Here is a 55920-nt window from a genome sequence, read left to right as displayed (position 1 = left end):
GACCGGAACGGCAGGCATCGGCCCGCGACTACCCCAAGGCTAAGAACGCCATGTGACAGGCGCATATCAGATCGATCACTGATTTGTCACGATTCCATTCAAACAATCTATGGATGTCCGCCGCCAAACTCCGCGCCTTCCTCGCCGTTGCCCAGCACGGCAGCTTCAGCGCCGCCGCGCGCGCCGTGGGCCTGAGCCAGCCCACGCTGACCACCCAGGTCCAGGCGCTGGAGCGCCAGCACAAGGTGATGCTGTTCCACCGCCAGGGTCACCGCATCGAGCTCACCAGCGTCGGCGAGCGCCTGCTGCCCATCGCGCGCCAGATCGCGGCGCTCGAGCTCGATTCGTACAACCTGCTGCACGACAGCGGCGACCTGCAGTCGGGCGAGCTCAAGCTCGGCGCGGTCGGTCCCTTCCACGTGATCGAGATGGTCGACGCCTACCGCCGGCGCTATCCGCGGCTCGACGTCTCGATCCGCATGGGCAATTCGTCGTCGGTGTTCAAGGACCTCGAGGAATACGCGGTCGACATCGGCGTGCTCGCGCGCTTCCACGAGGCGCCGGGCTTCAGCGCGACGCCGTATGCGCGCCATGCGCTGATCCTGTTCGTGCACCGCGAGCATCCGTTCGCCAGGCGCGGCGAGATCCGGCTCGAGGAACTGCACGGCCAGCCCATGCTGCAGCGCGAGAGCGGCTCCAGCACGCGGCGCGCGCTCGACGAGGCCTTCGCGCGCGCGGGCGTTCGACCCAAGCTCGCGATGGAGATCGGCAGCCGCGAGGCGATCCGCGAAGCGGCCGCGCGCGGCATCGGCATCGGCGCGGTCTCCGAGGCCGAGTTCATTCCCGACGCGCGCCTGCGCACCGTGCGCATCGAGGGCGATCCCGCGGTGACGCAGACCTACCTCTACTGCCTGCAGGTGCGGCGCGACAGCCGCGTGCTCGCGTCCTTCTTCGACGTGGCGTTGAAGCTGCGCAAGGGGGAGTTCGAAGAGGCATCGTGAGCCGCGCTCGCACCGATCGATCTGACGAAAAAACCGACAGGACGAACGAAATACTCATGGGCTTTCGTCTCTGGCACGTCACCCCGCTCTTCTGTAATTCGGCCACTCCACCACCAGAGGCCGATAGACATGCCAGTCGAGCAACGCATACCCCACGCCCCCGCGGCCCGCGCCACGCCGGCGCGCCGCTTCCCTGAATCCACGCGCCGCCGCAGGGCCGCAGCGACGCGCGCCTTCGCGCTCGCTGCCACGCTCGTTGCCGCGCTCGCGGGCTGCGGCGGCGGCAGCGGGGGCGGCGCCTCGCTGCCCTTCCTGCCGCCCACGCAAGGCGGCGGCGACACGCCCGAGGGCCCCTCGACGCCGGCCGTGAGCCGCGCGCTGGTCATCGACCTCGATGGCGCCACCTACGGCGCGGTGCGCAGCGGCATCGCCGCCGGCACGCTGCCCAACCTCGCGCAGCTCGAGCCGCGGCTGGCCTACAGCGGCGGCATGGCCGGCACGCCGAGCCAGCAGCCCACGCTCGACACGCCCGGCTGGGCCACGCTGCTGACCGGCACCTGGGCCGCGCGCCACCAGGTGATGTCGGAAGCGCCGAAGCAGGCGATCCGCGGCGCCACCGTGTTCCAGCTGGCCAAGGCGAAGAACGGCACGAGCAACGGCGCCGCCGTGGCCTCGGCCGGGCTGGCCCAGTTGCTGGCCTCCGAGCACGACAGCGGCACGCTCGATGCGCTGGCCGACTGCTCGCAGGACGCGACCGCCACCGACTGCGTGACCACGCAGGCCACGCAATTCATCGGCGGCAACTACGCCACCGTGCTCGCGCAATACCGCGCGAGCAAGGACGCGGCGCTCGACTTCGGTCTCGCCTCTCCGCAGTACGCGGGCACGCTGGCCACGCTCGACAAGGCGGTCGGCACGCTGCTCGCGGCCACCGCGAAGCGCGCCAACGAACGCTGGCTGGTCGTGATCACCGGCAACCACGGCCTCAGCGCCAACAGCCAGGACGACGGCCTGCCGCTGGTGCCCGAATCGAGCACCTTCATCGGCCTGAACCAGCCCGCCAACATCGCAACGCAGGGCATCGGCGCGGCGCTGCCGCAGACGCTGGCCGAGCTCTACGGCTACGCCAGCATCGCCGACGTGGCGCCGACCGTGCTCGGCCACCTGAAGGCGCTGCCCGATGCGAAGGCGCACCCGATGGACGGCGGCCGGCTCACCGGCGCGCAGCCCGTGTCGCGGCTCACGGCTTCTGTGCTCGACAACAACTCCGCCACCGTGAGCGTGAAGCTCGACTGGGTGGCGCCTTCGACAGGCGCGATCACGGTGCTGCGCGACGGCCAGCCCATCGCGTCGAAGCTGCCGGCCGGCACCGCCACCTTCACCGACAGCCAGCTCGCGCAGGTGCTGACGGCCAAGGGCAGCTACCAGTTCGACTACACGGTGCAGGCCGGCGACGGCGACGACGCGGCCGCGCGGGCCGTGCTCTCGCCGCGCGTGTCGTACGTGCCGCCGGTGCCGCTGGCGCCGACGCTGAAGAACGGGCTGGTCTCCTACTACCCGTTCAGCGCCACGCTGCCGCCGGTCGATGCCATGGGCCACAGCACCATGGGCCCGGCCGCGAGCGACCTGCCCGCGGCCGCCGGCCTGGTCGTTCCGGGTCCGTTCCCGGGCACGCACGGCCTGCTGATCGACACCAACTACGTCACCACCGCCGGCATCGAGGGCTACCGGCTCACGCCGGCCGAAGGCTTCGACATCGCCAAGGGCACGGCACCGCAGTTCACCATCGGCCTGTGGTTCAAGACGCCCGCCTGCGTCTCGAAGAACAACGTGACCATCCTCTCCAACAAGAGCTATGTCAGCGGCGGCAACGCGGGCGTCGCGCTCGGCCTGTTCGCGAGTTCGGGCGACCAGTGCGGCGTGGCCTTCAACATCGGCTCGGGCGGCGGCGTGCGCGCGGACGGGCCGACCAGCCCCTACACGCAGATCGCCATCGACCGCTGGGTCTACATCGCCTTCTCGGTCGACGGCGTGGCCAAGACGATGAACATGACGGTGTTCGATCCCGTGACCAGCACCACCAACCGCGTGGCGGTGGGCAAGTCGACCGGCGCTGTCGATCTCTCGAAGCTCTCGCCGTACCCGCACTGGGGCATCGGCGACGACGGCACCGGCACCTTCCTGATGAACAAGTGCAATGGCTCCGTCACGCCGCCGTACGTCGCGGGCAAGTGCGCGACCGCGCCGACCTACCAGGAGCATTTCGGCGACCTCGCGATGTGGAACCGCGTGCTGACCGATGCGGAGCTGCAGTCGATCTTCCTGTCGAACAAGCCGCTGTCGACGCTGCCGGCCAACTGAGAGGAAACGAGATGACATCCACTCTCTTTCCCGGATGGCACGCCGCCGCGAAGGCGCTCGCCCTGGCCTGCGCCGCTGGCACGCTGCTCGCCGCCTGCGGCGGTGGCGGCGGGTCAGGCGCCCCGTTCGCCGCGCTGCCCGCGGCCAATGCGGGCGGCGATGGCGCCGCCGCGCCCCAGGTGCCGATCGTCTCGGCGCCCGGCAACGGCGCCGAGTCCGGCGCCGACGTCCCTGTCCGGAATTCCAGGCTCGACTGCGCGCCCTGAGCGCACGTCCGGCCACCACCTTCACCGCCGATCACCATGACCACCTTGAACCGCCGCGCCCTGCTGCGCGCCGCCGCGGCCAGCGCCGCCCTCGGGCCCTTCCCGCCCGCCATCCAGCGCGCGCTGGCCATCCCCGCCCACAACGCGACGGGCACGCTCAACGACGTCGAGCACGTCATCATCCTGATGCAGGAGAACCGTTCCTTCGACCACTACTTCGGCACCATGCCCGGCGTGCGCGGCTTCAGCGACCGCTTCACCATCCCGATGGCCTCGGGCCACCCGGTGTGGCTGCAGCAGGGCGCATCCGACACGGTGCAGCCCTTCTACCTCGACGCCACCAAGGGCAATGCGCTGCGCGTGGGCGGCGCGCACGACTGGGGCGACCAGCAGGCGGCCTGGGACGGCGGGCGCATGGCGGCCTGGCCCAAGGCCAAGAACACCAAGATCTCGATGGGCCACCTGCGCCAGTCCGACCTGCCGTTCCACTGGGCGCTGGCCAATGCCTTCACGGTCTGCGACGCATACCACACGTCGATCCACACCGGCACCTTCACCAACCGCATGTTCCTGTGGAGCGGCACCAACGGCGCCAACGTCGTCGGCCGCGCCTGCGTCACCAACGCCAACTGGGGCGGCCTCGGCCCCTCGGGCGACGGCCTGAACTGGACCACCTACCCCGAGCGCCTGCAGGCGGCCGGCGTCAACTGGAAGGTCTACACGCGCCCCGGCAACAACAGCAACAACAACCAGCTGGTCGCCTTCGCGTCCTACCGCGCGGTCGACGAGCAGCTGCGCGCGCAGGGTTCGCCCAACGCGGCCTACGGCCCGGCGATGGAGGCGCTGTCGCCGCTCTACAAGGGCTTCGGCAACACCATGCCCGACGGCGGCTTCCTGCAGGCCGTGGCCGACGACATCGCCGCGGGCACGCTGCCGCAGGTGAGCTGGATCGTCGCGCCCGGCGCCTACAGCGAGCATCCGAGCATGTCGGTGCCGCAGCAGGGCGCCTGGTACATCCAGACCTTGCTCGACATGCTGACGGCCAACCCGGAGGTCTGGAGCAAGACGGTGCTGATCATCAACTTCGACGAGAACGACTGCTTCTTCGACCACGTGCCGCCGCCGGCGCCGCCATGGCGCAACGCCGACGGCAGCCACGAAGGCAAGTCGACGGTGGACATCGCGAACGAGTACTACACGATGCCGGCGCCGGCCGGCGACTCGAGCCAGCGCACGCCCGACGGTCGCCCCTTCGGCGCCAGCTCGCGGCTGCCGATGCTCGTGATCTCGCCGTGGAGCGTGGGCGGCTGGGTCAACTCGCAGGCCTTCGACCACACCTCGACGCTGCGCTTCCTCGAACAGCGCTTCGGCGTGCGCGAGACCAACATCAGCCCGTGGCGGCGCGCGGTGTTCGGCGACCTCATGTCCTGCTTCGACTTCCGCAACCCCAACGGCGCCCGGCCCGCGCTGGTGCCCGCGCCCACGCGCGCGCAGGCCGATGCCACCTACTCGCAGCAGGTGGCGTCGCCGGGCGTGCCCGTGCCCGCCGCGGGCTCGGTGCCGCTACCCTCGCAGGCGCTGGCGCTGCGCCCCTCGCGCGCGCTGCCCTACCGCCTGCACACCAGCGCCAACGTCGACCTGGCGGGCCGCCGCGTGTGGCTCAGCTTCAGCAACACGGGCACGCAGGGCGCGGTGTTCCACGTCTACGACGAACTCAACCTCACGCGCTATCCGCGGCGCTACACCGTCGAGGCCGGCAAGATGATCTCCGACGCCTGGCAGGCCAGCACCGACGACGCGGGCCGCTACAGCCTCTGGGTGCTGGGGCCGAACGGCTATCACCGGCGCTTCAAGGGCCAGCTCGGCGCGCTGGCCGGCGCCGCCAACCCCGAGGTGCGCGTGTGTTACGACCCCGAGCGCAACGCGGTCCGCCTGACCATCATGAACATGGGCGAGGCCCCGGCCGCGGTGACGGTGCGCGCCAACGCCTACCGCGGCGACGGCCCGTGGACCTACACCGTGTCGCCGGGCATGCAGCTCGAGCCCTCGTGGAGCCTCGCCGACACCCACAGCTGGTACGACTTCACGCTGACCATGGGCGATGGCTTCGAGCGGCGCTTCGCTGGCCGGCTCGAGACCGGCCAGGACGGCACCAGCGATCCGGCGATGGGCGTCGCCGCCTCGTAGTGCAAGGTGCCGCCGCCCAGCGCGGCGGCACGCTTACACGAGGCCATCACGATCGGCCGGCATCATGGTGCGTTTCGCAACGACCCACCGATCCCGGAGACCCGCAGTGACGCTCAACCAGATCCGCGCCTTCGTCGCGGTCGCCCACGACGGCGGATTCACGGCCGCGGCACGCACGCTGGGCATGAGCCACAGCACGCTCAACTCGCAGATCCAGATGATGGAGCGCGAGTACGGCGCCGAGCTGTTCCACCGGCGCGGGCGCCGCGTCGAGCTGTCCGCGCTCGGCCTCGAGATGCTGCCGCTGGCGCGGCGCATGATCGCGCTCGAGGGCGACATGAGCTCGCTGCTCGACGACAGCGGCAAGCTGCGTCACGGCTCGCTGAAGGTCGGCGCGGTCGGCCCGTACCACGTCACCGAGATGATCGAGGCCTACCACGCGGTGCATCCGCGCATCAAGATCTCGGTCACGCTGGGCAACTCCGAGGTGGTGCTCGACGCGCTCGACCGCTACGTGAGCGACGTGGGCGTGGTGGCAAGCCGCTTTCCCGACGAGCGCTATCACATGCAGCTCTATGCGCGCTACCCGGTGATCGCCTTCGTTCATGTCGGCCATCCGTTCGCCAAGCGCGAGGCGATCGCGCTGCGCGAACTCTCGGGCCAGCCGCTGCTGATGCGCGAGCCGGGCTCGACCACGCGCAAGGCGCTCGAGGACGCGCTCGCCAAGCAGGGCATCGCGGTGCAGGTCGCGATGGAGATCGGCAGCCGCGAGGCGCTGCGCGAGGCCGTCGCGCGCGGGCTGGGCATCGGCACGGTCTCGGAATCCGAGTACGTGCCCGACCCGCGCCTTCGGCCGGTGCGCATCGAGGGCGACGTGGTCTCGACCCACATCCACGTGTGCTGCCTGCGCGAGCGGCGCGACAGCCGGCTCATCGCTTCCTTCTTCGAGGCCATCGCCGATCGCACGGCGCCCGCCGCGTGATCCGGCCTTATGCGAACGACGGCTAAGCATCCCTGAAAGCCTTCGTTGGCCCGCCACCGGCGGCCACCTTAGTCTGCGTCGATCCTCTTTCAGCAAGGACCCCGCAGATGAACGACCGACTCCAGCGCGTGCATGCCTCGCGCTCGGCCGCCGTGAAGGCTGGCCTCGACCATCCGGTGATCGACACCGACGTGCACGTCAACGACTTCGCGCCCGTGCTCGAGGACTACGTGGCGCAGTACGGCGGCAACAAGCTGGTCGATGCGCTGCGCAAGGCGCTCGGCGGGCGCTTCGTCACGCGCAACGGCGGCGGCAAGGACTGGTACCAGCAGTCGGCCGAGGAACGCCAGTTCCACCGCACGCTGCGCGCGCCCTGGTGGGCCCGCGTCACGCGCAACACCTACGACCTCGCGACCTACACCCTGCCCGCGCTGCTGCACGAGCGCCTGGGCGAGCAGGGCTCGGACTACTCGATCCTGTTCCCCAACGACGTGCTCTCGCCGGCCGCGGCCGGCAGCGAGTACCGCCAGCCGCTGCACCGCGCCATCAACCACTTCCACGCCGACCAGTACCGGCCCTACGCCGACCGCCTGACGCCGGTGGCGGGCATTCCGCTGCACTCGCCGCAGGAGGGCATCGAGGAGCTGGAGTTCGCGGTCAAGACGCTGGGCCTGAAGGTAATCAACATCGCGGGCGGCGTGCGCCGCCCGATCCGCGCCATCGCCGAGAAGTACCCGGCCGCCGAGCATCCCGAGATCGCCAAGCAGGTCGGCTACATCGACTTCTACGGCATCGACAGCGAGCACGACTACGACCCGTTCTGGGCCAAGGTGGTGGAGCTCGGCGTGCCGGTGACCACGCACTACGGCAGCCAGGGCTGGACCGGCCGGCAGTCGATCAGCAACTACATGAACAACCACATCGGCCACTTCGCCGATGGCTCGCAGGCCTTCGCCAAGGCGCTGTTCTTCGGCGGCGTGACGCGGCGCTTTCCGGGGCTGCGCGTGGGCCTGCTCGAGGGCGGCGCGGACTGGGGCTCGCACGTCTACACGCACCTGGTGGACCGCTGGGAGAAACGCAACCGGCATGCGGTGCGCAACTACGACCCGGCCGAGGCCGACATCGAGCTGCTGGCCTCGCTGTTCGAGCGCTACGGCAGCGACTTCGTCAAGGGCCGCACGCTCGACAAGGCCACGCTGCTGCGCGACAGCCTGGGCATCTCGGCGCTGCCGCACAGCCGCGAGCCGAACGAGAGCGAGATCGACGACTTCGCGCTCGCGGGCATCGAGAAGGTCGAGGACATCCGCGACCGCTGGGTCAACAACTTCTACTTCGGCTCGGAAGCCGACGACCGCACCGTGGCCGCGGCCTTCAACGACAAGGTGAACCCGCTGGGCGTGAAGATCAACGCGATCTGGTCGTCCGACGTGGGCCACTGGGACGTGCCCGAGTTCACCGAGCCGCTGGCCGAGACCTGGGACCTGGTGCAGCAGGGCGTGATCTCGGCGGCCGACTTCCGGGCCTTCGTGTTCGAGAACCCGCACCGCTTCTACACCGAGGCCAATCCGCGCTTCTTCGAAGGCACCGAGGTCGGCCGCAAGCTGGCCGCGAAGAAAGGCACGCCATGAAGCCCGTGCGGCATCTGCTGCGCTGGACCGCGCTGCTGGCCACCGCCCTCGCGGCCTCGGCGCAGGCCGCGCCCGACACCATCCGCATCGGCGTGGCCACGGCGGGCGGCGGCGATCCCGTCACCTGGGGCGGTTCGCCCGGCGGCGTGGCGCGCGCCAACAACTGGCTCGAGGAGGAGTTCAAGGCCTCGGGCATCAAGGTCGAGTGGCTGTTCTTCAAGGGCGCGGGCCCGGCCGTGAACGAGGCGCTGTCGAACAAGCAGATCGACTTCGCCTACCAGGGTGACCTGCCCTCGATCGTCGGGCGCTCGAACGGCCTCAAGACCAAGGTGCTGCTGGTCAGCGGCGCGCGCAACAACCTCTACCTGGTCACGCCGACGCCATCGAACATCCAGTCGATCAAGGACCTCAAGGGCCGCACGGTGTCGATCTTCCGCGGCACCAACGGCCACCTGGTCGCCATCAACGTGCTCGCGGCCGACGGGCTGGCCGAGCGCGACATCAAGGGCGTGAACCTCGACACCGGCAGCGCGCAGGCGGCGCTGGTCTCGAACGGCGTGGATGCGGCCTTCGGCGGCTACGAATGGTTCAAGGTGCGCGACCAGGGACTCGCGAAGGTGGTCTATTCCACCCAGGGCCGCGATCCGGCGCTCACGCGCCAGGCAGCGCTGCTGGTGCGCAGCGAGTTCGAGCAGGCCAACCCCGCCGAGGTGCAGCGCGTGGTCGACGTGTTCGTGCGCGCCGCGCACTGGTCGTCGGAAGAGAAGAACCGCGACGAGCTGTTCCGCATCTGGGCCCGCAGCGGCACGCCGGTCGCTTCCTGGACCGCCGAGTTCGACAAGCAGCCGCTGGCGCAGCGCAACTCGCCGCTGGCCGACGACTTCATCGTGGCGCGCTACAAGGCCGTGGTCGGCGACGCACTCAAGCTCAAGCTGATCCGCCGCGAGGTCACGGTCGACGACTGGTTCGACACGCGCTACCTCAAGGCCGCGCTCAAGAAGCAGGGTCTCGAGGGCTACTGGAGCGCTTCCGACGCGAAGGGTCAGCCGAAGGGCGGGCCCGCGGTCGCGTCGCGATGAGCGCCGAAGCCGAACTGTCGGCGGTCCTGCAGCGCGGCGAAGCGGCGCCGCTGCGCCTGTCGCTGCCGTGGCGCCGCCTCGGCGACGCCGCCCTGCCCTGGCTGCTGCCCGCCGCACTGCTCGCGCTGTGGTTCGTGGGTGCCGGCCAGGGCTGGATCTCGCCGCAGGTGCTGCCGCTGCCCGAGTTCGTGGCCGAGACGCTGCGCGACCTCGCGACCAGCGGCGACCTCTGGCTGCACGTGAGCACCAGTTTCGCGCGCGTGGGCGTGGGCTTCGCGATCGGCACGCTGCTGGGGCTGCTGCTGGGCACGGCCATGGGGCTGTCGCGCCGCGTCGAGGCCTACCTGCTGCCGAGCTTCAACGCACTGGTGCAGATCCCGGTGCTGGCCTGGCTGCCCTTCGTGCTGCTGATCGTGGGCATCGGCGAGCCGCTCAAGTACATCCTGATCGCCAAGGCGGCGCTGGTGCCGGTGGCGCTCAACACGCTGCAGGGCTTCCGGCAGACGCCGCAGTCGCTGCGCGAGGTCGGCGAGGTCTACGGCTACAGCCGGCGCCAGCAGATGCTGGAGATCGTGCTGCCGCATGCCGTGCCCACGCTGTTCACGGGCGTGCGGCTGGGCTTCACCAAGGCCTGGCTGTCGCTGGTGGTGGTCGAGCTGGTCGCGTCGAGCGAAGGGCTGGGCTACCTGATCGTCTATGGCCGCCAGCTGTTCCAGCTCGACCTGGTGATGGCCGCGGTGGTGATCGTGGGCGCGATCGGCTGGGCCATCGACCGCCTGCTCGAGCGGCTCGAGAACGCGCTGCACCGGCACCGCCCGGGCGGTGCCGCGCGATGAGCGGGCCCGCCTCGCTGTCGCGCGACGCGGCCGAACTGGCCGCGGTGCAGCCGCTGCGGCCCGTCGATCGCAGCCGCTGGCGCGGCCTGGTGCTGCCCGCCGTGGCGATCGCGCTGTGGGCGCTGCTGTCGTGGCTCGACGTGGTGAACTCGGCGCTGCTGGTCTCGCCGCAGAAGGTGCTCGCGACCGCCGCCGACCAGATCGTCAGCGGCCGCCTGTGGCGCGCGCTCGGCGCCAGCCTCGCGCGCGAGGCCACGGGTTTCCTGATCGGCACCGCCTCGGGCCTGGTGCTCGGCGCGCTGCTGGGCCTGTGGCCGCTGTTCAACCGCATCGTCGGCCCGAGCTTCAACACCTTCAAGCAGATCTCGCTGTTCGCGTGGATTCCGCTGATCTCGGTCTGGTTCGGCCTCGGCGACGTGGCCAAGGTGGTGTTCCTCTCGCTGGCCGCGCTGGTGCCGGTGGTGGTCAACACCTGCGACGGCATCCGCACCGTGCCGCCCGCGCTGCTCGAGGTGGCGCGCGTCTACGGCTTCACGCGCTGGCAGACGCTCACGCAGGTAGTGCTGCCGGCCGCGCTGCCCGCCATCTTCACGGGCGTGTACCTCGCGCTCATCTATTCCTGGCTCGCGACCATCGGCGCCGAATACCTGCTGGTGGCCGGCAAGGGCATCGGCAACACCCTGATCGAGGGCAGCGAGCATTTCCAGATGGACCTGGTGATCTTCGGCATGTTCGTCATCGGCCTGGTCGGCTGGCTGATGAATGCCTCGGCGCGCGCGCTCGAACGCCGGCTGGCGCGCTGGACCGGCAGGGCCTGACACCTCTTCCTCTCCGCACCATGAGCACCTCCATCGCATCGAACGAACTCGACATCCGCGGCCTCGGCAAGCGCTACGCGCAGGCACAGGCGCGCGGCGGCGAACTGCAGGTGCTCGAGAACATCGACCTGCACGTGCCGCCGGGCAGCTTCACCAGCATCGTGGGCGCGAGCGGCTGCGGCAAGTCGACGCTGCTGCGGCTGGTCCTCGGGCTCGACGACCAGTACGAGGGAAAGATACTGCTCGGCGGCCAGCCGATCGCGGGCACCGGCCGCGAGCGCGGCATCGTGTTCCAGGACCACCGGCTGTTCCCGTGGCTCACGGTCGAGCAGAACATCGCAGTGGGCCTGCGCAACGCGCCGCTCGGCGCGAAGCAGAAGGCCGAGCTGGTGGCCGAGCACGTGGCGCTGGTCGGCCTCGGCGGTTTCGAGAAATCGTGGCCGCACCAGATCTCGGGCGGCATGGCGCAACGCGTGGCCATCGCACGCGGCCTGGTCAACCGGCCGCGCGTGCTGCTGCTCGACGAGCCCTTCGGCGCGCTCGATGCCCTCACGCGCGCACGGCTGCAGAACGAGCTGCAGCGCATCTGGCAGAAGGAACGCATCACCATGCTGCTGGTGACGCACGACGTGGAGGAGGCCGTGTTCCTCGGCGACCGCGTGGTGGTGATGCAGCCATCGCCGGGGCGTATCCGCCGCACCGTGGCGGTGGACCTACGGCATCCGCGCAACCGCAGCGATCCGGCCTTCATCCGGTTGCGCGACGACGTGCTGAGCGACTTCACGGATACCGGGCGCGAGGAACACGCGGCGCTCCCGTACGGAGAATCACTGGCTGGTGGAGGCATCCCGCGACTTCAACTCGCCTGGTGAGCGTCTGCTTCATCAAGAAAGCGGCGATGCTGCTTCTCTCGACAGAAACTGATCCTGGCGCACTCACCTCGCGCGTCGCGGAGCCATTCGCTCAATTCATTGCGAAAGCAGTTCGGGCCACAACCGGACCAGGAGTTCATTCACCATGCCCTGGTCCGCACTTTGAACTCACGTCGATTCCGTTGTGATTTCCTCGCTTGAGCAATTCTTCTTGGCTCAGGTGTCGATGCTCGGGATTGAGACGAAGCGCCCCATATGGCCTCATCAGATCAACCATTTCAGCTTTAAACCGTTCGTAGGCTTGTTCATCTTGAAAACCATAAATGACAAGATCGAACATCACCAAGCTTCCGTCCCTGGCAGTCGTTCCGCCTCCCACATATTGTTTTCTACAATAAATCTGTATTTGCCACTGTTGCCCATCACTTGCGCCATCGCCACGAGGATCCATGCCATATCGCTTGGCCAAACCTACGATGGCAAGGTACAGATCTTTGGTAAGACGGCCTTGAGGATGCACATCCAGAGATCCCGTAAATGTCGAAGGAATCTGACTCAGACCTTCTTCCGAGCTCGGCGAGCAAGCCAGCAGGCCTCCCAGCAATAAGATCGACGTACAGAATTTCAGAAAAAGGGTCATCATCTCGCTCAATTTGAAGACGTCTGGGATGGACGAATTTGATCGAATCCATATTACTCTCGCCCTCCACGCCTCGAATTAGCGCTCACCAACGATAGTCAAGTGCAGCATGCAGCGGGCTGGCACCGTAGCCATAGCCTATGGTTTCTAAATGAAGTACGTGACCCTGCCAAAAAGGGCTGCTTTCCACCACTCTCGAATGGAGTGGCCGGTGGCGGCGAAGGCGCATCTGTTCGATGCGGCCGGCGGGCACCGGCTCGATTGATCAGCGCCCCTTCTGCCGGATGTACGCCTGCGGCGTCATGCCGATCTGCTTGCAGAACATGGCGATGAAGGCCGAGGGCGAGCCGTAGCCCAGCTCGATGGCGACGTCCTTCACCGCGCGCCCCGCCTCCAGCAGGGCGATCCCGCGGATCACCTTGAGGCGCTGGCGCCACTCGCTGAACGGCATCTGCAGGTCGCGCTCGCAGCGCCGCGCCAGCGTGCGCTCGGTCGAATGCACCGTGGCGGCCCATTCGGCGAGCGAGCGCCCATCCCAGGGTTGCGCCTGCAAGGCCTCGAGCACGCGGCCCAGTTGGGGGTCGTCCGACATCGGCAGGTAGCTGTCGTGGCCGGGCGCGATGGCCAGCTCATCGCGCAGGACCTCGAACAGGCGCTGCTCGGCCGGGTTGCGCGGCACCTCGATGGAGCGGCCGCGCAGGCTGTCGAGCACGGCTTGCGTGAGCGGGCTGATGACCATGGTGCAGGCGCGCTTGGGGAGCACGTCGCACAGGGCCTCGGCCAGATAGACCGTGGCGTAGCTGGCCGCATGGCGGTTACTCGACAGGTGCTCGACGCGCGGCGGAATCCACACGCCGTACTGCGGCGGCGCCAGGAAAACCCGGCCGCTCATCCCGACTTCGATCACGCCCGAGATCGCGTGCACGAACTGCCCTTCCTCGTGGCTGTCGCGCGGCGCGGTGCCGCCCGGCGCGAGGTGCACGACCTTGAAGAGCACGGGCTGCCCATCGGCGGCGGATTTGAGTTGTCGCTTCATGTTGTCCGGCTTGCTCGATCGCTTGTCCGATTGGATGGGCTGTTTTGCAAGCCGTCACTCTAGACTGCCTTCGGCCCCGCAACCATTGCCTACCTCGAAGGAGACACCGCCTATGAATGCACGACCCGACGACCGGCTTCCATCGGACCAACAGGTCGAGGAATTTTCGCGCGATGGCGCCATCGTGCTGCGCGGCGTCCTGCGGCCGGCCGAGGTCGAGCTGCTGCGCCAGGGTATCGATGCCAACCTCGCCGCGCCGAGCGTGCGCGCGAAGGTGGCGAGCCGGCCCGACGACCCGGGCTTCTTCATCGAGGACTTCTGCAACTGGCAGGAGATCCCGGCGTACTGGGACGTGATCTCCCGCTCGGCATTGCCGGCCGCCGCGGCCAGGCTCACGAAGAGCACCCAGGTGCGGCTCTATCACGACCACATGCTCACGAAGGAATCAGGCACGCGCCAGCGCACGCCATGGCACCAGGACCAGCCCTACTACAACGTCGAGGGCAGCCAGAACGTCAGCTTCTGGATTCCGGTGGATCCGGTGTCGCGCGCCTCCACGCTGGAGCTCGTCGCCGGCTCGCACAAGGGGCCGTGGCTGATGCCGCGCACCTTCATGACCAACGAGGCCAAGTGGTTTCCCGAAGGCGCGCTGGCGGACCTGCCCGACATCGAGGCCGACCGCGCGGCCCACGACATCCTCGGCTGGGCCGTGGAGCCCGGCGACGCCATCGCCTTCAACATGCTCACGCTGCACGCCTCGGCCGGGCTCGAGCCCGGACGGCGGCGGCGGGTGTTCTCGGTCCGCATGCTGGGCGACGACATGCGCCATGCGCCGCGGCGCTGGAAGACCTCGCCGGATTTCCCGGGGCTGGCCGAGCAGCTGCCGGCGGGGGCGCCGATGGCGCATCCGCTGTTTCCGGTTCTGTGGCCGCCGGCTTCCAGTTAACGGGCCGCGAGGCGTTCCGCTTCCACCGCCGCGCGAACGCTGGCGCGCTGTCCCATGCGAACCATGAAGCGCTGGATCGCCGCGTAACCCGATAGATCGATGCTCACGCGCGGCGGCCACGACAGCACGTTGTAGAGATAGGCATCGGCCACCGAGAAATCGGCGCCCAGCACATAGTCGTTGGCCGACAGGTGCTCGTCGATGTAGGCGAACTTGCTCGTGAGGTTGCCCTCCGCGAATCGCTTCTTGGTGTCCGCGTCGAGGTAGGGCGAGAACATCACGGCCATGCCCTTGTGCAGGTCGCTCGCGACGAAGTTCAGCCACTCGAGCGCGCGGTAGCGCTGCCGCGTGCCGAAGGGCGGAAGCAGCCGGTGCTCGGGATGCCGGTCGGCGATCCACTGCAGGATCACCGCGCCCTCGGTGATCAAGTCGCCGTCGTCGAGCTTGAGGACGGGGATGAAGCCCTTGGGTGTCACCTGCAGGTAGTCGCCTTCGACCGTCGTCTTAGTCTTGAAGTCGACCTTGATCAGTTCATAGGCCTGGCCGGCCTCCTGCAATGCGATCTGCGAAGCGAGGCCGCAGGAGCCGGGAGCGTAATAGAGTTTCATGGCTGACTAGAGAGCGAGCGCCAGGGCATCGAGATCGCTGGCGTCGTGGCGCTCGAGCAGCGCGGTGCCCGGCGCGCCCGACGTGCGGTTGACCACCCTGCCGCGCGCGACCGCGGGCCGCGCGGCAATGGCCTCGTACCAGCGCAGCAGGTGCCTGTAGTCCTCGACGGCCAGGAACTCGTGCGTGTTGTAGACGCCGTAGAGACTGCCCGGATGCCACGGCCAGACCGCCATGTCCGCGATCGTGTACTGGTCGCCCGCGAGGAACTCGTTCGACGCGAGGTGGGTGTCGAGCACGTGCAGCTGGCGCTTGGTCTCCATCGCGTAGCGGTCGATCGCATACTCGATCTTGAACGGCGCGTAGGCGTAGAAGTGGCCGAGACCGCCACCCACGAACGGCGCCGAACCCATCTGCCACATCAGCCAGTTGAAGGTCCGGGTGCGCGCACCAGCTTCGGTCGGCAGGAACGCGCCGAAGCGTTCCGCGAGATAGACGAGGATCGAGCCGCTCTCGAAGACGCGCATGGCCGGATCGGTCGATGAGTCCACCAGCGCCGGGATCTTGGCGTTCGGATTGATGTCGACGAAGCCGCTTCCGAATTGCTCGCCCTTGAAGATATCGATCAGCCACGCGTCGTACTCGGCCCCCGAGTGCCCCGCGGCCAGCAACTCCTCCAGCATGATGGTGATCTTCTGCCCATTGGGTGTTCCCTGCGAGTAGAGCTGCAAGGGATGCTTGCCCACCGGCAGCTTCTGCTCGAAGCGAGGCCCCGACGTCGGGCGATTGATCGCGGCGAACTGGCCGCCATGGACGGTCTTCGGACGCCAGACCTTGTCCGGCACATAGCCCAGGGGCTGGTTTTCATCCACGGGGATGTCGGTCATCGATCGCTCCATATGCACCGGAATCACTTTGATTCCTGGGAATCCAGGACTCTTCTTTCGGTGCAGAAATTCTATGGAGACGACTTCATTCGATATACGGGCTCACATCGAATTGAGCATTCGGCATCCCGAACAATGCAACGGCTCGGCGACATTGAAAGACTTTCTTCGAAACTTCCAATCAGCCCGAGTCTCGGCCCTGTCGCATGACCGGATGCTTCGCGAAAAGCTCCGCCACCCAGTCGACGAACACCCGCACCTTGTTCGACAGGTGACGGTTCTGCGGAAAGACCACGTGAATGGGCATCGGGTCGTTGCTCCAGTCCTCGAGCACGGGCACGAAGCGGCCGTCCTCGATCATGGGCCACAGCAGGAAGTTCGCCATCTGCACGATGCCCAGCCCCGACAGGCCCGCGGCCGTGTACGCATAGCTGTCGTTCAGCGCGATCTGGCCGGGCAGCACGACTTGCACGCGTTCGCCGCCGCGCGTAAAGTCCCAATGGAACATCTCGCCCGTGCGCGCGGAGAAGTAGTTGACGCAGCGATGCCGCGCCAGGTCATCCGGATGCAGGGGCCGGCCATGGCGCTCGAGGTAGGCCGGCGAGGCGCAGGTGACGTAGTGCATGGCCCCGACGCGGCGCGTGACCAGGCGCGAGTCGCCGAGCTCTCCGCCGCGCACCGCGCAGTCCACGCCCTCCTCGATCAGGTCCACGGGCCGGTCGCTGCAACCGAGTTCCAGATGGATGTCGGGATAGCGCGCGAAGAACTCGGGCAGGGCGGGAATGATCACCAGGCTCGCCAGGCCCGTGGGCGCATCGACGCGCAGGCGCCCCGCGGGACTGCGCCGCGTGCGCGACAGCGACTCGTCGGCCTCGCGCACATCCGACAGGATGCGCAGGCATCGCTCGTGATAGGCCGCGCCTTCGGCGGTCACGCTGACTTTGCGCGTGGTGCGGTGCAGCAGCTTGGCCGACAGCGAGGACTCGAGCGACTGGATCAGCGTCGAGACCGTCGCCTTCGGCAGCTTCAGGTTCTCGGCCGCGCGCGTGAAGCTGCCCGTGTCCACGACCTGCACGAAGACCTCGATCGCCTGCAGCTTGTTCATCGCACGCCCGGCCCCGCCCGTCATGCCAGAAAAGCCCGGGTGCCCTCGGCCTGCTGGAGGACCCAGCGGCAGAAGCCGTCCACCTCGGGACGACCGACCGCATTCGGATTGACGACCATCCAATAGGCACCCGGGCCCGCGGTGCGGAACGCCTCGCCGAACACCTCGTGCAGCTCGTTGCGCCGCAGCAGGTCGGCCACCAGCGGCAGCCGTGCCAGCGCCAGTGCGTGGCCCGCCACCGCGGCCTGCACCTGCTGGTAGGTGAAGTTCAGGTGCATCCAGTTGCGCGGCTCCAGCTCGGCATGGTTGTGGATGCGCAGCCAATGTCGCCAGCTCGCGAGGCCGGCCGAGGCATAGGCATCGTCCTCTTCGACCAGCGTGTGCAGCGCGAGGTCGCCGACGCTCTTCAGCGGCGGCGCATCGCCGAGCTCGATCTGCCGCGCGAAGGCCGCGCTCATGACCGGCGTCAGCGACTCGTTGAACAACCGGGTGGCGCCGGCGGGCGCTTGCTTTGGCGCGCAGTAGCGCAGGAACACGTCCGTGTCGGGACTCTCGATCGGCGCCATCGCATCGCTCGACGAGACACGGATGTCGATCTCGGTGTTCTCGCGCTGGAACTGCTCGAGCCGCGGCAACAGCCACAGCGAAGTGAACGAGGCGAAGGTGCTGACGGTGACGCGCGTCTTGGCGCTCGGCGAACGGATCTGGCGCACGGCCTCGTCGAGGCGGTCGAGCATCGGGAACAGGGCCTTGACCAGCACCCTGCCCTCGGCACTCAGCTCGACCGAGCGCGTGCTGCGCGCCAGCAGCGTCGCGCCGATGTCGCTTTCGAGTGCCTGGATCTTGCGGCTGACGGCCGATTGCGTCAGATGGAGTTCCGCCGCCGCGGTGTTGAAGTTGAGATGCCTTGCGACCGCTGCGAAAGCGCGCAAGGGTCCGATCGATAGAGGTCTTTGACGGTCCATGGGAAGAGTGATGGCACCGCGTCGCGAGACGGACCGGTGCACGAAGGACTCTACGCAAGAACACCGCGCCGGGTGCGACGCGCGGCGCAATTGTGAGTTGCGTGTGCCGATGCATCGAATCGATCCGTCAAACCTAAGATTCCCTTCGCCAGCCCGAGTCAAGGGCTGTTCTTTCAATTCAATGCAACCGATTCGAGGTCTCTCCATGAAATTCGCAATCTTCGTTTTCTCCGATCCCAAGGCCGGTGAAGAAGCCCTGGGGCGCCTGTTCAATGCGCTCGCGACCGCCTACGACTTCAAGCAGCGCAATGTCGAAGTCGCCATCTATTTCCAGGGCACCGGCACGCGCTGGGCCGGCGTGGTCGGCAATGCCGACCATCCGGTGCATGGCCTCTACAAGGCCGTCGAGGACAAGGTCGCGGGCGTTTCCTGCGGCTGCGCCGACGTCTTCGGTGCGCGCGAGGACGCCATCAAGAACGGCTTCGAACTGCTGACCGGCAACGACGTGCCGGGCACGTCCGGACTGCCGAGCATCGGCGCCCTGACGGCCGATGGCTTCACCGTCCTGACCTTCTGATCGACCGATGCGGCCATCGCCGCGCCTAGAGCGCGGCGATCTCCTTGCGCAGTCTTGGTCCGACCAGGTCGATGAAGCTTCGCACCCTGGACGAACCGAACCGGCTCTCGCGATGCAGCAGGTGGATCGGCAGCGAGCCGCTTGCGTAATCGACAAGGATCGCGCGCAGCTCGCCGCTGCGCACCTTGTCGGCCACTTGGTAGCACGGCAGGTTCACGATGCCGATGCCGCGCACGGCCGCATCGATGGCGGCGTCGCTGCCGATCACATCGAGCACCGGCTTGAGCTTGACCGAGAGGGCGCTGTCCTTCGCCCTGAACTTCCAGACCGCCACCTGGGCCGACACCTCGGCCGACACCTCGGCCGCGACGATCCTGTGCTTCTGCAGATCCATCGGGTGCACCGGCTCGCCGTGCTTCTCGAGGTAGGCCGGCGAGGCATAGCTCAGCCTGCGCACCTGGCCGACCTTCAGCGCCTTCATGCCCGAATCGGGCAGCTCGGCGATGCGGATGGCCACGTCGAAGCCCTCGTCGATCAGGTTCACGGTGCGGTCGAGAAAGATCGCCGAGATCTCCATCTCGGGATAGAGCGCCAGGTATTCCTTGATCAGTGGAATGATGAAGAGCCGGCCGAACACCGTCGGCGCGGTGATCCGCAACTGGCCGCGCGCGACGATGTTGGCGCCGATCACGGAGGCCTCGGCCCGTTCGACCAGCTGCAGCACCGCGCGGGAATCCTCGAGATACCGCTGCCCGCTCTCGGTGAGTGCCAGCCCCCGGGTGTTGCGCTGGAAGAAGGCAACGCCCATTTTCGATTCGAGGTGGTTGATGGCGCGCATGGCGGCCGCGGCCGAGATGTCGAGCCGCCGCGCACCGCCGGCCAGGCTTCGTTCCTCGCCGACGGCGACGAACACCGTCATCAAATGAATGTCATCCATGGCACCACCGTTGTCCTGGCTCGACCGCCCTGCGTCGCGCGCAATTATCAATTGCGGTCCGTCTCCTTTCTCGTCGTCGCGTCGATCGGCACAATTTTTTTCCAATGACCGTTCTCGAAGGCACCGATCCATGACGACCAGCGACACCCTGTTCCACGAAGGCGAATTGATGGCCCAGCGCAATGCGGGCGAGAGAGAGATCGCCGTGCGCAACGGCGCCACCGTGGGCCGCACCATCATCCGGGGCGCCCTGCCCTTTGTGCGCCAGCAGAAGACGGCCTACGCCGCCAGCCTGGATCCGAACGGACAGGTGTGGGCCTCGATCCTGCTCGGCGAGCCCGGCTTCCTGGCCCCCAGCGACGACGCGGCCATGCTGTCGGTCGACCTGAGCAAGGTCGCGAAACTCGATGCGGACCCGTTCTGGGAGAACATCCGGCACGACGCGCGCATCGGCCTGCTGCTGCTGGAACTGCAGAGCCGACGCCGGCTGAAGATCAACGGCGAGGCCCATCTGGAGGGCGAGCGGCTCGAGGTCCAGGTGACCAAGTCCTTTCCCATCTGCCCGCGCTACATCCACCGGCGCGAGATCGTGCTCGCGGACGCGGGCGAGGCGCCGCCCTCCCCGACCGCCAGCCGGGGCCATGAACTGGGTCCGGCCCAGCTCGAACTGATCGCGGACGCCGACACCTTCTTCCTCGCATCGGCGCATGCCACGCGCGGCGCGGACTGCTCGCACCGCGGGGGGCCGCGCGGATTCGTGCGGCATGCGGGAGATGGCGTGCTGAGGATTCCGGACTACAACGGCAACAGCATGTTCAACAGCTTCGGGAATTTCCTGCTGAACCCGCAAGCGGGCCTGGCCTTCCCGGACTACGAGCGGCGCCGCGTGCTGCAACTGGCCGGCACGGTCGAGATGATGTGGAACCAGGCCGACCCCCAGGGCCTGACGGGCGGCACCGGCCGGTTCTGGGAGTTCAGGCCCTCGCACTGGATCGAGACCGAGCTGCCGGCGACGCTGCGGACGAAGTTCATCGAGTTCTCGCCCTTCCTGCCCGAGGTGAACTGAGCATGCGCCTCACCGTGACCCGGGCCGAGCCGCTGGCGGACGGCGTGCGCCTGATCCAATTGCAGGATCCCGCCGATGCGCCGCTTCCGCGTTTCGATGCTGGCGCGCACATCGAAGTGGGATTCGAAGTCGATGGGCAACACCTGCTGCGCAAGTATTCGCTGGTCTCCGACACCGGGGCGCTCGACCGCTACGACATTGCGGTGAAGCGCAACGACAGGGGCCGCGGCGGCTCGCGCTTCCTGCACGACGTGCTGGCCGTTGGCGACACGGTGGAAGTGTCCACGCCGATCCATGCTTTCGGCATTGCGACTGCCGCCAGCCACCACGTGCTCATCGCCGGCGGTATCGGCATCACGCCGATGCTCGGGCTGGCATCGGCGCTGAAGCAGCGCGGTGCGTCCTACGAACTGCACTATGCGGTCAGGCACGACCGGGAAATGGCCTTTCGCGACCGGCTGCTCGGCGAGGGACACGACACGCTGTTCCTCTACGCGACGCAGCAGGGAGAATCCCCGCGGCGCATGGATGTGCGAGGGCTGCTGCAGCCTCATCTGCGCGACGAAGGCGCCCACTTCTATGTCTGCGGTCCGGCGAAGCTCATCGACGATGTGCGCCTCGCGGCCGTGGCCCACGGCGTTGCGTCATCGCGCATCCACTTCGAGAGCTTTGGGCCCGCGTGGAGCGCCACCGACACGAAGGTCCGGCTCGCATTGACCGAATCGGGACTCGAACTGGAAGCCTCGCCCGGAACCACCTTGCTCGATGCGGTCGAAGCCGCGGGCGCGTGGATCCCGTCGGACTGCAGGCGCGGCGAATGCGGTGCCTGCATCGTGAGCTACAGCGGCGGCATTCCGATCCACCGGGACCACTGCCTGACACCGCAGCAGCGCACGCATTCGATGTGCCTGTGCGTGTCCTGGGCCGAGGCGGGCGACACGCTGGCCCTGCGGGTGTGAGGCCGCCCCTCAGTTCAGCGCCTTGCTGCCGCGCAAGCGGTGCACCAGCAGGTCGATGAACGCGCGGGCGCGCGGCGATTCACCGCGCTCCTTCTCGTAGACCACATGGATCGGCCAGGGCGGCTCCTCGTGGTCCGGCAGCACGATCGCCAGGCGACCTGCATCCAGATGCGCGGCGACCTGGTAGGAGAGAAGTTGGGTGATCCCACTGCCGAGCACGGCCGCCTTGAGGGCCGAATCGTTGGTGCCGACGATCAGCCGGGGCGCGAGACGAAGTGCAAGGCTCGTACCGTGCGACCTGAACTTCCATTCGTTGCCGGGCGACAGCGGCGCGGCCATCACGACTGCATGCCGCTCGAGTTCCGAGGGATCGCGCGGCGTGCCGTGCGTCTTCAGGTAGCCCGGCGATGCGCAGAGAACGCGCCGGACCTGCCCCACACGGATGGCCTCGAGACCGGTGTCGGGAAGAAAGCCGATACGGATCGCGACGTCCATCCCCTCCTCGCGAAGATCCACGATGCGGTCCAGGAAGTAGCCGGAGATGCTCATCCGCGGAAACTGCTCGAGGTAGGCATCGATGCACGGCATCACGTGCGAGATACCGAACAGCGCGGGCGCCGTGATGTTGAGATGCCCCTGCACGGCGCTGTTCACGCCGCGCGCCGCCTCGGCCGCGTCGGCGAGTTTCGCGAGGATGAGCCTCACGTCCTCCAGATAGCGATGCCCGACATCCGTGAGCCTCACGCTGCGCGTGGTGCGCAGGATCAGCTTCACGCCCAGGTGTTCCTCGAGGCTGGCAATCGCGCGCGTGACGGCGGGCGCCGACATTCCCAGGCGTCGCGCCGCGGCGGCGAAGTTCTGCGCTTCGGCCACCGCGAGGAACACGGTCATCAGGTGCGCGCGATCCACTGCGGTTGCTACGGTTGGGGTGTCTGTGGGGAGGGGCGGGTCATTCTACGTTTCGACGCAGACGGCCCCTGCGCTCGACAGGCCTCGCCGGCAATGGGCAGTCGCCGCTCATCGATTCCCAATCCGCATCAATGGGCGCGCGCGATGCAAACAACTCGATAGTCGCGCGGCGCATTCGGAAAGAATGAGCCATCGAATGCGGTGCGCATCACCGCGCGATTCAACCCAGGATCGAATCCAGCAATGCAATCCCCCCCTCTCTCCCTCGCGACCCGCGCCATCCACGCGGGCTACGACGCCTCGGCGCACCAGGGCGCGCTGAACCCGCCGATCTTCTGGTCGTCGACCTTTGCTTTCGACTCGGCCGAGCAGGGCGCCGCGCGCTTCGCGCAGGAAGAGCCGGGCATGATCTACACGCGGATCACCAACCCGACCGTGCAGTTGCTCGAGGAGCGCCTCGCATCGCTCGAGGGCGCGGAGGCCGCGCTCGCCTTCGGGTCCGGCATGGGCGCGATCTGCACGCTGATATGGACCTTGCTGAGACCCGGCGACGAGCTGCTCGTCGACCTCACGCTCTACGGCTGCACCCATGCCCTCGTGCATCACTTGCTGCCCGACTTCGGCATCGTCACGCGGGTCGCGGACTTCACGCAGCCGGGCGAGCTGGCGGCCCATCTCAATGCGAGAACGAAGCTCGTGCTGTTCGAGACGCCCGCGAGCCCCCATATGCGCGTCGTCGACATCGCGGCGGTGTCGGAGATGGTCCATGCGCACAGCACGGCACTGGTCGCGGTCGACAGCACCTACTGCACGCCCTACCTGCAACAGCCGCTGAAGCTCGGCGCCGATGTCGTGGTGCATTCGCTCACCAAGTACATCAACGGCCATGGCGACGTGATCGCGGGCGCGCTGGTCGGCACCAGGGCCTTGATGTCGACGCTGCGCTTCGTGGGCATCAAAGAACTGACGGGCGCCTGCATGTCGCCGATGGATGCCTACCTGATCCTGCGCGGCCTGAAGACGCTGCCGGTGCGCATGGACCGGCATTGCGCGAACGCGCAGCGCGTCGCGGAGTTCCTCGAAGCCAGGCCCGAGGTGGCGCGCGTGAAGTTCCCGGGGCTGCCTTCGCATCCCCAGTACGAGCTGGCACGGCGACAGATGGCGCAACCGGGCGCGGTGATCGCGTTCGACATCCACGGCGGGCTCGACGCCGGACGCCGCTTCATCAACGCGCTGCGCCTGGTGACGCGCGCCGTCAGCCTCGGCGATGCCGAGAGCCTGGCCCAGCATCCCGCGAGCATGACGCACGCGACCTACACGAGCGAGGAGCGCGCGCAGCACATGATCGGCGACAGCCTGATCCGGCTGTCGATCGGGCTGGAGGGGATCGAGGACATCCTCGAGGACCTGCGGCAGGCGCTGGAAGCGTCGCCCGCCGGCTGAGCGACGCGGCAGCTAGGCCGCGCGCGCCAGCAGGGCCCGCACCTCCTCCGGCCGCGGTATCGGCGCCACCGCCCCGAAGCCCGTGGTCGTGAGCGCCGCCGCCGCATTGGCATAGCGCACCGCCTGCGCGATCGCGTCGCTCGCGGCCAGCCGCGCGAGCAGCGAGCCCGCGAAGCAGTCGCCGGCGCCGGTGGCATCGACCGCCCGCACCGCATGGCCCGCGATGCGCTCGCGCGACGACGGCGTGGCGAGCACCGCGCCGGCCTTGCCGAGCTTCAGCACCACGGTGCGAGCGCCGGCCTCGAAGCACCAGTCGAGGATGGCGTCTTCGCCGTCGAGGCCGGTGAACTGCTGCGCATCCTCGATGCTCGGCAGGAACAGGTCCGACAGGCCCACGGTCTCGCGGATCACGGCGCGGGCACGCGCCAGCGGCCACAGCTTGAGACGCAGGTTGGCGTCGTAGCTGACCTGCACGCCCTTGGCGCGCGCGATGGCGATGGCCTCGAACACGCTGTCGCAGGCGCTCGCGCTGATGGCCTGGCTGATACCCGACACATGGAGGAAGCGCGCGCCCTCGATGGTGTCGCGCGGCAGCCCGGCCGGCACCATGCGGCTGGCGGCGCTGCCGGCGCGCAGGTAGCTGAAGGCATGGCCGTCGCCGTCGTGCGTGACGAAGTACACCGCGGTCGGCGCCTGCGGATCGCGCGCCACGCCCTCGGTGGCCACGCCCTCGGCGCGCCACAGGGCCATCAGCGCGTCGCCCCAGGTGTCGCTGCCCACGCGCGTGAGGTAGGCGGTGCGCGCGCCCTGCCGGGCCGCGGCGATGATGGCATTCGAGGTGTCGCCGCCGAAGCCCTGCAGGTAGTTGGGCTCGCCGGGGCGGACCTGGTTGAACTCCACCATCGGCTCGCCGAGCGCGACGATCTGCGCCGCGCCGGTGGCTTCAGATGCGGCCATATTTCGCCAGCCCCTTGCGCAGCGAGCGCTCGGCCACGATCAGCTTGGCCTGCTCGAGCTCGCGCTGGTCGATCTCCTGCGCCATCGCGAGCACGGCCTCGGCATGGGCGAGCGGCACGATCACCACGCCGTCGATGTCGGCCACCACGATGTCGCCCGGGTGCACCATCACGCCACCGATCATGGTCGGCACGCCCGAGCTCAGGGTCTTGTGGCGGCCCAGCGTGGTGCCCGGCGAGACGCTGCGCGCGAACACGGGGAAGTCGTAGTCGCGGCGGATCTCGGCGATGTCGCGCACGCCGCCGTCGAGCAGCGCGCCCGCATGGCGGTTGGCGAAGGCGCCCGCGGTCATCAGGCCGCCCCAGACGGCGACGTCGCTCTCGCCGCCGATGCCGATGCAGATCACGCTGCCCTCGGGCGCCTCGTCGATCAGGTCGAGCGCATGCTGCGGCGGCACGAACTCGTCGGTCGGCACCTCGATCACGGTGGCGGCCGGGCCGACTACGCGCTTGTCGTTGATGCGCGGCTTGATCTCGTGGTCGAGGTAGCCGCGCTTGCCGGTGACCTTGTCGACGGCATCGGCGACCGAGGCGGTCGCGACCTTCTCGAAGGCGGCGATCAGTTGCTGGGTGTCCATGAATCTCTCTCCTTGTGTATGTGCAATGGGCTGGATGACGGCGAATGGCGGGCAGGCTCCCGCCCGCCCTCCCCGCGGAGGGCGGCGAAAAAACGAATCGGGGGTTCAGGCGCTCACTGCGCGGCCTTGGCGATCTCCTCGCGCGCCTGCTTCATCAGCGCGGCGCCGATCTGCTCGGTGAACTTCTCGTGCACGGGCTTGACCTTCTCGCGCATGCGGTTGGCCTCGGCGGCGGGCAGGTCGACCACCTGCAGGCCGTGCTTCTTCATCTGGTCGACCAGCTTGCGCGTCTCCTCGCGGTTGATCTGTCGCTGGTAGGTGCCGGCATCGACCGCCGCCTTGCGCACCAGCTCGCGGTCGGCCTCGGGCAGCTTGTCGAACCACTTCCTGCTCGCCAGCACGATGTAGGGCGTGTAGCTGTGGGCGCTCAGGGTCAGGTACTTCTGCACCTCGTAGAACTTGCCCGACTCGATCAGGCCCAGGCCGTTCTCCTGCGCGTCGACCGACTTGGTCTCGAGCGCGCCGTAGAGCTCGGTATAGGGCAGCGGCAGCGGGTTGGCGCCCAGGGCCTTGAAGGTCTCGATGTAGACCGGGTTCGGGATCACGCGGATCTTCAGGCCCGCGATGTCCTCGAGCCTGTTGACCGGGCGACGCGAATTGGTGAGGTGGCGAAAGCCGTTCTCCCAGTAGGCCAGCCCCACCAGGCCGTGGGCTTCGAGCTTCTGGAACAGCGACTGGCCGACCGGGCCGTCGAGCAGCGAGTCGGCCTCCTTGAAGCTGGAGACCAGGAACGGCAGGTCGAGCAGCGCGTACTCCTTGACCACGCCGACCAGGCCCGAGGTCGGGCCCACCATCAGCTCCTGCACGCCGCCCTGCAGCGCCGACTGCATCTGCGCGTCGGTGCCGAGCTTGCCGCTGCCGTAGGTGTTGACGTTGATGCGGCCGCCGGTGCGCGTCTTCACCAGTTCGGAAAAGCGCTTGGCCGCCAGGCCCTGCGAGTTGTCGTCGCTGGCGCCGTAGCCGAACTTGCCGGCCTGCGCATGGGCCAGGCCGAGCGCCGCGGTGGCCGCGAGCGCGACGATGATCTTCTTGAGCATGCTTGTTGTCTCCTTGTTGGATGAATGAACGGTGTCAGCGGAACCAGGTGGCGGGCACGAGGACCAGCGCGGGGAACAGGATCAACAGCAGCAGCACGACGAGCTGCGCCGCCATGAAGGGCATGACGCCGCGGATCGCGTCGTCCATGCGGATGCGCGCCACGCCGGCCACCACGTTGAGCACCGTGCCCACGGGCGGCGTCACCATGCCGATGGCGTTGTTGATGATGAACAGCACGCCGAAGTAGATCGGGTCGATGCCGGCCTCCTTGATGATCGGCATCAGCACCGGCGTGAGGATCAGGATGGTGGGCGTGAAGTCGAGCGCGGTGCCCACCAGCACGACCACCGCCATCAGCACCAGCATCAACAGCGTCTTGTGCTCGATGAAGGGCTGCGCCAGCGCCACGATCTGGTCGGGGATGTTGGCCACCGTGATGAGCCAGGCCGACACCAGCGAGGCCGCCACCAGGAACATGATGATGGCCGAGGTCATGGCCGCGCTCAGCAGCGCGCGGTAGAGGTCGCGCAGCGACAGCGCGCGGTAGACCACGGTACTCACGAACAGCGCGTAGGCCGCGGCCACCACGCCGGCCTCGGTGGGCGTGAACACGCCGAGCTTGAGACCGAAGATGATGATCACCGGCAGCCCCAGCGCCCACAGGCTGCGCAGCACCGCCACGCCGATCTCGGGCAGGCTGCGGCGCGGCGCCGGCTGCACCGTGCCGCGGCGCGAAAGCCACCACCAGGTGACGATCAGCGAGGCGCCCATCATCAGGCCCGGCACGATGCCGGCCATGAACAGCTTGGTGATCGACAGGCCCGCGGCCACGCCAAACACCACGAAGCCGATCGAGGGCGGGATCACCGGCGCGATGATGCCGGCCGCGGCGATCAGCCCGCTCGAGCGGCCCACGTCGTAGCCGGCATTGCGCATCATCGGGATCAGCAGCACCGCCACCGCCGCGGTGTCGGCGATGGCCGAGCCCGAGACGCTGGCCAGCACCAGCGCCGTGAGCACCGCCACGTAGCCCAGCCCGCCGCGGATGTGGCCGATGACGGCCATCGCGGCATCGACGATGCGCCGCGACAGGCCGCCGAGGTTCATGATCTCGCCGGCCAGCAGGAAGAAGGGCACCGACATCAGCAGGTAGTTGTCGGCGCCGTCGACCAGCTTCTGCGCCAGGATCTGCACGTCGAAGCTGTTCATCTGCAGCATCAGCGCGACGCCGCAGACCATGAGGGCGAACGCGATCGGCATGCCCAGCGTCATGGCGCCGAGCAGCGATGCGATGAAGGTGAAGACGGTCATGGAGTGGCCTCTGTCCTTGCGCTCAGTCGGCGGCGCGGTCTTCGCTCTCGCGCACCGTCACCAGCTGCGCGTCGCTGAGGTCGCCGCGCAGCGCCTGCCAGAGGTTGGCCAGCAGGGTGATGCCCATCAGCACCGCGGCCACCAGCCCGACCGAATAGACCGCCGCCACCGGGATGCCCGAGACCGGCGCGTGGTTGTCGAGGTTGACGCGGGTCTGCTCCCAGCAGCCCAGCCACAGCATCACGATGCAGCCCAGCATCAGCAGGTGGCTCAGGACGAAGAAGGCCAGCTTGCCCGCATGCGGCAGCCGGCTGACCACCGTGTCCATGCCCAGGTGCGTGCCCTGGCGCAGCGCGACGATCGAGCCGATGAAGGTCAGCCAGACGAACAGCATGCGCGACACCTCCTCGGTGAAGGTGATGCCGGTGTCGAACACATAGCGCAGCACCACGTTGGCGAACACCATCAGCGACATCACGGCCAGGCCACCCACGAGCGCGTGCTCGAACCACCGGTAGAGCCGGTCCATTGCTGCATTCATCTTGTCTCCTGTTCTGTGGCAACAAATATATCAGATGCCAGATATGGAACGCCAGAGATCAGATCCGGTATTTCCCGAAGGCCGGTCCTGTTAGGATCGCGCATGGCCCCGCCCCGTCAATCCGCCCTCTCCGTCAAGGTCGAGCGGCCCAAATCGCTCACCGAACTCGCGATCGACCAGATCCGCGCCGCCATCGTCAGGGGCGAGCTGGGCTTCGGGGAGGCGTTGTCGGAGTCGGTGCTGGCGGCCACGCTGGGCATCAGCAAGACGCCGGTGCGCGAGGCGCTGCTGCACCTCAAGATGGAAGGGCTGGTCGAGGTCCATCCGCAGCGCGGGACCTTCGTGTTCCAGCTCGGCGAGGCCGAGGTCGCGAACATCTGCCGCTTCCGCTCGATGATCGAATGCGAGGCCCTGGCCGACGGCATGGAGCACCGACCCGAGGCGCTGATCCAGGCGCTCGAGAAATGCCTGGACGACATGGCCGCCGCCTTCTCGAAGCAGCAGCACGACGAGTTCCCGCGCCTGGACACCGAGTTCCACAACGCCATCATCGAGAGCTGCGCCAACGGCTACATCCAGTCCGCGTACACGCTGGTGGCGGCGCAGCTCACGGCCCTGCGCTACCGGCTGCCGGCCGAGAACAGCCAGGTCACGCACTGCCAGGACAACCACCGCGTGGTGGTCGACGCGATCCGGGCCAACGACGCGGCGCGCGCGCAGGCGATCCTGCGCGAGCACATCCAGAGCACGGAGCAGGCTTATCTGATCGCCTGCCGCAACATGGTGGCGCCGGCGCGCGGCGATCGCGCGACCGTCTAGCAGGCCGCCAGCTTCTCGGTCATTTCGTCCCTGGGGCCCGGCGCCTCGCTGGGCGCGTGCATTGCATGTCCCTCGGACGACCGTGACACATCCAACAGGCGATTCGGCCAAATAAGAAATATCACCAGTTCATTTCCTCCAATTGGCACAGTTCGTGCAGACTTTTTCGGAAGTCAACAGGGAGAGTAAATGAACAATGATTCACGGATTCGGTCTGAAATAATCCCAGGGCGACATTCTTTTTTCAGAATCAAAGCATCGCGCTTTCGCCAACGCACAGAAGTCTTCGCTGCACCTTCTGTTCCGTTGCACCCCGACTCCCTTCTCTCGATGCCATCGGGCTTGCCACGCCCCGGCATCGCCATGCCCAGCTCGCCGCATTGCCGGTTGCGAAGGGCCTGTCGCCTAGAGCAATAACCCAAAGATTGTCGAGATTCGGCGCTCATGGAAAGAGTGCCGATACGTGACGTTCGCGCGGCCATTTGCAATGCGAGTGGCGGTTCGTGATCGACACGTGGGTGAACGCCGTATGACAAATCGGCCGTTCTTCTTTTGCCTTTAGGGAAACAACACGAATGCTTAATAGAAGATTAATTCAAACCATCTTCATGGCTTATTCAGCCGCCGCGCTGGCGGCATGTCGCGTCGGGATCGGCGCGCTCGGTTCACGACCTGTCCGGGCCAGCGAAGCCGGCGACTGAGCTCGCCTCCACCGACCACACAAGGGAATGTCGAAATGAAAAAGAATGTCGAAGCGTCGAACACCGCAACGAACAAGGGCCGAAGGCTGACAGCGCGCGGACGCCAGATCGCCGGAGCCACCGCGGCGGCTCTGCTCGTCGGCGCCTGCGGCGGCGGGGACGGTACCTCCTCCGTTGTCTACCTGCCCGTGGCAAACGCACCGCAGACCATCACGCAAGAGCCGCCTCCCGGGCCGATCCCGGCGCCGGTGCCGTTGCCCGATGTGGGGCCTCAGTTCGAGAACTCCCCGACGGGCGTGCCGTACCCCAAGCTTGCCGGCCTCTACCCCGGGCACGACGGCCCCACCGTCGAGAACGGCATGGTGCTGCCGTGGCTCTCTCCGAACCGGGAACCGTTGAAGTTCAGCGTCAAGGTCCAGACGGCGCTCGATACCGACAACAACGGCAAACCCGATCGCCTCGCGCTGCGCATCGTGCAACCGGCGGAAGTGGCCGATGGGTTGAAGACACCGGTGATCGTTCGGCCGTCCTTCTACTACGGGGACCCGGCCTACGTCGGGAAGCGACAACCCTTTCTTGGCGAAGATCAGTACCTGCGAATGGGCTACACCGTCGTCTACGCCGACACGATCGGGACCTACCAGTCGGAGGGTTGCGCCAGCATCATGGACAGCGCGGAGCGTCAGGCCATGGCCGACGTCGTTCGCTGGCTGGCGAGCGATCCGTCCGCACAAGGCTTCGACGAGAAAGGTGCTGCGGTGACCGCGGCCTCCTGGTCGACGAACCACGTCGCCATGGAAGGGATTTCCTACGGTGGGACCCTGCCCATCATGGCCGCCGCGATGGGGGTCACCGGACTCGAAGCCATCGTTCCGGTGGCTGGCATCAGCAATGCCTACGACTATTTCTCACGGTACAACGGTGTGGTCCCCGACGAGCTTGGCGTCATCACTCTCAACGGCTATGCCCAGATATACAACGATCAAAGCCCGCCGGCCGAATGCACCGCCAGCTTTGCCAAACTGGACGCGGGGGTCGACGACGAAACACTCGCCTACACCGACTTCTGGAAAGAACGCAATACGCTCGCACTGGCGGGCAACATCAAGGCCGCGACGCTCATCTCGCACGGTCAGAGCGACAACAACGTCAAGACGAAGAACGCCGTTCAGTTGTATCAAACGCTCCATCGGATGAAGAAGCCGGTGCAACTGTGGTTCCATGCCAAAGATCACGACGATCCGGCCTGGCAGAAGGAATGGCAGAAGCAGATCATGCTGTGGTATTCGCGCTATCTCTTTGGCGTGAACAACGGCGTCGAGGCCCAGCCGACCTACGTGCGGGAAACACCACCCGGAGACAAGGTTGCCGGAGACCTCGGCGGCGAGCCGCGGACCGACTTGAGCGACACACTGACAGGTCACTGCAATCAGCCTGGCTCCGGTGCTCACAACCCGAGGGATTGCGTCACCTCGGGCGGAATCATGGTGAAGGAAGACGCCTGGCCGGCAACGAAGACGGTTTCGTACTACCTGCATCGCAACGCCGCCTCGGACACGGGTCTTCTGTTGACGCCGGACGCCGGGGAGGGCTCAGCAGGAGAACCCTTGACGCTGAGTTATGGCGCCGACAGCGGGAGCTTCGTGTCCCGGCCTCTCGTGAATGCAACCCGCTTTGCCGGCACGATCTACGTGACGACAACCGTCAAGCTCTCCAACGGCGTCAGCAATCTCAAGGCAAAGCTGTTCGTCGATGGACAAGCGGTGACCTGGGGCTGGGCCAATCCTCGCTTCCACAAGTCCCTCGAGAAGCCGGAGACCATTGCGCCCGATACGGCCTACAAGGTCTCGCTGGAGATGATGCCGCGCGACTTCACCGTCTTGCCGGGCAGAAAGATTTCCGTGGTGATCGAGGGGTACGACAACTGGGGCGGTGAGACGGTCTCGCTGGACCTGGCCAACACGACCCTGGACATGCCGCTCGTACCAAAGGCGAATCCCGTTGCCGTGATGAAGCTCAACTGAGCAACGGCCTGCACGCAAGGGGCGGGGGCCATGGCGACATGGCCCAACCCGAATCATCGAAGTTGGTCCAATGGGAGGGGAAGTCGCGGCCGCACACTGCCCGGGTCCTTTCATCGACTTCACCCCCATGACCGCCACCCCGATCAGTTTCCGCCCCGTCGATTCCGACGCGGACCTTCTCGCCTGCTATCCCATCGTGCGGCAACTGCGCCCGCATCTCGCGAGCTCCGAGGCCTTTCAGCAGGCCGTGGCCGAGCAGCGCCGCGAGGGCTACCGCATGCTCGCGGCCTGGCAGCACGATGCGCCCCGCGGCTTCGCGGGCTACCGCTTCCAGCGCAACTTGATCCACGGGCGCTTCCTCTATGTCGACGACCTCGTGACCACGCAGGACGAGCGCAGCAGCGGCGTGGGCAGCGCGCTGCTCGGCGCGCTGAAGACGCTGGCGCGCGAAGCCGGGTGCACGCGCCTCACGCTCGATACCGGCATGGACAACGCGCTGGCGCAGCGCTTCTACTTCCGCAACGGCCTGCTCGCGCGCGGGATGCATTTCGGATTCGATCTGCGATAGGGCCTGCCTGGCTGTCAGCCGATCGCGTACGCCATCGTTGCCCATGGGCTGACGATCGCGACACACCGGAGCTCTACAACCGGGAGCTGTTCCTGGTTCAACGAAGGAGAGTTCCGGATGTCACAGACGAACAAGGCCATCCTCGAGAAGGCCAACGCGGCCATCGTCGAAGGCGACTACGAAGGTTTTCTGAGTGCCTGCACCGACGACACGAAGTGGACCTTCGTGGGCGAACAGACGCTCGACGGCAAGGAAGCCGTTCGCCAATGGATGGCCCAGACGTACAAGGAGCCGCCGAAGTTCGACGTGCACCGGCTGGTCGCCGAGGGCGACATCGTGGCGGCCATCGGCGAGATCACGCTGAAGGACGAGGCGGGCAAGGCGACCCATCACAGCTACTGCGATGTCTGGCGCTTTCGCGACGGAAAGCTGGCCGAGCTGCATGCCTTCGTGGTCGAGACGGGAAGCACCGCATGACCTCCACCGTTCGACATCGCCGCATCCAGGTCGGCAACGTGGACACCTTCTACCGCGAAGCCGGCCCGCCCGATGCGCCGGCCGTGCTGCTGCCGCATGGCTACCCGTGCTCGTCCTACGAGTTCCGCAACCTGATGCCGCGGCTGGCGGACCGCTGGCGCCTCGTCGCGCCCGACTATCCGGGCGCGGGATACAGCGCCACGCCCGAGGACTTCGACTACAGCTTCGATGGCTACGCGCAATTCCTCGACCGCTTCGTGAAGACGCTGGGCCTGTCGCGCTTCGCGCTCTATCTGCACGACTTCGGATCGCCGATCGGCGCGCGGCTGGCGATCATGGCGCCCGAGCGCATCGCGGCGCAGATCATCCAGAACGGCGACATCCCCTACGAAGACGCGCTGGGCCCGAAGTACGCGGAGATCGAAGAGACCTGGACCTTGCCCGAGTCCGAGATGCGCGCCCAACTGGCCAAGGCCATCGACGAGGAGACCTTCAAGGAGGAGTTCCTCAATGCATTGGACGACGAGCACGCCGACCGGATTCCGCCGGACCTGTGGAAGCTGCACTGGTCGCTGGTCACGCCGAAACGCAAGGAGGTTGCGATCGACCTGATCGCCGGGCTGAAACAGAACCGTGCGTGGTTTCCGGCGCATCGCCAGTACCTCGCGACCCACAAGCCGCCGACGCTGATCGTCTGGGGGCCGCACGATCACTACATGCCCGAGAAATCGGCGCGCGCCTATCTGCGCGACCTGCCGCAGGCCGAGCTGCATCTGCTCGATGGCGGCCATTGGCTGCTCGAGACGCACCTCGACGAGGTGTCGGGCCTGATGCGCGACTTTCTCGGCCGGGTGCACGCCTGACCAGGATCAGGCGCTGGCGTGGAGCACCCTGAAGCGATCGGGCTTCGAGGGATCGCGCTCGACGACCTGGACCGGGGACCAGGCCCACTGCAGGACATCGATGCCCGGCACGCGCGAGAACCGGAGCGGGCCGCGGCTGCCCTCGAAGGTCTTTTGAACCCACGCGTCGGCGATGCCCTCGCGGCGCGCACCGTGGGATCGCATCGCCTCGGCAAGGACGGCGATCGTGTCGTAGCCCTCGAAGGCGACGAACGAAGGCACCACGCCCAGTCGCTCGCGCAATGCCGCTTCGATGCGCGTGGCTGACGAACCGAGATGCTCGGGCAGATAGCGAAGGAACGGAATCGCCGCGCCATCCGCGCCCAGCGCCGCCATCCACTCGGTGAACTCGGATTGCCCGGCCGGCGCGCCGATCCGCATGCCGGCAAGGCGCGGGTCTTGGCGCACGGCCTTGACGATGGGCACGGCCGGCTCGGGATGGCCGGCCAGCATCAGGACGGCCGTCACGCGCTGCTCGAACAATTGATCGCACAACGTCGCGGGCGACAACGCACGCGCATCAAGTTCGATCAACACACCGTCGCGCGCTGCCAGATGCTCGCGCAGGATGCCCATGCCCGCCGCCCAATAGACGCTGGCATCGGCCGCGACCGCGATGCGGCGATGGTCCTCGCCGAGCAGGAAGTCCGCATAGATCCGCCAGCCATGCGACTGCGCCGGCGCCAGCCGCGCCACCCAGGGCGTCGGCTGTTCGCACAGCGCATCGAGCACCGCCGACGCGCAGAGGAACGGCAGGCCGAGCGCATGCGCCCTTGCGGCCGCCGCGCGGGCGACCACGCTGTGGTACTCCCCGGCCAGCGCCACCACGCCGAGGCGGGCCAGTTCGTCCACGGCGGCCACGGCCTTGTTCGGATCGGCCGCCGTGTCCCTCACCACCAGTCGAAGCGGCCTGCCCGCGATCCCGCCTGCCTCATTGATCTCGAGGGCGGCCAATTCCATGCCAGCCAGCAGATGCTCGCCCGCCTCGACCCAGCCCGGCCGGCTCAGCGGCGCGAGCGCGCCGATCTCGATCGCGGAAGAACTCATCGGCCGCTCAGGCGAAGCGCTTGGCGCCCGCCACGCAGAACACCACGACCACGGTCGAGGCGATCATGGTCCAGGCCACCGGCTCGCCGAGCAGCATCCCGGCCAGCAGCAGGCCGAAGAAGGGCTGCAGCAATTGCAGCTGGCCCACGCCCGCGATGCCGCCGAGCGCCAGGCCGCGGTACCAGAAGACGAAGCCGATCATCATGCTGAAGACCGACACGTAGGCCAGGCCGGCCCATGCCGGCGCGCCGATGCGGTCCCAGGCATGCGGCAGGGTGAACAACGCGATGGCGGCCATGAGCGGCAGCGACAGCAGCAACGCCCAGCAGATCACCTGCCAGCCGCCGAGGCGACGCGAGAGCGTCGCGCCTTCGGCATAGCCGAGTCCGCACACCACGATGGCCGCGATCATCAGCAGGTCGCCCTGCAGGCTGCCGCCGCGGCTGCCGTGCAGCGCGAAGCCGGCCACCACCGCGGCGCCGACGATCGAGAACAGCCAGAAGGCGGGCCTGGGCCGCTCGCCGCCGCGCAGCACGCCGAAGATCGCGGTCGAGAGCGGCAGCAACCCGACGAAGACCACCGAATGCGCGGCATCGATGTGCTGCAGCGCGAGCGCGGTCAGCAGCGGGAAGCCGACCACGACGCCGATCGCCACCAAGGTCAACGGCACGAGGTCGGCCCGCTTGGGCCGCGCCTCGCGCAGCGCGAACAGGAACACCGCGCCCAGCAAGGCGGCGATCACCGCGCGCGCGCCCGTCAGGAACAACGGCGAGAAATCGGCCACGGCCACGCGCGTGGCGGGCAGCGAGCCGCTGAAGATGAGCACGCCCAGCAGGCCGCTGCCCCAGCCGGCCGAATGTCGTCGAGAACCTTCGCTTGTCATCCGCCCAGCGTAGCGGGGCGGGGCCCTGGCGGGAAGGCACAGAGGCATACAATTTCCGCAAACTGTATGGCTCATCCCGGCCACACAGTCACCCGGGAAGGCGACGAGGATGAGCGGTGTGAAGGCAACGATGCGGACCGATGCGCTGATGGAGGCGGTGCGCGCCAAGATCGCGAACCGCGCCCTGGTGGAAGGCGACCGCCTGCCCTCGGTGCGCAGCTTCGCCGAGACCATGGGTGTCTCGCCCTCCACCGTGGTCGAGGCCTACGACCGCCTCGAGGCCGAGGGCGTGATCCGCGCGCGCCGCGGCTCGGGCTTCTACGTGACCGGCGCCAACCTGCCGCCGATGGCGCTGGCCGAGATGGGCGCGCCGCGCGAGCGCGACGTCGATCCCTTCTGGGTCTCGCGCCAGTCGCTGGATGCCGATGGTTCCTTCCTCATGCCGGGCTGCGGCTGGCTGCCGGCCGACTGGATGCCGCATGCCGCCCTGCGCAAGGGCCTGCGCGCGCTGAGTCGCGCCGACGACGCGCTGCTGGCCGACTACGGCAGCACGCGCGGTGCGCTCGCGCTGCGCCGCCTGCTGCTGGCGCGCCTGGCCGACGAAGGCATCGCCGCGACGCCCGAGCAGATGCTGCTGACGGCTTCGGGCACGCAGGCCATCGATCTGATCTGCCGCCTGCTGCTGCGGCCCGGCGACACCGTGCTGGTGGACGACCCCTGCTACTTCAACTTTCAGGCGCTGCTGCGCGCCCACCAGGCGAAGATCGTCGGCGTGCCGTTCACGCCCACCGGTCCCGACGTCGCGGCCTTCACGCAGGCGCTGGCGCAGAACCCGCGGCTCTACATCACCAACTCGGCGCTGCACAACCCCACCGGCGCCACGATCTCGCCGCAGACCGCGCACCGCGTGCTCGGCGCGGCCGCGGCGCAAGGGATGACGATCGTCGAGGACGAGGTCTTCGCCGACTTCGAGCCCTCGCCCTCGCCGCGGCTGGCGGTGCTCGACGGCCTGCAGCGCGTGATCCGCATCGGCAGCTTCTCCAAGACGCTCTCGGCCTCGGTGCGCTGCGGCTACATCGCCGCGCGCCGGGACTGGATCGACGGGCTGGTCGACCTGCAGGTGGCGACCCAGTTCGGCGGCCCGAGCCCGGTGGCCACCGAACTGATCGCCGGCGTGCTGGCCGGCGGCAGCTACCGCAAGCACATGGACGAGGTGCGCCAGCGCCTCACGCGTGCGCGCAAGGACGCCACCGAGCGCCTGGCGGCGCTGGGGATCAGGCCCTGGCTCGCGCCGCGCGGCGGCTTCTACCTCTGGTGCCGCCTGCCCGATGGGCTCGACTCCGCGGTGCTGGCGCGGCGCTGCATGGAACAGAAGGTCGTGCTCGCGCCCGGCAATGTCTTCAGCGTCTCGCAGACGGCGGGCTCGTTCGCGCGCTTCAATGTCGCGCAGCTCGGCGACCGGCGCGTGTTCGGCCTCCTCAAGGAGGCCATGAAGGACAGCATGCCGCCGCGCAGCACGACGGCCAGGCGCAAGCAAAGCGCGGCCCTGTGAGAATCCACCACGCTCCCGCTCCACCCGATCTCCAGCCTCCCGTGCCGACCTCCGAACTCCAGGGATTCATCCTCACCCGGCGCTGGCGCGATGCGCCCGGCGGCACCGAGATCGAGTTCTGGCTCGCCACCGACGAGGGCCCGCGGAAGGTGCTGCTCAATGCGCAGACCTCGGTCGCCTTCGTGGCGGCGAAGCACAGGCAGGCGGTGGAGTCGCACGCCCCGGAGTTGCCGGGCCTGCAGCTGCGCGAACTCGCGCTCAATACCTTCGGGCAGGAGCCGGTCGTCGGCGTCTACGTCACGCATTTCCGCCAGCTCAAGCGGCTGGTGCGCCTGCTCGAGGCCAAGAGCATTCCACTGCTCGAAGCCGACATCCGGCCGCACGACCGCTACCTGATGGAGCGCTTCATCACGGCGGGCGCGCTCGTGGAAGGCGGCAGGTCCGAGGGCGCTGCCATCGTCGATCCGCGGCTCAAGCCCGCGCCCGCCTACCGGCCGCGGCTCAAGGTGGTGTCGCTCGACATCGAGACCAGCCAGCACGAGGAGCTCTACTCGATCGCGCTCGACGGCACCGGCGAGCGCGTGGTCTACATGCTGGGCGAGGCGCCCGCGCAGGCGGCGAGCGAGCCGCTGGACTTCTCGCTCGTCTACTGCGCCAGCCGCAAGGCGATGATCGAACGCCTCAACGACTGGTTCGAACACAACGACCCCGACGTCATCGTCGGCTGGAGCGTGATCCAGTTCGACCTGCGCGTGCTGCAGAAGACGGCCGACACCGCCGGCGCACCGCTGCTGCCGGGCCGCGAACGCCGGCCCTTCGAATGGCGCACGCATCCGGGCAAGCAGGGCTACCTGTTCGCGACCACCGCGGGCCGCGTGATCATCGACGGCATCGAGGCGCTGCGCTCCGGCATGTGGAGCTTTCCGTCGTTCAGCCTCGAGTCGGTGTCGCAGGCCTTGCTCGGCGAAGGCAAGGCCATCGGCGACGAGTACGACAAGATGGCCGAGATCGAGCGCCGCTACCAGCATGACAAGCCGGCGCTCGCCACCTACAACATCCGCGACTGCGAGCTGGTGCTGCGCATCTTCGAGAAGACTAAGCTGCTGAGCTTCGTGCTGGAGCGCGCGCAGACCATGGGCCTGCAGGCCGACCACTTCGGCGGCTCCATCGCCGCGTTCAGCCACCACTACCTGCCGCGCATGCACCGGCTGGGCTACGTGGCGCCCAACGTCGGCGAGATCCTCAGCAAGGCCTATCCGGGCGGCTACGTGATGGACTCCAAGCCCGGCTTCTACGACTCGGTCGTGGTGCTCGACTACAAGAGCCTCTATCCATCGATCATCCGCACCTTCCTCGTCGACCCCGTGGGCCTGGTGGAAGGCATGCGCGCGCAGGACCCGACCACGGGCGTCAAGGGGCCGAACGGCACCCTGTTCTCGCGCGACAGGCACTGCCTGCCCGAGATCGTCAGCACCTTCTGGCATGCGCGCGACGAGGCCAAGCGCGCGAAGAACGAGCCGCTGTCGCAGGCGCTGAAGCTGCTCATGAACTCCTTCGCGGGCGTGCTGGGCGCGTCCGACTGCCGCTTCTTCAACCCCGACCTGGTGTCCGCCATCACGCTGCGCGGCCACGAGATGATGCGGCTCACGCGCGACTTCGTGGAGGAGCGCGGCTACGAGGTCATCTACGGCGACACCGACTCCATCTTCATCTGGCTCAAGCGCGCGCATTCCAGCGAGGACGCGCACGCCATCGCGGCGGCGCTCACCACCGAGATCAACGCCTGGTGGACCCGCAACCTGCACGACGAACAGGGACTGCGCAACTTCCTCGAGATCGAGTTCGACACCCACTACAAGAAGTTCTTCATGCCCACCATCCGCGGCTCGGAGATCGGCAGCAAGAAGCGCTATGCGGGCCTGAGCGTGGATGCGAAGGGCCGGGAGGAGATGGTCTATCGCGGCCTCGAGATGGCACGCAGCGACTGGACGCCGCTGGCGCGCCAGTTCCAGGAAGGACTGCTGTCGCGCATCTTCCACGACGAACCCTACCGCGACTTCGTCACCGACTACACGCGCTCGATGCTGGCGGGCGCCAAGGACGAGCTGCTGATCTACCGCAAGCGGCTGCGCCATCGCCTCGACGACTACCAGGTCAACGTGCCGCCGCAGGTGCGCGCGGCGCGCATCGCCGACGCGTTCAACGACCGGGCCCAGCGGCCGCGCCAATACCAGAACGGCGGCTGGATCCAGTACGTGATGACGCGCAACGGGCCCGAGCCGCTGGAAGCGCGCCAGTCGCGCATCGACTACGAGCACTACCTCGCGAAGCAACTGCGGCCGATCGCGGACGCGATCCTGCTGCCGATGGGCGAGAGCTTCTCGGCGCTGACCTCGTCGCAGTCGCGCCTGTTCGAGGAGTGATCAGATGCGGCCGAAGTCGCCGCCGCGCCCCAGTCCCGACGCAAAGCGGCCCGCGCCATCGGCGCCTTCCTGGTGATGCGCCTCCACGCCGTTGGCCCACTCCACGCGCATCGCATCGCGCAGCGGCAGCCCATGGCTTTCGTGCACCGTGCGGCGATCGGCCCGCACGGCGGCCTGCGGGAAGCGCGCGATCTCCCTGGCCATCGCCTCGGCCGCCTGCCGCGCCTCGCCATGCGGCACCAGCTGCTCGCACATGCCGATGCGCAGCGCCTCCTCGGCCGGCACCTTGCGGCCGGTCAGGATGATCTCCATCGCGCGGCCCTGGCCCACCAGCCGCGGCAGGCGCACCGCGCCGCCATCGAGCAGGGGAATGCCCCAGCGGCGGCAGTAGACGCCGAAGTAGGCGCTCTCGGCCATCACGCGGATGTCGCACCACAGCGCGAGCTCCATGCCGCCCGCCACCGCCGGGCCTTCCACCGCCGCGATCACGGGCTTCGACAGCTCCAGCCGCGTCGGCCCCAGCGGGCCCCGCGGTGCCGCGTTGGCGCCCATCGGAAACGCCAGGCCGCGGACGATGTCCTGGTCGAAGCGCTCGCGGTCCGCCAGCGTGCTCGCGTACTTGAGGTCCCACCCGGCGCAGAAGGCACCGCCCTCGCCCCACAGCACCGCGACGCGCGCCTGCGGATCGCGGTCGAAGGCCTGCAGCTGCTCGACCAGCGCATCGGCGCTGTCGGGGTCCATTGCGTTGCGCGCTTCGTCGAAGCGGCTGTGGATCACGGTCCACACCGCACCATCCTTCTCGGTTCTCACGGTCATTGGCGTCTCCTGTTGAAGTGCTTACTATCGTGAAGACACGCGCATCGCGCTGTCGTTGCAACGACATCCATGAAGCCCGCCACACCGCCCACCTCCCTGCTCGACCGCACCGCCTGGTTCGCCACGCTGGAACCGGCGCAGCAGGCGCTGGTGCGCGCCACGCTGGTCGAAAAAGAGGCCGCGATCGGCGAATGCGTGGCTAGGGTGGGCGAGGCCGCCGCGCACTGGATCGGCGTGGACAGCGGCTTCCTGCAGATGTCCGTGACCGCCGCCGATGGCAGCGAGACCACGCTGCATTTCCTGCGCGAGGGCGAGTGGGGCGGCGAAGGCTCGATGCTCAAGCGCGAACAGCGGCGTTACGACGTGATCGCGGTGCGCGCGAGCCGCGTCTGCCTGCTGCCCGCACCCACCTTCGAACTGCTGCTCGCGCAGAGCGTGCCGTTCAACAACTTCCTGCTCAACAACCTCAACCAGCGCATGGGCACGGTCACGGCCTTGCTCGAAGCCTCGCGCATGCTGGCGCCCGACATGCGCGTCGCGCGCTGCCTGTCGCTGCTGGCCCAGGGCGACGATGGCGACGCGCTGGCCCTGCCGCAGCACCAGCTCGCCAACCTGTGTGGACTGTCGCGCCAGCGGACCAACATGGCGCTGCGCGCGCTGCGGGCCGACGGGCTGGTGCAGCTCGACGGACCGAGGATCAGGATCGTGGACTTCGCCGGCTTGGCGAGCCATGGCGCGAAGGCCGGCGGCCGCAGGAAAAGCGGGCGTGCCGCCTAGCCATCCGCCGCGCCACGTACCCGGTCACGCCGAAGCGCCGAGCCCGCACAAGGCCTGCACGACCGCCGTGCGCGCCTGGCCGAAGACCATGCCCTGCCAGTCGGCATCGTCGACATAGAAGCAGGCCTTCAGTTCCTGCCCGGCCTCGGCCTTGAGCCGCGGCGCGACCGGCGGCTCGGCCCGCCAGCAGAAGTGGTCGGCGCGCAGCGCATCGATCATCCGCAGCAGCGGCACGGTGCCGAACTCGAGCGCGATCGTGGTGCCCAGTGCATTGGGGCATTCCTCCGCGAGGATCGTCACCATCGGGCCGCTGATCTCGTACATCACCGAATCGTCGCGCTCGGTCGAGATGACATCCGCGCCCCACCAGGTCCGGGCCCGATCGATCTCGCCGCGCCTGCCGATGAACACCTTCTCGCAGTGGCCCCGCGGGCCGAGCCCGGTGTGGAGGTCGATCCAGCCCACCTGCTTCGCCGCGGCGCCCTCCTGCCGGAGAACCCGCCGGATCGTCCTGTTGCTCCAGGTCGCGCGGCTGCCGCCGTAGAACATCCCCGTGGGCGAGTCGTACTGCCCCTGGAACACGGACTGCCCATAGGCCTCGACGCCGCGCGCGCCGATCCAGGCATCGAGCAGCGCGGCCTCTTCGAGGCCCGGAGGCCATGTAGGCGGAAGCAGCAGGGGCTCCAGTTCGGCGTAGCCGCGGTTCGGCGAACGCGTCTCCTCGAAGCGCACGAAGTTCCGGTTCACGTCCACGTTGTCTTCGTTGACGCGGCGCAGGTGCGAGAAGCCGAAGGGATTGACCGCATGCACGAACAGAAGGCCGACGCCCATGCGCTCGGCCATGGCCAGCAGCGGCTCGTCCACGAGCATCGCCGACTGGCAGCCCGAGCCGCAGAAGCCCTCGACGCCGTGGATCGCGGAGGTCAGCACCAGCAGCCTGTCGGCCTGCGGATCGCCGAATCGCACGACGTCCATCGCGAGCTCCTCGCCCTGCGCGCCGCGCACGCCGTCGATCGCATGCGAGGTCACGGCGAGTCCCGCCGCGCCCGCGCTCGCGAGAAAGCGCTCGCGTGCCGCGGCATAGCTGGCCGCGAAATGACTCGTGGGTTTCACTTGAAGCTCCCCACCGGCATCGCGCAGCGAACGCGTGGCGGCGCTTCCTTCGGGCTCTCCGCATCGAGGTCCTCGCCGGTGCGGTCCACGAGCCAGGGCATGACGAGGGTCGAGACCACGGTCACGGCCACCAAGTACCAGGCGGGAGCCAGCTTGTCGGCGGTCTCGTGCACCAGCCAGGTCAGCACGAAGGGCGAGAAGCCGCTGAAGACCGCGACCACCACGCTGTAGACGGTCGACAGGCCACTGGCACGCACATGCTTCGGGAAGATCTCGGTGAGCATCACCAGCAGCGCCGGGAACTGCGAGGTCAGGCACACGCTGAGCAGCCCGACGACCACGTACAGGCGCCCCGGCGAGGGCGCTGCGAGCAGCCAGTGGAAACACGGGAACACCAGCAGCAGCAACACCACGCGCGACCAGAAGATCACGGGCTTGCGCCGCAACCAGTCGGCCAGCAGGCCCGACAGCGGCGCGATGAGCAGGTTCACGATGCCGAACACCACGCCGGCCCAGATGCCGACCTGCACCGGCAGCCCGAGCTCCCGGGCCGCGTAGGTGGGCATGTAGAACGCGACCACGTAGATGCCGACCGTGCACGAGAGGAACAGCAGGCAGGCCTGGATCAGTTGCTTCCAGTGGTGGCGCAGCAGCAGGCCGATCTTGCCGCCCGTTTCGCCCGAAGCCGCTGGCGTCGACGCGTCGACATGCGTCTCGTGCAGGCGCGTGCGGATGTACATGCCCACCGGCGCGATCAGGATGCCGAGCACGAAGGGCAGCCGCCAGCCCCAGCTCTCGAGATCGGCCGGGGCCAGCACCGAGATCACGGTGCTCGAGATGAGCGCGCCGAACATCACGCCCATGCCCTGGCTCGCGACCTGCCAGCTGGCCATGAAGGCACGCTCGTTGCGGCCCGCGTACTCGACCAGCATGGCCGTCGACGCACCGACCTCGCCGCCTGCCGAGAAGCCCTGGATCAGCCGCGCCAGCACGATGATCGCCGGCGCCGCCAGGCCGATCTGCGCGGGCGTGGGTGCCGCAGCGATCATGGCGCAGCCCAGCGCCATGAGGCCGATGGTCAGCCCCATCGCCTTCTTGCGGCCATGGCGGTCGGCATAGGCGCCGATCACCACGCCACCGAGCGGCCGCGCGAGGAAGCCGACGCCGAAGCTGGCCACCGCCAGCAGCAGCTGCGCGTAGGGACTCAGGGAGGGGAAGAAGATCCGCCCGATGATGCTCGTCATGAAGCCGTAGACGGTGAAGTCGTAGAACTCCAGCGCGTTGCCGACCGTGATCGCCGTCACCGCCTTGCGCTTCGATAGCGGTGGCGCGACGCCACTTGTCTGGGTACCCATCGTTGTCTCCTGGCCTTGCCTTTTGTTGCGATGGCGGATGCTAGGAGCAGCGATCCGCGGCCGGAAGACAAGCACTCTTCAGGGGTGATAGGCATTGCCTTTCATCGCGGCTTCGCTGCGCAGGCAATCGAGGAAGTTCTGCGCCGCCGGGCTCAGCACCGAGCCGGGCCGCGAGATCACGCTGACGTCGAGCGCCGCGAGCGGGTCGCACAGCGGGACCTTCACCAGGCCGTAGTGCGGAAACTCCTCGCGGGTCATCGTGTCGACGAACACGCCGACCAGGTCGCTCTCGCCCACGAGCTTCAGGCCGATCGCCGTCGAGGTGCAGCGCACCACCTGCGTCGGTGGCGCGATGCGCTTGTGCGCGAACAGCTGGCGCACCAGCGCGGGCGCGCTCTCGTCGTCGTAGGGCAGCAGCCACTCCCACTCGGCGAAGCGGTCCGTGTTCGCCGCGCCCAGGATCGGATGGCCCTCGCGCGCCACCGCCACCATGGCGGTGCGGTACAGGCGCTTGACCTCCCAGTCGGCCAGCGAGCCGGGCAGCATGTGCGCGACCATGAAGTCCACCGTTCCGTCGAGGATGCGCGGCAGCGTGTGCGGGATCGAGGCTTCGTTGAAGCGGACCTCGACATGGGGGAAGCGCGCGCGGAACGCCGCGAAGGCCTTCGGCAGGATCTCGAAGGCGACGGCCGTGGAGATCGCGATCGAGATCAGGCCCGAGCTGCCGTCGCGGATCTCCTCGATCTCGGCCACCGCACGCTCCATCTCGCGCTGGATCACGCTGGCCCGGCGCACCAGCGAGCGGCCATACACCGTGAGCTCGACACCGGCCGTGCCGCGCTGCAACAGAGGTGCATCGACCGACAGCTCGAGCTCGCGCATCGCCTGGGTCACGGCCGGCTGCGACATGCCCAGCGCACGCGCCGCGGCCCGGATGCTCCCATGCTCGGCGACGCTGAGGAACGAGCGGAGTTGACTCAGTTTCATGGCGGTCGGGCTCGATGGATCGGGGTTTTGCAGTGTACGTACGGCGGTCGCGACGGGATCGTTGCCTACCCGCTCGCGCGCCGGGAACCGACTGCAACGGGTCGCGCGAAGTCCAGAGTCGATGCTCTACAACAAGGAGCAGCCATGGCCCAGTACGGCATCAATTCACCGGTCGACGTCATCGAAGGGCCACGCGGCGAAAGCGGCGTTTCCTGGGGCGCGATCTTCGCGGGCGCCGCGGGCGCGGCCTCGCTGTCGCTGGTCCTGCTGCTGCTCGGCACCGGCCTCGGGATGTCCGCGGTGAGCCCCTGGGCCAGCCGCGGCGCGAGCGCGGGCGCGATCGGCATCGCGACCATCCTCTGGCTCAGCTTCACGCAACTCGCCGCCTCGGGACTGGGCGGCTATCTGGCGGGCCGGCTGCGCACCAAGTGGGCCGGCATCCATACCGACGAGGTCTACTTTCGCGACACGGCCCATGGCTTTCTCGCCTGGGCCGTCGCGACGCTGCTCACGGCCGCGCTGTTGAGCTCCGCCGTGGGCTCGGTGCTCGGCGCGGGCGCGCAGGCCGGTGCCACGGTGGCCGGCGGTGCGGCGAGTGCCGCCACGGTGGCTGGCGCGGCGGGCGCAGGTTCCGCGGCATCGCAGTCCGGCTCGGACAACGGCGCGGGCTCGATGAGCTACTTCGTCGATTCGCTGTTCCGCCAGGACGCCGCCGCCACGCCGCCGCCCGCCGGTGATGCCGGCACCCTCGCGGTGTCGCCGCCGCCCGTGCGCGACGCGGCCGGCGCGAACGCCGAGGTGACGCGCATCTTCCTCAACAGCATCCGCACCGGCGCGCTGCCGCCCGAGGACAGCAAGTACGTCGGCCAGGTGGTCGCGCAACGCACCGGCATGAGCCAGCAGGACGCCGAGAAGCGCGTGAACGAGGTCTATGCCAAGGCGCAGGCCGCGTTGCGCGACGTGCAGGCCAAGGCCAAGGAAGCGGCCGACACGGCCCGCAAGGCCTCGGCCTATGCCGCGATGTGGCTCGTGGTCTCGCTGCTCGTCGGCGCCTTCTTCGCGAGTCTCGCCGCCACCTACGGCGGCCGTCGCCGCGATCTCTGAACCCACTTCTACCACTTCGAGGAGACCTCCCATGCGCTCGCTTCTGCTTCTGTTTCTCGGCGTGCCGATCCCGGTGATCATCCTGATCGCGCTGTTCTTCCACTAGGCATCTTCGCGTCGCTCCGCGCAAGGGCGACGCCGTCTCGATTCGATGCCGCGTGCGCGCATTCGCGCGTGCGCCGCGCCCCGGCCCGCCAAGGTGACGACCTTCGCGGGCCTTCTTCATGGGAGGTCCGGCCCGCGCGAAGGCCCCGGGTTTTCCCTTGAACGAGCCAATGGGTAACGATGTTACCTTCGCGGCCGACTTCACCACCCGCGACATCGTCCATGCCCAAGAGCAAAGCACCGCCAGCAGCGCCCGAGCCCCTCCCGACCCCTTCCGGAACGCAGAGCATTCCCGCGAACCTGCGCGACCGGCTCTCGCCCGTCGTGATGGAAACCTACGCCGCCGGCGACTTCCATCGCGCCGACATGCGCACCATCGCGCGCGAAGCCGGCATGAGCTTTCGCACCATCTATCGCTACTTCGGCGACAAGGAAGCGTTGCTGTTCTGGTTCATCCAGCACTGGCTCGGCGGCCTCTATCCGGCGGCGCTCAAGCCCTTCGACGACGCGGGCGACCTGAAGTCCAAGCTGCTCGCGGTGCTCACGCTGCACCTCGAGTTCTACGAGAGGAATCCCAACGTCGGGCGCATCATCTTCATGACCGTTCCGCTCGAGCGATGGATGCGCGATCCGAGCTACGCGCAGCACGAGATGATGCGGCGCCTGCTCCACGCCATCACCGATGCGCAGCAGCAAGGCGAACTGCGCTGCGACGTGGACAGCCGGCTCATCCTCGACACCTTCAACGCCATCTTCAACCGGGCCTTCCTGATGTGGGAGTACCGCCGCCGCAGCTACTCGCTCGCGGCGCAGGCCGCCCCGCTGATGTCGATCCTGTGGAACGGCATCACGCCCCACAAGGCGCGCGAGCCCGAAGCGGCGGCGGCAAAAAAGCCGACCGCGCCCCGCAAGAGAACGGCGAAGTGACGCCTCGAAGCGTCCCGCCGCCCAATTTCGCAACAGCCCCCAAGACCGGAGACAACATGACCGACCGAACGCGCACGGACTCGCTGCGCCGCCTCCTCTGCACCGCCGCCGCGGCAACGCTCGCCGCCCTCGCCGCTCCCGGCGCGCAGGCACAGTCCGCATCGGCCAAGCCCTTGCGCCTCATCGTCGCGGGCCCCGCCGGCGGCGCCTCCGACATCGTCGCGCGCATGCTCGGCGACGGCCTGCAGAAGGAACTGGGCCAGGCGGTCGTCGTCGACCCGAAGCCGGGCGCGGGCGGCGCGCTCGCGGTCAACGACCTGATGCAGGTGCCGCACGACGGCGCCACCGCGCTGGTGGGAATCAGCGGCCTGGTCTCCGAGGTCCCGCACATCGTCAAGCTGCGCATCGACATGGCCAAGGAGATCAAGCCGATCGCCGAGTTCGCGCGCTTCGGCCTGGTGATGGTCGGCCATCCCTCGGTGCCGGCGAAGACGATGGGCGAACTGATCGCGTACATCAAGGCCAACCCGGGCAAGGTCAGCTACGCCTCCTACAGCGCGGGCACGATCGCGCACGTGACCGGCCTGAAGCTCAACCAGGCCGCGGGCCTCGACATGACGCACGTCGGCTACAAGGGATCGATGCCGGGGCTCACGGACGTCATGGGCGGGCATGTGCCGCTGATGATCGACGGCATGTCGACCGCGCTGCCCCTGATCAAGGCGGGCAAGCTGAAGGCCTTCGCGGTCAGCCTGCCGCAGCGCTCGCCGATGCTGCCCGACGTGCCCACCTTCCGCGAACTCGGCTTCCCGGACCTCGAGACCGTCGTCTGGATCGGCGTCTGGACCACGCCCGACGTGCCGGCCGCGGCGCAGGCACGGCTGCGCCAGGCCACCCTGAAGATCCTCGAGCAGCCCGCCGTGCGCGAGCGCCTGCAGGAGATCGGCCTCGCCGTCGGCCAGCCGCGCACCTCGGAGGAACTGACCAGGACGCTGCGCACCGACTACGACAAGGTCGGCGAGGTGCTGCGCTCGATCAACTTCACGCCCGAATAGACGAGCGCCCAGCCGACCGTCTCCGCGTTTCTTTCCGAACCCGACGCTTCTTCCAATGCAACCCGTCTTCATCGCGGGAACGGGCATGACCCGTTTCGGCAAATTCCTCGACCGTGGACTCAAGTCGCTCGCCGCCGAAGCCATCGGCGAAGCGCTGGCCGATGCCGGCATCGAAGCCTCGCAGCTGCAGGCGGCCTACATGGGCAATGCGGCCGCCGGCGTGATGACCGGCCAGGTGCTGATCCCCGGCCAGGTCGTGCTGCGCGGCCTGGGCATCGGGCGCATCCCGGTCGTCAATGTCGAGAATGCCTGCGCCACCTCGGCCACCGCCTTCCAGCAGGCGGTGCAGATGATCGCGCTGCAGGCCTACGACATCGTGCTCGTGGCCGGCTTCGAGAAGCTCTACAGCGAGGACAAGGCCCGCACCTTCTCGGTGTTCCACGGCGCCGTCGACCTCGAGGCGATCGACGACGTGCTCGCGGGGCTGGCACGCAACCTCGCGCGCTCCGGCGCCGAGGCGGACCTCTCCGAGGCGGGCAGGTCGCGCTCGCTCTTCATGGACCTGTACGCCGGCATGGCGCGCGACTTCATGGCGACGCATGGCGTGACGCAGCGCGACTTCGCCGCGGTGGCGGCAAAGAATTCGTTCCACGGCAGCCTGAACCCGAAGGCGCAGTTCCAGGAGGTGTTGAGCATCGAGCAGGTGCTGGCCGCGCCCTTGATCGTCGACCCGATGACGCGCCCGATGTGCGCGCCGATCGGCGATGGCGCCGCGGCCCTGGTGCTGGTGTCCGCGCAGGCGGCGGCGCGGCTGGGCCTGCGCGACCGGGTGCGCGTGCTGTCGTCGGTGCTGGCTTCGGGCTGGGACTACGAGGCCGGCGATCCGGCGCGGCTGGCGCCGACCGTCGCCGCGCAGGCCTACGAGGCCGCGGGCCTCGGGCCGGCCGAGCTCGACGTGGTCGAGCTGCACGACGCCGGCGCCCCGGCCGAATTGATCTACTACGAGCACCTGGGGCTCGCCGCGCCGGGCGAGGCGGTGGCGCTGCTCGACAGCGGCGCCACCCGGCTCGGCGGCCGGGCGCCCGTCAACCCGTCGGGCGGGCTGCTGCGCAAGGGCCATCCGATCGGTGCCTCGGGCTGCGCGCAGCTGGTCGAACTCAGCGATCAATTGCGCGGCCGCTGCGCGGCACGCCAGGTCCACGGTGCCCGCACCGCGCTCGCCGAGAACGGCGGCGGCTGGATCGGGGAAGACGCCGCGGCCATCGTCGTCAGCGTGCTGCAGAAGGACTGAGCCATGGCCGAGCGCTCTCACGTCAATCTCGCCTCGATCGTCCATTCCTTCGCGCACGCCGAGCCGGCGCGCGAGTCCCTGCTGTTCGAAGGAGGCCATGCGGTGCCCGACGTCGCGCGCAGCTACGGCCAGCTGTGGCGCAACGCGCAGGCGCTGGCACGCGGCCTGCGCCGGCGCGGCGCCGGGCCCGGCAGCGTGATCGCGGTCCTGATGGCGAACCATGCCGAGTTCGTCGAGCTGATGATCGCGGCCGCGCTGCTGCGCGTGGTGCTGGTGCCGATCGACCCTCGCACCCGGGGCGAGAAGCTGCGCTTCATGATCGCGAACTCGAGGGCGACCGGCCTGGTCGCCGCCGACTACGCGCTGCCCGGCGCCGAGGAACTGCTCGAGGACGACGCGGGCATCGAATGGATCGCCGCGCTCGCCACCGACGAAGGCCCCGGGCGCGCGATGTGGGCCCCGCGCGTGGAGGACTACGCCGCGCTGCGGCTCGTGGACGGCGACGACCTGCCGGTGCCGGCGGACAACGGCGAGGAGGCGATGCTGATCCTCCACACCTCGGGCACCACCGGCGATCCCAAGGGCATCGTCATGACGCATCGCCGCTTCTGCGACACCGCCGCCGCGGCCTTGAAGGGCTTCGGCTACCGGCCCGACGACCGGCTGTATTCCGGCCTCTCGCTGACCCATGCCAACGCGCTGCAGGTCACGCTCGCGCCGGCGCTGCTCGGCGGGCTGCCCGTGGTGTTCTCGCGCCGCTTCACGCGCTCGCGGCTGTGGGCCCTCACGCGCAAGTACCGGTGCACGACCTTCACGTTGCTGGGCGGCATGACGACCACCCTGTATGCCGAACCGCCGCGCGCGGACGATGCGCAGAACCCGGTGCGCTTCGTCGTGTCGGCGGGCATGCCGGCCGCGATCTGGGCGCAGTTCGAACAACGCTTCGGCGTCAAGGTGCTGGAGTTCTACGGCTCGGCCGAGGGCGGCCTCGCGATCAAGCCGCTGGACGCGGGCCCCATCGGCAGCATCGGGCGGGTCGCGCCGCACTTCAGCTACCGCATCGTGGACGACACGGGCGCCGAGCTGCCGCGCGGCGTTGCCGGCGAGCTGTGGCTGCGGCCGGCCGACGGTTCGCCGTTTCGCGTCGAGTACGTCGGCAATCCCGAGGCCTCCGCGCGCAAGTGCGCGGGCGGCTGGCTGCGCATGGGCGACGTCGTGCGCGAAGACGGCGACGGCTGGCTGTTCTTCGAATACCGCCAGGGCGGCGGCCTGCGCCGCAATGGCGACTTCATCAACACCGCCTATGTCGAGAAGTCGATCGCCGAATCGGGCCTGGTCCGCGACGTGTTCGTGTACGGCGTGCCGGCCGCCTCGGGGGCGCCCGGAGAGAAGGACGTGGTGGCGGCGGTGGTGCCGCTCGATGCCTCGACGCTCGATGTGCAGGCGCTTTTCCGCTGCTGCCGCGCGGCGCTGGAGCCCAACTTCGTGCCGAGCTTCGTCCAGGTGGTCCCGGAGATTCCCAAGACCGCTTCCGAGAAGCCGCTGGAGCGCCTGCTGATCGAAGCCCTGGCCCGCGAATCGCTGGACGTGCACGCCGAGGAAGGCACCCGCCGTGCCGGAACGGGAGCCGCGGCATGAAGCTCGACGACCAGCTCTCGGCCGTCGTCACCGGCGGCGCCAGGGGACTCGGAGCGGCCACCGCGATCCGGCTCGCCGCGCGCGGCGTGAAGGTCGCGCTGTTCGATCTCGACGCCGAGGCCGGCACAGCGCTGGCCCACCGCATCGGCGGCGTGTTCTGCCACGCCGACGTGGCCTCCGAGGCCAGCGTGGACGACGCCTTCGCACGCGCCCGCCAGGCGCATGGCCAGGAACGCATCCTCGTCAATTGCGCGGGGATCGTGCATGCCCACAAGACCGCGGCGCGGGACCGCGCGACGGATGCGATCCGCCACCATCCGATGGCCGACTACGAACGCGTGATCGCGATCAACCTGCTCGGCACCTTCCGCTGCATCGCCCGGTCGAGCGCCGGCATGCTGGCGCTCGACCGCCTGCCGGACGGCGAGCGCGGCGCGATCGTCAACACCGCGTCGATCAGCGCCGACGAGGGCCAGATGGGGCAGGCGGCGTATGCGGCATCGAAGGCCGGCGTGGCGGGCATGACGCTGCCGATCGCGCGCGACTTCGCCAGCGAGGGCATCCGCGTCAACACGATCAAGCCCGGTGTCTTCGACACCCCGATGCTGCGCGCCGGGCCCGAACATGTTCGGCGGGCACTGGAATCGTCGGTGCCGTTTCCGAGCCGCGTCGGCGATCCCGACGAATACGCCCGGCTGGTCGAGTTCCTGCTGACCAACGGCTACATGAATGGCGAGTGCGTGCGCATCGACGGCGCCCTGAGGATGAATCCACGATGAACTTCCCCCTTCAATCCAGGACCGCGCTGGTCTTCGGCGCGGGCGCGTCCGCGGCGGGCCCGGGCAACGGCGCGGCGATCGCGATCCGCATGGCGCAGCACGGGGCGCTCGTGTTCGCGGCCGACAAGGACCTCGAGGCCGCGCGGCGAACCCAGCGCCTGGCGCAGGAGAACGGCGGACGCTGCGAGGCGATCGAGGCGGACGTGTGCGTCGAGTCCTCGATCCGCGACGCGGTGCGGATCGCGCAGGCGATCAACGGCAACGTCGACATCCTGGTCAACAACGTCGGCGTCGTCATGCATGGCGGGCCGGCGGAACTGGCGGTGGAAGACTGGGACCGCTCCTTCGCGCTGAACACGCGCTCGGCGTTTCTCGCGCTGAAGCATGTGCTGCCGCTGATGGACAAGGCCGGGCGCGGCGCCGTGGTGCAGGTGTCGTCGATCGCGGCCGCGCGCGCGGGTTCGGCCGCGCTGTGCGCCTATCACGCGAGCAAGGCCGCGCTGAACGCCCTGGGCGCGAGCGTCGCGATGCAGTACGCGGGGCGCGGCATCCGCTGCAACAACATCCTGCTGGGCCTGATGGACACGGCGCTGGTGCGCCAGCAACTGGCCGTGGCCCATCCGCAAGGCCTCGAACATCTGCTGGCCACGCGCAACGCCACCTGCCCGACGGGCGCCATGGGGTCGCCCTGGGACGCCGCCGACGCGGCCGCCTTCCTGGCCAGCGACGCGGCGCGCTACATCACGGGCACCGACATCTTCGTGGACGGCGGCCTGCACAACCAGGTGACCGCGCCGGTTTTCGCGAGCACGGCAGGCACCGGAGCCCCCGCATGACCTTCGCCACCGCCGACATCTCCGACGACGATCCCGACGCCAGCAGGTGGTGCGACGCCGGCTTGCTCGACTTCGGGCAGCGACGCACGTTCTGGGGCCAGGCGGTCACGCTGCGGGTCCGCGACGATCACCGCGCGGGCATCCCGATCTGCCTCGAACCAGGCCATGGGAAGGTGCTGGTCATCGACGGCCACGGCTCGCGCGGCATCGCGTTGTTCGGCGGCACCATGGCCTCGATCGCCGTGCGCAACGGATGGGCGGGCGCGATCGTTTTCGGAGCGATCCGCGATGCGCGGGAGATGGCCACCTGTGAGCTCGGCGTGAAGGCCCTGTGCACGACGCCGCGCAGCGCGACCGTCGCCGCGCCTTTCGCGCGCGACATCGCCGTGCGCTTCGGGGGCGTGACCTTCGAGCCCGGCGATTGGGTGTACGCCGATGCCGACGGCATCCTGGTTCGGGACACCGAATACAGGCCGGCCCCGTTCGTCTATCCGGGCTGAGGCCGGGCCGCGCAGCTTCCGATCGAATCGGCACCGAAGTCGATCGGCGCGGCATCGATGCCGCGCGCATGCCGCCCTAGACTGCGGCCATGCAAGCACGCCTTCGCGCCGCGGACCGCCGCCCTTCCCGGTCCGCTGCACCCGACCTTCCGCCCTCCGCCGATGGCGCGCCATTGGCCCGGCAGCTGCATGCGCGCGCGGGCATCGGCGTCGCGGCGCATGTGATCCAGGGGCGCGGCCTCGCGGCCTTGCGCATGCACGTCGAACAGGCCGCGCTGGTCTTCGTGGTGCGGGGCATCAAGACCGTGCGCACGGCGCAAGGCCGCACGGTGCGTGCGCTCCCGGGCCAGGCGCTCGTGCTCGCGGGGCACCAGACCGTCGACTTCCACAACGACATTCCCGAGGGCGCGCAGTACGAAGCGCGCTGGCTGGTCTTCGACGCCGCCCTGCTCGAGGACGCGCACTATCGCGGCCGCGCCGACGCGATGGAGCGCGCGGGCGCCGCCTCGGCACAGGCCCGCGTGCTCGCCCATCCCTGCGAAGCACTGGCGCGCGCCTTCGACGCCGCGACGCTGGCGCTGCCGCTCTCGGAGCGATTGCCCGACGCCATCGTCCGGCTTCGCCTGCTCGAAGTCATGCATTGGCTGCTGGAACACGGCATCGCGCTGCGCAACCCACCCGTGCGTGCCGACGCGTCGACACGCGTGCGCGCATTGATCGCCGGGCACTTGGCCGATGCATGGCCGGCCGATCGCGTGGCGCGCGAGCTCGCGCAGTCGCAGGCCACCTTGCGTCGGCGCCTCGCCGCGGAGGGCACCTCGCTCACGCAGTTGCTGACCGACGCGCGCATGGCGACCGCGCTGAGCCTGCTGCAGGCCACGACCCAGCCCGTCGCCCAAGTGGCGCTCACGGTCGGCTATGAATCTCCCTCGCGTTTCGCGGTGCGCTTCCGCCATCGCTTCGGCTTCGCGCCCACCGCGGTGCGCGGCCACGAACGCAACCCATGACAGCGCTCACTCCAAGGCATCCATGATCAAGATCCACCACCTGGGCCACTCGCAGTCGGAACGCATCCTCTGGCTGTGCGAAGAACTCGGCCTGCCCTATCAACTGCAGCACTACACGCGCGACCCCGTGACGCGTCTCTCGCCGCCCGAACTGCTCGCCTTGCATCCGCTGGGTGCCGCGCCCGTGCTCGAGGACGGCGACCTGCTGCTGGCCGAATCCGCCGCGATCGTGGAGTACCTGATCGGCCGGCATGGCGCGGGGCGCCTGAAGCCAGGCCCCGAGCATCCCGACTACGCGGCCTTTCTCTACTGGTTCCACTTCGCCAACGGCAATCTGCAGCCCACGCTGCTGCGGCTCATGACCGTGGGCCGGGCCACCGCGGGGTCGGACCATCCGGTGCTCGCGGCCACGCGCGATCGCTTCGCGCGCCTGATGACGCTGATGGAAGCCCGGCTCGTCGATGTGCCCTGGCTCGCGGGCGAGGACTTCAGCGCCGCGGACATCATGAACGTGTTCTCGCTCACGACGATGCGCCTGTTCATGCCGGTCGACCTCGCGCCGTATCCGGGCATCCGCGCCTACCTGCAGCGCATCGGCGAGCGGCCGGCCTACCGGCGTGCCATGGCGAAGGGCGATCCCGATCTCGTGCCGCTGTTGTCCTGACGCGCCTGGTCCGCCCGCGCGGCTTCGGAGCGCCGGGCGGCCATCGATCTCGTCACCGGCCCTGGTCCCTCAAGCGGTGCGCGCCTGACTCTGCATCAGGCCGAGGATCTCCGCTCGTCGGATGCCGAATTCCACCAACTGGCGCTTCGCTTCCTCGATCGTTCTGTCGAGCTTGACGAGGTGCCCGGCGATCTCGCGGTTTCCCGACTCGACCAGCCGGATGGCTTGCCATGCGGCCAACGAATCCTCCGACAGCCCGACGAGGATGTTGACGCCGGGAATGAACGCCGTGAGGGCCTTGCGCTCCAGTTCCTCGATGATCGCCTGCTTGAGCAGGGACAGCACGGGCTTCCAGGCGCCATCGAGGCGGGTGCCGCTCCTGGCGAGCTTTCCGTACAGCTGCTGCACGAGCACCTGGTACATCGTGTTCGCGCTCTTCAGCTCGAAGGCATTGAGAACGACATTCAGTGGAATCAGCGTGACGTTGGATAACACGGCGATCGTCCCCCACGCATCGGCCGCCGATCGCGTGCGCGCGAGGTCGCTGCGTACCTGCGTCAGCAACTGGATGCCGTCCTGGATCGCGAGCTGCTTTCTTCCGAGGGTCTCGAACTGAGTGGCCAAGTTCACGATGGAGCTCCTGCTGTGATTTCGAGGGGAGGCAAGACGGTCGCGAGCGCAACAGCCCTGCGCCATCGCCGCGAGAAAGGAATCTTGTAGCGGTCTACGCGTCTCGTCTTCTCCCGGACAGGGTATGGCGGAAGGCGTACGTCCAGAGCTGCGTTTCCCGGCCTCGCAACGAAGGCCTTGCCATCGGCAGTGGAGTGCGTAACAGCATATTCCATCCTATAACCATCCATACAGATGGTGCTAGGATGGCCCATGCCGACCAAAACCCGCCCTGCCCCCGTCGTCACCCG

At 68.4% G+C, this 55920-nt stretch carries 54 protein-coding genes (1 of these 54 cut by a window edge); 34 read left to right on the top strand and 20 right to left on the bottom strand.

Annotated features, from left to right (window positions below):
• The first annotated feature begins 113 nt into the window (after window positions 1-113).
• The 10 genes from AC07PU_RS00980 to AC07PU_RS00935 all read left to right on the top strand — a co-directional run bounded on the left by AC07PU_RS00980 (window position 114) and on the right by AC07PU_RS00935 (window position 12030).
• Window positions 114-1001 carry a LysR substrate-binding domain-containing protein gene (locus tag AC07PU_RS00980; protein ID WP_495314479.1) on the top strand — a complete coding sequence of 296 codons (888 nt, stop codon included), beginning with the start codon at window positions 114-116 and terminating at the stop codon, window positions 999-1001.
• Window positions 1002-1130: 129 nt separating this feature from the next.
• Window positions 1131-3362, top strand: coding sequence for a hypothetical protein (locus AC07PU_RS00975; protein WP_495314477.1), 2232 nt, complete (start codon window positions 1131-1133; stop codon window positions 3360-3362).
• 11 nt (window positions 3363-3373) lie between these two features.
• Window positions 3374-3628, top strand: a complete 255-nt coding sequence (locus AC07PU_RS00970; protein WP_495314475.1) for a hypothetical protein — start codon at window positions 3374-3376, stop codon at window positions 3626-3628.
• Between the two features lie 36 nt (window positions 3629-3664).
• Window positions 3665-5815 (top strand): phosphocholine-specific phospholipase C, encoded by a 2151-nt coding sequence (locus AC07PU_RS00965; RefSeq protein ID WP_495314473.1) that lies wholly within the window; start codon window positions 3665-3667, stop codon window positions 5813-5815.
• Window positions 5816-5921: 106 nt separating this feature from the next.
• The gene (locus tag AC07PU_RS00960) at window positions 5922-6797 is read left to right on the top strand and encodes a LysR substrate-binding domain-containing protein (RefSeq protein WP_093346780.1); all 876 of its coding nucleotides are present in this window, start codon (window positions 5922-5924) and stop codon (window positions 6795-6797) included.
• A 107-nt stretch (window positions 6798-6904) separates the two neighbouring features.
• Window positions 6905-8425 (top strand): amidohydrolase family protein, encoded by a 1521-nt coding sequence (locus tag AC07PU_RS00955; RefSeq protein WP_495314471.1) that lies wholly within the window; start codon window positions 6905-6907, stop codon window positions 8423-8425.
• Window positions 8422-9504 (top strand): ABC transporter substrate-binding protein, encoded by a 1083-nt coding sequence (locus AC07PU_RS00950; RefSeq protein ID WP_495314469.1) that lies wholly within the window; start codon window positions 8422-8424, stop codon window positions 9502-9504. Before AC07PU_RS00955 ends, AC07PU_RS00950 begins: the two co-directional genes overlap by 4 nt.
• Window positions 9501-10340: an ABC transporter permease gene (locus AC07PU_RS00945; protein ID WP_495314467.1), complete on the top strand. Its 840-nt coding sequence runs from the start codon at window positions 9501-9503 to the stop codon at window positions 10338-10340. Before AC07PU_RS00950 ends, AC07PU_RS00945 begins: the two co-directional genes overlap by 4 nt.
• On the top strand, window positions 10337-11158 hold the full coding sequence (locus AC07PU_RS00940; protein WP_495314465.1) for an ABC transporter permease: 822 nt from the start codon (window positions 10337-10339) through the stop codon (window positions 11156-11158). Before AC07PU_RS00945 ends, AC07PU_RS00940 begins: the two co-directional genes overlap by 4 nt.
• 20 nt (window positions 11159-11178) lie before the next feature.
• Complete coding sequence (locus AC07PU_RS00935) at window positions 11179-12030, top strand: ABC transporter ATP-binding protein (protein WP_495314463.1); 852 nt, start codon at window positions 11179-11181, stop codon at window positions 12028-12030.
• Window positions 12031-12166: 136 nt separating this feature from the next.
• On the opposite strand, the gene AC07PU_RS00930 is transcribed toward AC07PU_RS00935, so the two are convergent.
• Together AC07PU_RS00930 and AC07PU_RS00925 are read right to left on the bottom strand one after the other, a co-directional pair.
• A complete protein-coding gene (locus AC07PU_RS00930; protein WP_495314461.1) occupies window positions 12167-12670 on the bottom strand; it encodes a hypothetical protein in 504 nt (167 codons plus the stop codon).
• A gap of 265 nt (window positions 12671-12935) precedes the next feature.
• Complete coding sequence (locus AC07PU_RS00925) at window positions 12936-13706, bottom strand: AraC family transcriptional regulator (RefSeq protein WP_495314459.1); 771 nt, start codon at window positions 13704-13706, stop codon at window positions 12936-12938.
• Between the two features lie 112 nt (window positions 13707-13818).
• On the opposite strand from AC07PU_RS00925, the gene AC07PU_RS00920 reads away from it, so the two are divergent.
• Window positions 13819-14652, top strand: a complete 834-nt coding sequence (locus tag AC07PU_RS00920) for a phytanoyl-CoA dioxygenase family protein (protein WP_398492282.1) — start codon at window positions 13819-13821, stop codon at window positions 14650-14652.
• Here the strand turns inward: AC07PU_RS00920 and gstA are convergent.
• From gstA to AC07PU_RS00900, 4 genes are all read right to left on the bottom strand, one after another.
• Entirely contained in the window at window positions 14649-15260 is a 612-nt protein-coding gene (gene gstA / locus AC07PU_RS00915) for a glutathione transferase GstA (protein ID WP_495314456.1), read from the bottom strand. The two genes, AC07PU_RS00920 and gstA, sit on opposite strands and share 4 nt — an antisense overlap.
• 6 nt (window positions 15261-15266) lie before the next feature.
• A complete protein-coding gene (gene yghU, locus AC07PU_RS00910) occupies window positions 15267-16145 on the bottom strand; it encodes a glutathione-dependent disulfide-bond oxidoreductase (protein ID WP_495314454.1) in 879 nt (292 codons plus the stop codon).
• A 181-nt stretch (window positions 16146-16326) separates the two neighbouring features.
• Window positions 16327-17250 (bottom strand): LysR family transcriptional regulator, encoded by a 924-nt coding sequence (locus tag AC07PU_RS00905; RefSeq protein ID WP_495314452.1) that lies wholly within the window; start codon window positions 17248-17250, stop codon window positions 16327-16329.
• 20 nt (window positions 17251-17270) lie between these two features.
• Window positions 17271-18182 (bottom strand): LysR family transcriptional regulator, encoded by a 912-nt coding sequence (locus AC07PU_RS00900; RefSeq protein WP_495314450.1) that lies wholly within the window; start codon window positions 18180-18182, stop codon window positions 17271-17273.
• A gap of 238 nt (window positions 18183-18420) precedes the next feature.
• Between AC07PU_RS00900 and AC07PU_RS00895 the strand changes: the two genes are divergently transcribed.
• A complete protein-coding gene (locus tag AC07PU_RS00895; RefSeq protein WP_203206768.1) occupies window positions 18421-18792 on the top strand; it encodes a DsrE family protein in 372 nt (123 codons plus the stop codon).
• 25 nt (window positions 18793-18817) lie between these two features.
• Here AC07PU_RS00895 and AC07PU_RS00890 read toward each other — a convergent pair whose 3' ends face one another.
• Entirely contained in the window at window positions 18818-19729 is a 912-nt protein-coding gene (locus AC07PU_RS00890) for a LysR family transcriptional regulator (RefSeq protein WP_495314448.1), read from the bottom strand.
• A gap of 130 nt (window positions 19730-19859) precedes the next feature.
• On the opposite strand from AC07PU_RS00890, the gene AC07PU_RS00885 reads away from it, so the two are divergent.
• Both AC07PU_RS00885 and AC07PU_RS00880 read left to right on the top strand, forming a co-directional pair.
• The gene (locus tag AC07PU_RS00885; protein ID WP_495314446.1) at window positions 19860-20795 is read left to right on the top strand and encodes a pyridoxamine 5'-phosphate oxidase family protein; all 936 of its coding nucleotides are present in this window, start codon (window positions 19860-19862) and stop codon (window positions 20793-20795) included.
• 2 nt (window positions 20796-20797) lie between these two features.
• Entirely contained in the window at window positions 20798-21754 is a 957-nt protein-coding gene (locus AC07PU_RS00880; RefSeq protein WP_495314444.1) for a PDR/VanB family oxidoreductase, read from the top strand.
• A gap of 9 nt (window positions 21755-21763) precedes the next feature.
• On the opposite strand, the gene AC07PU_RS00875 is transcribed toward AC07PU_RS00880, so the two are convergent.
• Window positions 21764-22645, bottom strand: coding sequence for a LysR family transcriptional regulator (locus AC07PU_RS00875; RefSeq protein WP_495314442.1), 882 nt, complete (start codon window positions 22643-22645; stop codon window positions 21764-21766).
• Between the two features lie 261 nt (window positions 22646-22906).
• On the opposite strand from AC07PU_RS00875, the gene AC07PU_RS00870 reads away from it, so the two are divergent.
• Window positions 22907-24106: a trans-sulfuration enzyme family protein gene (locus AC07PU_RS00870; RefSeq protein WP_495314439.1), complete on the top strand. Its 1200-nt coding sequence runs from the start codon at window positions 22907-22909 to the stop codon at window positions 24104-24106.
• A gap of 12 nt (window positions 24107-24118) precedes the next feature.
• On the opposite strand, the gene AC07PU_RS00865 is transcribed toward AC07PU_RS00870, so the two are convergent.
• From AC07PU_RS00865 to AC07PU_RS00845, 5 genes are all read right to left on the bottom strand, one after another.
• Window positions 24119-25063 (bottom strand): sugar kinase, encoded by a 945-nt coding sequence (locus AC07PU_RS00865; protein ID WP_495314437.1) that lies wholly within the window; start codon window positions 25061-25063, stop codon window positions 24119-24121.
• A complete protein-coding gene (locus AC07PU_RS00860; protein WP_093346731.1) occupies window positions 25050-25700 on the bottom strand; it encodes an RraA family protein in 651 nt (216 codons plus the stop codon). Before AC07PU_RS00860 ends, AC07PU_RS00865 begins: the two co-directional genes overlap by 14 nt.
• 113 nt (window positions 25701-25813) lie before the next feature.
• Window positions 25814-26797, bottom strand: coding sequence for a TRAP transporter substrate-binding protein (locus tag AC07PU_RS00855; protein WP_495314434.1), 984 nt, complete (start codon window positions 26795-26797; stop codon window positions 25814-25816).
• Between the two features lie 34 nt (window positions 26798-26831).
• On the bottom strand, window positions 26832-28109 hold the full coding sequence (locus tag AC07PU_RS00850; protein ID WP_093346726.1) for a TRAP transporter large permease subunit: 1278 nt from the start codon (window positions 28107-28109) through the stop codon (window positions 26832-26834).
• Between the two features lie 22 nt (window positions 28110-28131).
• The gene (locus AC07PU_RS00845; RefSeq protein WP_208510795.1) at window positions 28132-28650 is read right to left on the bottom strand and encodes a TRAP transporter small permease; all 519 of its coding nucleotides are present in this window, start codon (window positions 28648-28650) and stop codon (window positions 28132-28134) included.
• Between the two features lie 102 nt (window positions 28651-28752).
• Between AC07PU_RS00845 and AC07PU_RS00840 the strand changes: the two genes are divergently transcribed.
• The 5 genes from AC07PU_RS00840 to AC07PU_RS00820 all read left to right on the top strand — a co-directional run bounded on the left by AC07PU_RS00840 (window position 28753) and on the right by AC07PU_RS00820 (window position 34102).
• On the top strand, window positions 28753-29469 hold the full coding sequence (locus AC07PU_RS00840) for a GntR family transcriptional regulator (RefSeq protein ID WP_495314431.1): 717 nt from the start codon (window positions 28753-28755) through the stop codon (window positions 29467-29469).
• Window positions 29470-30424: 955 nt separating this feature from the next.
• Entirely contained in the window at window positions 30425-32194 is a 1770-nt protein-coding gene (locus AC07PU_RS00835) for a CocE/NonD family hydrolase (protein WP_495315789.1), read from the top strand.
• Window positions 32195-32321: 127 nt separating this feature from the next.
• Entirely contained in the window at window positions 32322-32762 is a 441-nt protein-coding gene (locus AC07PU_RS00830) for a GNAT family N-acetyltransferase (protein ID WP_495314429.1), read from the top strand.
• A gap of 117 nt (window positions 32763-32879) precedes the next feature.
• On the top strand, window positions 32880-33239 hold the full coding sequence (locus tag AC07PU_RS00825; protein WP_495314427.1) for a nuclear transport factor 2 family protein: 360 nt from the start codon (window positions 32880-32882) through the stop codon (window positions 33237-33239).
• Entirely contained in the window at window positions 33236-34102 is an 867-nt protein-coding gene (locus tag AC07PU_RS00820; RefSeq protein ID WP_495314425.1) for an alpha/beta fold hydrolase, read from the top strand. Before AC07PU_RS00825 ends, AC07PU_RS00820 begins: the two co-directional genes overlap by 4 nt.
• Window positions 34103-34108: 6 nt before the next feature.
• Here AC07PU_RS00820 and AC07PU_RS00815 read toward each other — a convergent pair whose 3' ends face one another.
• Window positions 34109-35188 (bottom strand): ABC transporter substrate-binding protein, encoded by a 1080-nt coding sequence (locus tag AC07PU_RS00815; protein ID WP_495314423.1) that lies wholly within the window; start codon window positions 35186-35188, stop codon window positions 34109-34111.
• Between the two features lie 7 nt (window positions 35189-35195).
• Window positions 35196-36071 carry a DMT family transporter gene (locus tag AC07PU_RS00810; RefSeq protein WP_296786395.1) on the bottom strand — a complete coding sequence of 292 codons (876 nt, stop codon included), beginning with the start codon at window positions 36069-36071 and terminating at the stop codon, window positions 35196-35198.
• A gap of 109 nt (window positions 36072-36180) precedes the next feature.
• On the opposite strand from AC07PU_RS00810, the gene AC07PU_RS00805 reads away from it, so the two are divergent.
• Together AC07PU_RS00805 and AC07PU_RS00800 are read left to right on the top strand one after the other, a co-directional pair.
• Window positions 36181-37623 carry an aminotransferase-like domain-containing protein gene (locus AC07PU_RS00805; protein WP_495314420.1) on the top strand — a complete coding sequence of 481 codons (1443 nt, stop codon included), beginning with the start codon at window positions 36181-36183 and terminating at the stop codon, window positions 37621-37623.
• 41 nt (window positions 37624-37664) lie between these two features.
• Window positions 37665-40046: a DNA polymerase II gene (locus AC07PU_RS00800; RefSeq protein WP_495314418.1), complete on the top strand. Its 2382-nt coding sequence runs from the start codon at window positions 37665-37667 to the stop codon at window positions 40044-40046.
• Here AC07PU_RS00800 and AC07PU_RS00795 read toward each other — a convergent pair whose 3' ends face one another.
• Window positions 40047-40862: a crotonase/enoyl-CoA hydratase family protein gene (locus AC07PU_RS00795; protein ID WP_209540007.1), complete on the bottom strand. Its 816-nt coding sequence runs from the start codon at window positions 40860-40862 to the stop codon at window positions 40047-40049. It lies immediately after the preceding gene.
• Between the two features lie 69 nt (window positions 40863-40931).
• Between AC07PU_RS00795 and AC07PU_RS00790 the strand changes: the two genes are divergently transcribed.
• Window positions 40932-41639 (top strand): Crp/Fnr family transcriptional regulator, encoded by a 708-nt coding sequence (locus AC07PU_RS00790; RefSeq protein WP_495314414.1) that lies wholly within the window; start codon window positions 40932-40934, stop codon window positions 41637-41639.
• Between the two features lie 24 nt (window positions 41640-41663).
• On the opposite strand, the gene AC07PU_RS00785 is transcribed toward AC07PU_RS00790, so the two are convergent.
• The 3 genes from AC07PU_RS00785 to AC07PU_RS00775 all read right to left on the bottom strand — a co-directional run bounded on the left by AC07PU_RS00785 (window position 41664) and on the right by AC07PU_RS00775 (window position 45094).
• Window positions 41664-42752, bottom strand: coding sequence for a M14 family metallopeptidase (locus tag AC07PU_RS00785; RefSeq protein ID WP_495314412.1), 1089 nt, complete (start codon window positions 42750-42752; stop codon window positions 41664-41666).
• Window positions 42749-44107, bottom strand: a complete 1359-nt coding sequence (locus AC07PU_RS00780) for an MFS transporter (RefSeq protein ID WP_495314410.1) — start codon at window positions 44105-44107, stop codon at window positions 42749-42751. The genes AC07PU_RS00785 and AC07PU_RS00780 overlap by 4 nt, the downstream gene beginning before the upstream one ends.
• A 78-nt stretch (window positions 44108-44185) precedes the next feature.
• Window positions 44186-45094 (bottom strand): LysR family transcriptional regulator, encoded by a 909-nt coding sequence (locus AC07PU_RS00775; RefSeq protein ID WP_495314409.1) that lies wholly within the window; start codon window positions 45092-45094, stop codon window positions 44186-44188.
• A gap of 144 nt (window positions 45095-45238) precedes the next feature.
• Here AC07PU_RS00775 and AC07PU_RS00770 point away from each other — a divergent pair, with 144 nt between their 5' ends.
• From AC07PU_RS00770 to AC07PU_RS00725, 10 genes are all read left to right on the top strand, one after another.
• Complete coding sequence (locus AC07PU_RS00770) at window positions 45239-46198, top strand: hypothetical protein (RefSeq protein WP_495314407.1); 960 nt, start codon at window positions 45239-45241, stop codon at window positions 46196-46198.
• Between the two features lie 327 nt (window positions 46199-46525).
• Window positions 46526-47230: a TetR/AcrR family transcriptional regulator gene (locus AC07PU_RS00765; protein WP_495314405.1), complete on the top strand. Its 705-nt coding sequence runs from the start codon at window positions 46526-46528 to the stop codon at window positions 47228-47230.
• Between the two features lie 56 nt (window positions 47231-47286).
• Window positions 47287-48285, top strand: coding sequence for a tripartite tricarboxylate transporter substrate binding protein (locus AC07PU_RS00760; protein ID WP_495314403.1), 999 nt, complete (start codon window positions 47287-47289; stop codon window positions 48283-48285).
• Window positions 48286-48340: 55 nt separating this feature from the next.
• Window positions 48341-49576, top strand: a complete 1236-nt coding sequence (locus AC07PU_RS00755; protein ID WP_495314401.1) for a thiolase family protein — start codon at window positions 48341-48343, stop codon at window positions 49574-49576.
• A 3-nt stretch (window positions 49577-49579) separates the two neighbouring features.
• Complete coding sequence (locus tag AC07PU_RS00750) at window positions 49580-51214, top strand: AMP-binding protein (protein WP_495314399.1); 1635 nt, start codon at window positions 49580-49582, stop codon at window positions 51212-51214.
• Window positions 51211-51993, top strand: a complete 783-nt coding sequence (locus AC07PU_RS00745; protein ID WP_495314397.1) for an SDR family NAD(P)-dependent oxidoreductase — start codon at window positions 51211-51213, stop codon at window positions 51991-51993. Before AC07PU_RS00750 ends, AC07PU_RS00745 begins: the two co-directional genes overlap by 4 nt.
• Window positions 51990-52829: an SDR family NAD(P)-dependent oxidoreductase gene (locus AC07PU_RS00740; protein WP_495314394.1), complete on the top strand. Its 840-nt coding sequence runs from the start codon at window positions 51990-51992 to the stop codon at window positions 52827-52829. The genes AC07PU_RS00745 and AC07PU_RS00740 overlap by 4 nt, the downstream gene beginning before the upstream one ends.
• Window positions 52826-53329 carry a ribonuclease E activity regulator RraA gene (rraA, locus tag AC07PU_RS00735; RefSeq protein WP_296786439.1) on the top strand — a complete coding sequence of 168 codons (504 nt, stop codon included), beginning with the start codon at window positions 52826-52828 and terminating at the stop codon, window positions 53327-53329. Before AC07PU_RS00740 ends, rraA begins: the two co-directional genes overlap by 4 nt.
• Before the next feature lie 89 nt (window positions 53330-53418).
• The gene (locus AC07PU_RS00730; protein WP_495314391.1) at window positions 53419-54336 is read left to right on the top strand and encodes a helix-turn-helix transcriptional regulator; all 918 of its coding nucleotides are present in this window, start codon (window positions 53419-53421) and stop codon (window positions 54334-54336) included.
• Window positions 54337-54358: 22 nt separating this feature from the next.
• Window positions 54359-55000, top strand: a complete 642-nt coding sequence (locus tag AC07PU_RS00725) for a glutathione S-transferase family protein (protein ID WP_495314389.1) — start codon at window positions 54359-54361, stop codon at window positions 54998-55000.
• A 69-nt stretch (window positions 55001-55069) separates the two neighbouring features.
• On the opposite strand, the gene AC07PU_RS00720 is transcribed toward AC07PU_RS00725, so the two are convergent.
• Window positions 55070-55630 (bottom strand): hypothetical protein, encoded by a 561-nt coding sequence (locus AC07PU_RS00720; protein WP_495314387.1) that lies wholly within the window; start codon window positions 55628-55630, stop codon window positions 55070-55072.
• Between the two features lie 252 nt (window positions 55631-55882).
• Between AC07PU_RS00720 and AC07PU_RS00715 the strand changes: the two genes are divergently transcribed.
• On the top strand, window positions 55883-55920 hold the 5' end (the start) of the coding sequence (locus AC07PU_RS00715; RefSeq protein WP_495314385.1) for a CopG family transcriptional regulator. 388 nt of this gene lie beyond the right edge of the window; only the first 38 of its 426 coding nucleotides appear in the window; its start codon is at window positions 55883-55885; its stop codon lies off the right edge, out of view.

This window comes from Variovorax sp. GW821-FHT10D07 (genome assembly GCF_059415325.1).
The sequence above is the reverse complement of the archived record's forward strand: the minus strand, read 5'-3'. Positions and strand labels throughout refer to the sequence as shown.

Bases quoted from the DNA above. Each gene is read 5' to 3' on its own strand.
- AC07PU_RS00980 (WP_495314479.1), top strand. From the start codon at position 114: ATGTCCGCCGCCAAACTCCGCGCCTTCCTCGCCGTTGCCCAGCACGGC.
- AC07PU_RS00975 (WP_495314477.1), top strand. From the start codon at position 1,131: ATGCCAGTCGAGCAACGCATACCCCACGCCCCCGCGGCCCGCGCCACG.
- AC07PU_RS00970 (WP_495314475.1), top strand. From the start codon at position 3,374: ATGACATCCACTCTCTTTCCCGGATGGCACGCCGCCGCGAAGGCGCTC.
- AC07PU_RS00965 (WP_495314473.1), top strand. From the start codon at position 3,665: ATGACCACCTTGAACCGCCGCGCCCTGCTGCGCGCCGCCGCGGCCAGC.
- AC07PU_RS00955 (WP_495314471.1), top strand. From the start codon at position 6,905: ATGAACGACCGACTCCAGCGCGTGCATGCCTCGCGCTCGGCCGCCGTG.
- AC07PU_RS00950 (WP_495314469.1), top strand. From the start codon at position 8,422: ATGAAGCCCGTGCGGCATCTGCTGCGCTGGACCGCGCTGCTGGCCACC.
- AC07PU_RS00945 (WP_495314467.1), top strand. From the start codon at position 9,501: ATGAGCGCCGAAGCCGAACTGTCGGCGGTCCTGCAGCGCGGCGAAGCG.
- AC07PU_RS00940 (WP_495314465.1), top strand. From the start codon at position 10,337: ATGAGCGGGCCCGCCTCGCTGTCGCGCGACGCGGCCGAACTGGCCGCG.
- AC07PU_RS00935 (WP_495314463.1), top strand. From the start codon at position 11,179: ATGAGCACCTCCATCGCATCGAACGAACTCGACATCCGCGGCCTCGGC.
- AC07PU_RS00930 (WP_495314461.1), bottom strand. From the start codon at position 12,670: ATGACCCTTTTTCTGAAATTCTGTACGTCGATCTTATTGCTGGGAGGC.
- AC07PU_RS00925 (WP_495314459.1), bottom strand. From the start codon at position 13,706: ATGAAGCGACAACTCAAATCCGCCGCCGATGGGCAGCCCGTGCTCTTC.
- AC07PU_RS00920 (WP_398492282.1), top strand. From the start codon at position 13,819: ATGAATGCACGACCCGACGACCGGCTTCCATCGGACCAACAGGTCGAG.
- gstA (WP_495314456.1), bottom strand. From the start codon at position 15,260: ATGAAACTCTATTACGCTCCCGGCTCCTGCGGCCTCGCTTCGCAGATC.
- yghU (WP_495314454.1), bottom strand. From the start codon at position 16,145: ATGACCGACATCCCCGTGGATGAAAACCAGCCCCTGGGCTATGTGCCG.
- AC07PU_RS00905 (WP_495314452.1), bottom strand. From the start codon at position 17,250: ATGAACAAGCTGCAGGCGATCGAGGTCTTCGTGCAGGTCGTGGACACG.
- AC07PU_RS00895 (WP_203206768.1), top strand. From the start codon at position 18,421: ATGAAATTCGCAATCTTCGTTTTCTCCGATCCCAAGGCCGGTGAAGAA.
- AC07PU_RS00890 (WP_495314448.1), bottom strand. From the start codon at position 19,729: ATGGATGACATTCATTTGATGACGGTGTTCGTCGCCGTCGGCGAGGAA.
- AC07PU_RS00885 (WP_495314446.1), top strand. From the start codon at position 19,860: ATGACGACCAGCGACACCCTGTTCCACGAAGGCGAATTGATGGCCCAG.
- AC07PU_RS00880 (WP_495314444.1), top strand. From the start codon at position 20,798: ATGCGCCTCACCGTGACCCGGGCCGAGCCGCTGGCGGACGGCGTGCGC.
- AC07PU_RS00875 (WP_495314442.1), bottom strand. From the start codon at position 22,645: ATGACCGTGTTCCTCGCGGTGGCCGAAGCGCAGAACTTCGCCGCCGCG.
- AC07PU_RS00870 (WP_495314439.1), top strand. From the start codon at position 22,907: ATGCAATCCCCCCCTCTCTCCCTCGCGACCCGCGCCATCCACGCGGGC.
- AC07PU_RS00865 (WP_495314437.1), bottom strand. From the start codon at position 25,063: ATGGCCGCATCTGAAGCCACCGGCGCGGCGCAGATCGTCGCGCTCGGC.
- AC07PU_RS00860 (WP_093346731.1), bottom strand. From the start codon at position 25,700: ATGGACACCCAGCAACTGATCGCCGCCTTCGAGAAGGTCGCGACCGCC.
- AC07PU_RS00855 (WP_495314434.1), bottom strand. From the start codon at position 26,797: ATGCTCAAGAAGATCATCGTCGCGCTCGCGGCCACCGCGGCGCTCGGC.
- AC07PU_RS00850 (WP_093346726.1), bottom strand. From the start codon at position 28,109: ATGACCGTCTTCACCTTCATCGCATCGCTGCTCGGCGCCATGACGCTG.
- AC07PU_RS00845 (WP_208510795.1), bottom strand. From the start codon at position 28,650: ATGAATGCAGCAATGGACCGGCTCTACCGGTGGTTCGAGCACGCGCTC.
- AC07PU_RS00840 (WP_495314431.1), top strand. From the start codon at position 28,753: ATGGCCCCGCCCCGTCAATCCGCCCTCTCCGTCAAGGTCGAGCGGCCC.
- AC07PU_RS00830 (WP_495314429.1), top strand. From the start codon at position 32,322: ATGACCGCCACCCCGATCAGTTTCCGCCCCGTCGATTCCGACGCGGAC.
- AC07PU_RS00825 (WP_495314427.1), top strand. From the start codon at position 32,880: ATGTCACAGACGAACAAGGCCATCCTCGAGAAGGCCAACGCGGCCATC.
- AC07PU_RS00820 (WP_495314425.1), top strand. From the start codon at position 33,236: ATGACCTCCACCGTTCGACATCGCCGCATCCAGGTCGGCAACGTGGAC.
- AC07PU_RS00815 (WP_495314423.1), bottom strand. From the start codon at position 35,188: ATGAGTTCTTCCGCGATCGAGATCGGCGCGCTCGCGCCGCTGAGCCGG.
- AC07PU_RS00810 (WP_296786395.1), bottom strand. From the start codon at position 36,071: ATGACAAGCGAAGGTTCTCGACGACATTCGGCCGGCTGGGGCAGCGGC.
- AC07PU_RS00805 (WP_495314420.1), top strand. From the start codon at position 36,181: ATGAGCGGTGTGAAGGCAACGATGCGGACCGATGCGCTGATGGAGGCG.
- AC07PU_RS00795 (WP_209540007.1), bottom strand. From the start codon at position 40,862: ATGACCGTGAGAACCGAGAAGGATGGTGCGGTGTGGACCGTGATCCAC.
- AC07PU_RS00790 (WP_495314414.1), top strand. From the start codon at position 40,932: ATGAAGCCCGCCACACCGCCCACCTCCCTGCTCGACCGCACCGCCTGG.
- AC07PU_RS00780 (WP_495314410.1), bottom strand. From the start codon at position 44,107: ATGGGTACCCAGACAAGTGGCGTCGCGCCACCGCTATCGAAGCGCAAG.
- AC07PU_RS00775 (WP_495314409.1), bottom strand. From the start codon at position 45,094: ATGAAACTGAGTCAACTCCGCTCGTTCCTCAGCGTCGCCGAGCATGGG.
- AC07PU_RS00770 (WP_495314407.1), top strand. From the start codon at position 45,239: ATGGCCCAGTACGGCATCAATTCACCGGTCGACGTCATCGAAGGGCCA.
- AC07PU_RS00765 (WP_495314405.1), top strand. From the start codon at position 46,526: ATGCCCAAGAGCAAAGCACCGCCAGCAGCGCCCGAGCCCCTCCCGACC.
- AC07PU_RS00760 (WP_495314403.1), top strand. From the start codon at position 47,287: ATGACCGACCGAACGCGCACGGACTCGCTGCGCCGCCTCCTCTGCACC.
- AC07PU_RS00755 (WP_495314401.1), top strand. From the start codon at position 48,341: ATGCAACCCGTCTTCATCGCGGGAACGGGCATGACCCGTTTCGGCAAA.
- AC07PU_RS00750 (WP_495314399.1), top strand. From the start codon at position 49,580: ATGGCCGAGCGCTCTCACGTCAATCTCGCCTCGATCGTCCATTCCTTC.
- AC07PU_RS00745 (WP_495314397.1), top strand. From the start codon at position 51,211: ATGAAGCTCGACGACCAGCTCTCGGCCGTCGTCACCGGCGGCGCCAGG.
- AC07PU_RS00740 (WP_495314394.1), top strand. From the start codon at position 51,990: ATGAACTTCCCCCTTCAATCCAGGACCGCGCTGGTCTTCGGCGCGGGC.
- rraA (WP_296786439.1), top strand. From the start codon at position 52,826: ATGACCTTCGCCACCGCCGACATCTCCGACGACGATCCCGACGCCAGC.
- AC07PU_RS00730 (WP_495314391.1), top strand. From the start codon at position 53,419: ATGCAAGCACGCCTTCGCGCCGCGGACCGCCGCCCTTCCCGGTCCGCT.
- AC07PU_RS00725 (WP_495314389.1), top strand. From the start codon at position 54,359: ATGATCAAGATCCACCACCTGGGCCACTCGCAGTCGGAACGCATCCTC.